The organism is Bacillus aquiflavi (assembly GCF_019915265.1).
GTDB classification, from domain to species: Bacteria; Bacillota; Bacilli; order Bacillales; family Cytobacillaceae; genus Bacillus_BT; species Bacillus_BT aquiflavi.
In genome coordinates this window covers 115343-173013 of sequence record NZ_CP082780.1, presented here as the reverse complement: position 1 = coordinate 173013, position 57671 = coordinate 115343, and the positions used below count along the sequence as shown (strand labels likewise).

Annotated in this window: 55 protein-coding genes and 1 pseudogene (2 of these 56 running past the window's edge); 15 read left to right on the top strand and 41 right to left on the bottom strand. The window is 34.7% G+C overall.

Features of this window, described 5'->3' with window-relative positions; translation table 11 throughout:
- The 11 genes from K6959_RS00915 to K6959_RS00865 all read right to left on the bottom strand — a co-directional run.
- Window positions 1-144, bottom strand: the 5' portion of a protein-coding gene (locus K6959_RS00915) for a DUF58 domain-containing protein (protein ID WP_246234894.1). Its footprint begins 990 nt before the window's first position; 144 of the gene's 1134 nt are visible here — the first part of the coding sequence; its start codon is at window positions 142-144; its stop codon lies off the left edge, out of view.
- A 31-nt stretch (window positions 145-175) separates the two neighbouring features.
- The gene (locus K6959_RS00910; RefSeq protein WP_163243250.1) at window positions 176-1132 is read right to left on the bottom strand and encodes an AAA family ATPase; all 957 of its coding nucleotides are present in this window, start codon (window positions 1130-1132) and stop codon (window positions 176-178) included.
- Window positions 1133-1423: 291 nt separating this feature from the next.
- Complete coding sequence (locus K6959_RS00905) at window positions 1424-1825, bottom strand: hypothetical protein (RefSeq protein ID WP_223087373.1); 402 nt, start codon at window positions 1823-1825, stop codon at window positions 1424-1426.
- A 607-nt stretch (window positions 1826-2432) separates the two neighbouring features.
- Window positions 2433-2837: a hypothetical protein gene (locus tag K6959_RS00900; protein WP_163243252.1), complete on the bottom strand. Its 405-nt coding sequence runs from the start codon at window positions 2835-2837 to the stop codon at window positions 2433-2435.
- A 312-nt stretch (window positions 2838-3149) separates the two neighbouring features.
- On the bottom strand, window positions 3150-3494 hold the full coding sequence (locus K6959_RS00895; protein ID WP_223087371.1) for a hypothetical protein: 345 nt from the start codon (window positions 3492-3494) through the stop codon (window positions 3150-3152).
- Window positions 3488-5116 carry a DUF6792 domain-containing protein gene (locus tag K6959_RS00890; protein ID WP_223087369.1) on the bottom strand — a complete coding sequence of 543 codons (1629 nt, stop codon included), beginning with the start codon at window positions 5114-5116 and terminating at the stop codon, window positions 3488-3490. The genes K6959_RS00895 and K6959_RS00890 overlap by 7 nt, the downstream gene beginning before the upstream one ends.
- 147 nt (window positions 5117-5263) lie before the next feature.
- A complete protein-coding gene (locus tag K6959_RS00885; protein WP_223087368.1) occupies window positions 5264-5824 on the bottom strand; it encodes a hypothetical protein in 561 nt (186 codons plus the stop codon).
- Between the two features lie 190 nt (window positions 5825-6014).
- Window positions 6015-6668, bottom strand: a complete 654-nt coding sequence (locus K6959_RS00880; RefSeq protein WP_223087367.1) for a hypothetical protein — start codon at window positions 6666-6668, stop codon at window positions 6015-6017.
- A 141-nt stretch (window positions 6669-6809) separates the two neighbouring features.
- Window positions 6810-7499: a hypothetical protein gene (locus K6959_RS00875; protein WP_223087365.1), complete on the bottom strand. Its 690-nt coding sequence runs from the start codon at window positions 7497-7499 to the stop codon at window positions 6810-6812.
- A gap of 420 nt (window positions 7500-7919) precedes the next feature.
- Window positions 7920-8342, bottom strand: a complete 423-nt coding sequence (locus K6959_RS00870; protein ID WP_223087363.1) for a hypothetical protein — start codon at window positions 8340-8342, stop codon at window positions 7920-7922.
- A 435-nt stretch (window positions 8343-8777) separates the two neighbouring features.
- Complete coding sequence (locus K6959_RS00865) at window positions 8778-9014, bottom strand: helix-turn-helix transcriptional regulator (RefSeq protein ID WP_223087361.1); 237 nt, start codon at window positions 9012-9014, stop codon at window positions 8778-8780.
- A 206-nt stretch (window positions 9015-9220) separates the two neighbouring features.
- Here K6959_RS00865 and K6959_RS00860 point away from each other — a divergent pair, with 206 nt between their 5' ends.
- On the top strand, window positions 9221-9592 hold the full coding sequence (locus tag K6959_RS00860) for a helix-turn-helix domain-containing protein (RefSeq protein ID WP_223087360.1): 372 nt from the start codon (window positions 9221-9223) through the stop codon (window positions 9590-9592).
- A gap of 623 nt (window positions 9593-10215) precedes the next feature.
- Here the strand turns inward: K6959_RS00860 and K6959_RS00855 are convergent.
- The 5 genes from K6959_RS00855 to K6959_RS00835 all read right to left on the bottom strand — a co-directional run bounded on the left by K6959_RS00855 (window position 10216) and on the right by K6959_RS00835 (window position 15380).
- Entirely contained in the window at window positions 10216-10596 is a 381-nt protein-coding gene (locus K6959_RS00855) for a hypothetical protein (protein ID WP_163242849.1), read from the bottom strand.
- Window positions 10597-11189: 593 nt separating this feature from the next.
- Window positions 11190-11546, bottom strand: a complete 357-nt coding sequence (locus K6959_RS00850; protein WP_223087359.1) for a hypothetical protein — start codon at window positions 11544-11546, stop codon at window positions 11190-11192.
- Window positions 11547-11589: 43 nt separating this feature from the next.
- On the bottom strand, window positions 11590-12675 hold the full coding sequence (locus K6959_RS00845) for an HlyD family secretion protein (protein WP_163242851.1): 1086 nt from the start codon (window positions 12673-12675) through the stop codon (window positions 11590-11592).
- Window positions 12662-13159, bottom strand: a complete 498-nt coding sequence (locus K6959_RS00840; RefSeq protein WP_163242852.1) for a hypothetical protein — start codon at window positions 13157-13159, stop codon at window positions 12662-12664. The genes K6959_RS00845 and K6959_RS00840 overlap by 14 nt, the downstream gene beginning before the upstream one ends.
- Window positions 13146-15380: a peptidase domain-containing ABC transporter gene (locus K6959_RS00835; RefSeq protein WP_223087357.1), complete on the bottom strand. Its 2235-nt coding sequence runs from the start codon at window positions 15378-15380 to the stop codon at window positions 13146-13148. The genes K6959_RS00840 and K6959_RS00835 overlap by 14 nt, the downstream gene beginning before the upstream one ends.
- A gap of 286 nt (window positions 15381-15666) precedes the next feature.
- On the opposite strand from K6959_RS00835, the gene K6959_RS00830 reads away from it, so the two are divergent.
- On the top strand, window positions 15667-16038 hold the full coding sequence (locus tag K6959_RS00830; RefSeq protein WP_163242854.1) for a helix-turn-helix domain-containing protein: 372 nt from the start codon (window positions 15667-15669) through the stop codon (window positions 16036-16038).
- Between the two features lie 274 nt (window positions 16039-16312).
- On the opposite strand, the gene K6959_RS00825 is transcribed toward K6959_RS00830, so the two are convergent.
- The gene (locus K6959_RS00825; protein WP_223087356.1) at window positions 16313-16858 is read right to left on the bottom strand and encodes an STM3941 family protein; all 546 of its coding nucleotides are present in this window, start codon (window positions 16856-16858) and stop codon (window positions 16313-16315) included.
- Between the two features lie 81 nt (window positions 16859-16939).
- Window positions 16940-18352: a MocR-like pyridoxine biosynthesis transcription factor PdxR gene (gene pdxR / locus K6959_RS00820; protein ID WP_163242856.1), complete on the bottom strand. Its 1413-nt coding sequence runs from the start codon at window positions 18350-18352 to the stop codon at window positions 16940-16942.
- A gap of 158 nt (window positions 18353-18510) precedes the next feature.
- On the opposite strand from pdxR (K6959_RS00820), the gene K6959_RS00815 reads away from it, so the two are divergent.
- From K6959_RS00815 to hisC, 6 genes are all read left to right on the top strand, one after another.
- Window positions 18511-19155 (top strand): hypothetical protein, encoded by a 645-nt coding sequence (locus tag K6959_RS00815; protein ID WP_163242857.1) that lies wholly within the window; start codon window positions 18511-18513, stop codon window positions 19153-19155.
- A gap of 18 nt (window positions 19156-19173) precedes the next feature.
- On the top strand, window positions 19174-19587 hold the full coding sequence (locus K6959_RS00810; RefSeq protein WP_163242858.1) for a DUF2000 domain-containing protein: 414 nt from the start codon (window positions 19174-19176) through the stop codon (window positions 19585-19587).
- Between the two features lie 11 nt (window positions 19588-19598).
- Complete coding sequence (locus tag K6959_RS00805) at window positions 19599-20369, top strand: formylglycine-generating enzyme family protein (RefSeq protein ID WP_163242859.1); 771 nt, start codon at window positions 19599-19601, stop codon at window positions 20367-20369.
- A 64-nt stretch (window positions 20370-20433) separates the two neighbouring features.
- The gene (locus tag K6959_RS00800; RefSeq protein WP_163242860.1) at window positions 20434-21069 is read left to right on the top strand and encodes a molybdopterin-dependent oxidoreductase; all 636 of its coding nucleotides are present in this window, start codon (window positions 20434-20436) and stop codon (window positions 21067-21069) included.
- A 21-nt stretch (window positions 21070-21090) separates the two neighbouring features.
- Window positions 21091-22407, top strand: coding sequence for an APC family permease (locus K6959_RS00795; RefSeq protein ID WP_223087355.1), 1317 nt, complete (start codon window positions 21091-21093; stop codon window positions 22405-22407).
- Window positions 22408-22431: 24 nt separating this feature from the next.
- Window positions 22432-23535: a histidinol-phosphate transaminase gene (gene hisC / locus K6959_RS00790; protein WP_223087353.1), complete on the top strand. Its 1104-nt coding sequence runs from the start codon at window positions 22432-22434 to the stop codon at window positions 23533-23535.
- A 628-nt stretch (window positions 23536-24163) separates the two neighbouring features.
- Here the strand turns inward: hisC and K6959_RS00785 are convergent.
- From K6959_RS00785 to K6959_RS00755, 7 genes and pseudogenes are all read right to left on the bottom strand, one after another.
- The gene (locus K6959_RS00785; protein ID WP_163242863.1) at window positions 24164-24346 is read right to left on the bottom strand and encodes a hypothetical protein; all 183 of its coding nucleotides are present in this window, start codon (window positions 24344-24346) and stop codon (window positions 24164-24166) included.
- Window positions 24347-24364: 18 nt separating this feature from the next.
- Window positions 24365-24622, bottom strand: a pseudogene (locus K6959_RS00780) (autorepressor SdpR family transcription factor).
- A gap of 320 nt (window positions 24623-24942) precedes the next feature.
- A complete protein-coding gene (locus K6959_RS00775; protein WP_163242864.1) occupies window positions 24943-25539 on the bottom strand; it encodes a class D sortase in 597 nt (198 codons plus the stop codon).
- Between the two features lie 24 nt (window positions 25540-25563).
- Window positions 25564-28905: an isopeptide-forming domain-containing fimbrial protein gene (locus K6959_RS00770; RefSeq protein ID WP_223087351.1), complete on the bottom strand. Its 3342-nt coding sequence runs from the start codon at window positions 28903-28905 to the stop codon at window positions 25564-25566.
- Window positions 28906-29194: 289 nt separating this feature from the next.
- The gene (locus K6959_RS00765) at window positions 29195-30295 is read right to left on the bottom strand and encodes a response regulator (RefSeq protein WP_163242866.1); all 1101 of its coding nucleotides are present in this window, start codon (window positions 30293-30295) and stop codon (window positions 29195-29197) included.
- On the bottom strand, window positions 30276-33386 hold the full coding sequence (locus K6959_RS00760) for an ATP-binding protein (RefSeq protein ID WP_223087350.1): 3111 nt from the start codon (window positions 33384-33386) through the stop codon (window positions 30276-30278). The genes K6959_RS00765 and K6959_RS00760 overlap by 20 nt, the downstream gene beginning before the upstream one ends.
- Before the next feature lie 652 nt (window positions 33387-34038).
- A complete protein-coding gene (locus K6959_RS00755; protein WP_163242868.1) occupies window positions 34039-34752 on the bottom strand; it encodes an ABC transporter permease in 714 nt (237 codons plus the stop codon).
- Window positions 34753-35351: 599 nt separating this feature from the next.
- Between K6959_RS00755 and K6959_RS00750 the strand changes: the two genes are divergently transcribed.
- Together K6959_RS00750 and K6959_RS00745 are read left to right on the top strand one after the other, a co-directional pair.
- A complete protein-coding gene (locus K6959_RS00750) occupies window positions 35352-35654 on the top strand; it encodes a hypothetical protein (RefSeq protein WP_223087348.1) in 303 nt (100 codons plus the stop codon).
- Window positions 35655-35656: 2 nt separating this feature from the next.
- Window positions 35657-35884, top strand: a complete 228-nt coding sequence (locus K6959_RS00745; RefSeq protein ID WP_163242870.1) for a helix-turn-helix transcriptional regulator — start codon at window positions 35657-35659, stop codon at window positions 35882-35884.
- 483 nt (window positions 35885-36367) lie between these two features.
- On the opposite strand, the gene K6959_RS00740 is transcribed toward K6959_RS00745, so the two are convergent.
- From K6959_RS00740 to K6959_RS00730, 3 genes are all read right to left on the bottom strand, one after another.
- Window positions 36368-37240 (bottom strand): aminoglycoside 6-adenylyltransferase, encoded by an 873-nt coding sequence (locus K6959_RS00740; protein ID WP_163242871.1) that lies wholly within the window; start codon window positions 37238-37240, stop codon window positions 36368-36370.
- 68 nt (window positions 37241-37308) lie between these two features.
- Window positions 37309-37827, bottom strand: a complete 519-nt coding sequence (locus tag K6959_RS00735) for an RDD family protein (protein WP_163242872.1) — start codon at window positions 37825-37827, stop codon at window positions 37309-37311.
- Between the two features lie 641 nt (window positions 37828-38468).
- A complete protein-coding gene (locus tag K6959_RS00730) occupies window positions 38469-39926 on the bottom strand; it encodes an amidase (RefSeq protein ID WP_163242873.1) in 1458 nt (485 codons plus the stop codon).
- Between the two features lie 123 nt (window positions 39927-40049).
- On the opposite strand from K6959_RS00730, the gene K6959_RS00725 reads away from it, so the two are divergent.
- Window positions 40050-40784, top strand: coding sequence for a response regulator transcription factor (locus tag K6959_RS00725; protein WP_163242874.1), 735 nt, complete (start codon window positions 40050-40052; stop codon window positions 40782-40784).
- Between the two features lie 74 nt (window positions 40785-40858).
- Here K6959_RS00725 and K6959_RS00720 read toward each other — a convergent pair whose 3' ends face one another.
- On the bottom strand, window positions 40859-41290 hold the full coding sequence (locus K6959_RS00720) for a GNAT family N-acetyltransferase (RefSeq protein WP_163242875.1): 432 nt from the start codon (window positions 41288-41290) through the stop codon (window positions 40859-40861).
- A 116-nt stretch (window positions 41291-41406) separates the two neighbouring features.
- Here K6959_RS00720 and pdxR (K6959_RS00715) point away from each other — a divergent pair, with 116 nt between their 5' ends.
- Complete coding sequence (pdxR, locus tag K6959_RS00715) at window positions 41407-42855, top strand: MocR-like pyridoxine biosynthesis transcription factor PdxR (RefSeq protein WP_163242876.1); 1449 nt, start codon at window positions 41407-41409, stop codon at window positions 42853-42855.
- 205 nt (window positions 42856-43060) lie between these two features.
- Here pdxR (K6959_RS00715) and K6959_RS00710 read toward each other — a convergent pair whose 3' ends face one another.
- The 3 genes from K6959_RS00710 to K6959_RS00700 all read right to left on the bottom strand — a co-directional run bounded on the left by K6959_RS00710 (window position 43061) and on the right by K6959_RS00700 (window position 45623).
- Window positions 43061-43384: a hypothetical protein gene (locus tag K6959_RS00710; protein ID WP_223087347.1), complete on the bottom strand. Its 324-nt coding sequence runs from the start codon at window positions 43382-43384 to the stop codon at window positions 43061-43063.
- 270 nt (window positions 43385-43654) lie between these two features.
- Entirely contained in the window at window positions 43655-44839 is a 1185-nt protein-coding gene (locus K6959_RS00705; RefSeq protein ID WP_223087345.1) for a spr1629 family repressor/antitoxin, read from the bottom strand.
- A 16-nt stretch (window positions 44840-44855) separates the two neighbouring features.
- Window positions 44856-45623 (bottom strand): spr1630 family ClpXP-sensitive toxin, encoded by a 768-nt coding sequence (locus K6959_RS00700; RefSeq protein WP_163242879.1) that lies wholly within the window; start codon window positions 45621-45623, stop codon window positions 44856-44858.
- A 354-nt stretch (window positions 45624-45977) separates the two neighbouring features.
- On the opposite strand from K6959_RS00700, the gene K6959_RS00695 reads away from it, so the two are divergent.
- The gene (locus K6959_RS00695) at window positions 45978-46382 is read left to right on the top strand and encodes a hypothetical protein (protein WP_374058368.1); all 405 of its coding nucleotides are present in this window, start codon (window positions 45978-45980) and stop codon (window positions 46380-46382) included.
- A 192-nt stretch (window positions 46383-46574) separates the two neighbouring features.
- Here the strand turns inward: K6959_RS00695 and K6959_RS00690 are convergent, their stop codons facing one another.
- Together K6959_RS00690 and K6959_RS00685 are read right to left on the bottom strand one after the other, a co-directional pair.
- Window positions 46575-47237, bottom strand: a complete 663-nt coding sequence (locus K6959_RS00690) for an ABC transporter ATP-binding protein (RefSeq protein WP_163242880.1) — start codon at window positions 47235-47237, stop codon at window positions 46575-46577.
- Window positions 47238-47274: 37 nt separating this feature from the next.
- Window positions 47275-48045 carry a hypothetical protein gene (locus K6959_RS00685; protein ID WP_223087343.1) on the bottom strand — a complete coding sequence of 257 codons (771 nt, stop codon included), beginning with the start codon at window positions 48043-48045 and terminating at the stop codon, window positions 47275-47277.
- A 622-nt stretch (window positions 48046-48667) separates the two neighbouring features.
- Between K6959_RS00685 and K6959_RS00680 the strand changes: the two genes are divergently transcribed.
- Window positions 48668-49903: an IS110 family RNA-guided transposase gene (locus K6959_RS00680; protein WP_262421845.1), complete on the top strand. Its 1236-nt coding sequence runs from the start codon at window positions 48668-48670 to the stop codon at window positions 49901-49903.
- A 163-nt stretch (window positions 49904-50066) separates the two neighbouring features.
- Here the strand turns inward: K6959_RS00680 and K6959_RS00675 are convergent, their stop codons facing one another.
- The 6 genes from K6959_RS00675 to K6959_RS00650 form a co-directional block, all read right to left on the bottom strand.
- A complete protein-coding gene (locus tag K6959_RS00675) occupies window positions 50067-50876 on the bottom strand; it encodes a hypothetical protein (RefSeq protein ID WP_223087342.1) in 810 nt (269 codons plus the stop codon).
- Complete coding sequence (locus K6959_RS00670) at window positions 50864-51646, bottom strand: hypothetical protein (RefSeq protein WP_223087341.1); 783 nt, start codon at window positions 51644-51646, stop codon at window positions 50864-50866. Before K6959_RS00670 ends, K6959_RS00675 begins: the two co-directional genes overlap by 13 nt.
- A gap of 211 nt (window positions 51647-51857) precedes the next feature.
- Entirely contained in the window at window positions 51858-53360 is a 1503-nt protein-coding gene (locus K6959_RS00665; protein WP_163243437.1) for a multicopper oxidase family protein, read from the bottom strand.
- 368 nt (window positions 53361-53728) lie between these two features.
- Entirely contained in the window at window positions 53729-55027 is a 1299-nt protein-coding gene (locus K6959_RS00660) for an MFS transporter (protein ID WP_163243436.1), read from the bottom strand.
- Window positions 55028-55063: 36 nt separating this feature from the next.
- Window positions 55064-55498 carry a DUF6526 family protein gene (locus tag K6959_RS00655; RefSeq protein ID WP_163243435.1) on the bottom strand — a complete coding sequence of 145 codons (435 nt, stop codon included), beginning with the start codon at window positions 55496-55498 and terminating at the stop codon, window positions 55064-55066.
- A gap of 212 nt (window positions 55499-55710) precedes the next feature.
- A complete protein-coding gene (locus tag K6959_RS00650) occupies window positions 55711-56358 on the bottom strand; it encodes a hypothetical protein (protein WP_163243434.1) in 648 nt (215 codons plus the stop codon).
- Between the two features lie 201 nt (window positions 56359-56559).
- On the opposite strand from K6959_RS00650, the gene K6959_RS00645 reads away from it, so the two are divergent.
- A complete protein-coding gene (locus K6959_RS00645; RefSeq protein ID WP_246234942.1) occupies window positions 56560-57315 on the top strand; it encodes a class I SAM-dependent methyltransferase in 756 nt (251 codons plus the stop codon).
- Between the two features lie 241 nt (window positions 57316-57556).
- On the opposite strand, the gene K6959_RS00640 is transcribed toward K6959_RS00645, so the two are convergent.
- Window positions 57557-57671, bottom strand: the 3' end of a protein-coding gene (locus K6959_RS00640) for a hypothetical protein (protein WP_163243432.1). Its footprint extends 227 nt past the window's final position; the window shows 115 of its 342 coding nt (coding positions 228-342); its start codon lies off the right edge, out of view — the gene reads right to left on this strand; its stop codon occupies window positions 57557-57559.

Sequence of the window (57671 nt, the reverse complement as noted above, 5' to 3'; positions counted from 1 at the left end):
GTGAATATGCTTCAAATCATAAAAAAATAAGCTAAGAGCATAGAGACCCATTGGAATTAAGCTATAAAATAAAAACCAGCTGACAAATCCACCTTGAAACATCGCATACGAAAAGACAACACCGACTAAACATAAGAGTGTCATTAGCCTCGAGAAAGCGATCACTCTTTTCATACTATCTCACTAACCTTTGCACTGGAACAGAAGTTTCTTCTAGTATACGGGAAATGATTTCTTCTGAGCGAAAGCCTGCATATTTCGCCTCTGATTTCATCATGAGACGATGAGTGAACACGAAAGGAGTTAAATATTGAATATCATCAGGAATGACATAATCTCTTCCATACATAAACGCATACGCTTGGGCCGCTTTCATTAACGCAATAGATCCGCGGGGACTTACACCTAAGTAAACGCTATTATGATTCCTCGTTCCGTTTGCAAGATCAACAATATAACGCTTGATCGTCTCATCGACGAATACGTTTTTAATTTGCTGCTGCAAAACAATTAAGTCTGCGATATCGATAACCGGTTGCAGTTCTTCAATTGGCGGTACTTTCATTGCCCTACGTAACACTTCCATCTCCTCATCAAAATGAGGGTAGCCCATTTCCATTTTTAATAAAAAGCGATCTAGCTGTGCTTCAGGAAGCGGGTACGTTCCTTCATACTCAATCGGATTTTGCGTTGCCATAACAAAAAAGGGCTTATCAAGCTTATGAGTGACCCCATCTATCGTCACACTGCCCTCCTCTAATCCTTCCAGCAATGCCGATTGTGTTTTAGGTGAAGTACGATTAATTTCATCGGCTAAAATAATGTTCCCCATAATCGGACCAGGTCTAAATTGAAATTCCATTTCCTTTGGGTTATAGATTGAGACCCCTGTCACATCAGACGGCAAAAGGTCAGGTGTAAATTGGATTCGTTTAAATTGAGCATTAACTGATTTCGCCAATGCTTTAACTAACATTGTCTTCCCAACACCAGGCACATCTTCAAGCAACACATGTCCGCCTGATAACAAAGCGACTAAACTTAATTCAGCTACATTCCGCTTACCAATCATTACTTTTTCAATATTGTGCAATATATTTTCAATCATATAATTCATTTTATTTACGATCATTTTTTCCTCCTGCTAGAATACCGCTTACCTTTTTTATATTAAAAATTCTTCTTAGTTTTATTTGAAAATTCTTTCAAATTGATCACTTCTTCTCAAAGTATTATTCGACAAAATTTATTATTTTCCTGTAATAAAAATTGCTCCCATTTATTTAAGTCGTTTATTTAATTGATTTAGTTACATCACTTTGTATTTTATTCGCTCATTTTGTCAGATTACACCTTTTTCGCATATAAACCTCAAAAAAATAAACCTTGTGAAAAAAACATGTTTTTTCGCAAGGTTCATAAATCAGCGCGTCTTTTCTAGTTGAATAATATGTAATACAAGCGCAAACAACGTCAAGGCAACATTCACGCCAAAGAATAAATCCTTCCTTGAGGTACTTAATATTAATGTAAAAAAGAGTAATAAAAAAAGAAGTGCAAGGGAAACTTTTGATCCCTTTTGAGCAATAACCATAACGATCACAGTAATCGCTAATAATATACACACAATGATTAAGAGAGGAGCATCCTTCACAACCAGATTAGCAACCTCTACACTCTCTCCACCTTTATCCTTACCTATATTTACTAAATATTCAAAAAAGGAAGCAATCTCGTTAATCATTTTACCCATATTAAATAATAATAGATTCAAAAGATTAACTAATATCCCAATAAAGAGAAAGAAAATTTCAAAAGTAGCCAAAGTGATTTAAAACCTCCCGATATAAATTAAATAGTTACTCCAAAATTTTTAACAACATTTTAATCTAATATATGATGTTTCAGCTAATATTTCATATTTTACAAGAGGTGAGTCTGTCAACTCCTTAAATTCTCACCTTTAAGTGTTGCGATTTACCGTTGACAGATAGCATAGATCGTTCACTTCCCAAAGTAAGCAGTCATGAAAAAAATGAAGCCAATTCTTTCTATTTCTTCAACTGCTAAAAAAATAACGAAATAACTAAAGGGAGAATAAGACTAAAAATATTAATTTATACCCAAAGATCTCCTTGATTATTTTTTTCTTTTTTTTCAGATAGTGAAACCACCTTAAGTCTAAATTTAAAGACATTCGATATTAAAAATGGCTGCCCAAGTGACACCAATATAAACTGCCTCTTCTTTTATTATGCGCATTTACACGTGCTGAAACTAGGGACTAACAGCCTGTTTGTACATCTGCAATAGCAGTTATCCCAATTTCAGTTATGATATAAGCACCACCTGCAACAGAAACGCAATAAACCGCAAAGTCTTTTGCTTTTAATTTATTTTTTGTTGTTCTAATTAAATGAGCACTGTTTCGGTTATAACGTCTTTTCTAGTCGAACGATATGCAGTGCGAGCGCAAACAATGTAAAGGCAGCATTAAAACCATAGAAAGGGTCGATAGAAATACTTAATATTAATGTAATAAAAAATGAAAAACCAATAAAGACGAGTGAAATTTTTAACCCTTTTCGAGCAATCACCATAATTAAGGCAGTAAGTGCTAATAATATACTCACGACCGTCAAAACAGGAGCATATTGAACGATTAGATCAACATCCTCTAAACTTCCTCCAATTGTCTCTTTACCGTAATTCACCATTTTATTGAAAAATAAAGCAACTTCTGTAATCATTTCATCTAAAGCAAGAAATATCATACATAATGAATTCCCAAGTATTCCAAGAATAAGAAAAACAATTTCGAAAATAAATAAAACCATTCAAACGGCCTCCCGGTATAGATCAAATGAATTGCTCCAATATTTTATCAACAAAAATGAATGAGACGACTACTTATGAAAGAATCATATTGTCAGTTAAGATGTTTCATTTGACATTTCATCTTTTACAAAAAACTGGGGCTTTCATCGTTCTTCTTCAGCTAATTTAGCCAAATAGTTATAGAGCGGATTTTAATAGGACAAAGTATGCGAAGGGATTCTTTTACGAAATGGGGAAATGAAGTGAAAGCAAAGAAACTACCGTCAACAGTTTGAAAGCCACTACGTTTTGTGTGGCTTTATGAACAAATATTATCGTGAAGTTTCTATCGGAACGAGCTCTGTTTCATATTGATATTCTTGATTCACTGTATCTGAAAGCTGTTGTTGAAAATAACGAATTAACTGTGACATTTTCGCTTCATTCGAACTATGCAACGAGAGCATCATTTCTTTTTTGTCGTAAAGACGAGCGGTAAATTCCTGACGAAACTTGCCTTTGAACCCAGATGACTTTGTCGTGTATCCTTTATTAAAAAAATGATCATTTTGATTTTCGATTGCTGACAAATAATTTTTTAATGCTTTTTCAGCATCCATGACAGACTCTTCAACAAAGTGATGTAATTGTAACTGGACAAAACCTCGATTCACCATGACTGTCTTCTTTCTAAATGGGTATCAAATAATAGGGCAATACGCTCATCTGTTTCCGCCAACTTTTTAATTCCGTCTTTATATTTTTCTAAAAACTCTTTTTGGCGATTCGTTTCTAACCGAATCCCTGCAATCACTTCATCAAAAAGCATCGTAATATTTGGTGCAAGCTGTGGTCTTGGACGATCTAAAAAGCGAAAATTCGAATATTTTACATGATATTGCACATCGACCGTATAGCGGTCAGATGATGATAAAAATGCTTCTGGATTCTCTTCAATTTCAGCCATCTGCTGTGTTGTATATGTCACATGTCTTTGATAACTTTCGACAATATACGTTTGAAAGACACGTTCCATTGCTGGAATTGTTTCCTCTTTTCCAAACAAAAGCGAATAACCTTCGCTATAAAAGCGATAGGCAGCATCAAGGTTAATCTCAATTTCTCCGCCATCAATATCCGCCACTTTTATCATTAGCTCGTTGTTCACAATTTTTTGCTGCGATTGTTTCGCGATTTGTGCAATCACGACATCCATTGCATGACCTGTCAAATCGATTCCTTCAAAGTCATCAATTAAATGACCAATCCTTCGCTCAAAATCATTATGGAATAATGATGGAAGAGCTGCCGCAACGAAGCCTGATTTTGCGAAGAATGCTATTTCAGGATAAGATAAACCTTTCACTTGATTCGCCCGATCTAGTATAGACACAATCATTCCCGTTAAATCCGGATACTTGGCGGCTAAGTCTACTGGTCTGCCTACTTTCGAATCAGAATCAAATGTAACGACATTCATCTTATTCGTTAACCGATAAGCATAAGGAAGCGTTAAATTCGTTAACAAATCTTCCTCATTTCGATAGTAAGTGATTTTACTAGCATAGCTGCCTAGCTCTGTGTCGAGAATTGAATATAATTCAGATGGTTTAATTTTGTAAATATCGTGTTCGTCGGCTAAAATACCATATTTATCCTCTACGGTTTTTCTTATTTTATCATGCATTCTAACGATATTGTATACATTCATCGGAGCATCGTTATATACATTTACATCTGTAAACAAATCCCCACTCGTCACCATTAATGTTTGCCCTTGATTTCCACCTAACGAATGAGCATCTAAAAAGAAAACTGGTTTAGTCGATAAATTTTTTTTATTTACTTTTTGAATCACTTCATTTTTAAATTTTTGATTATCTCTAATTTGCGATTGATCGTCACCTAACAGCACTTCATAAGCGTCTGTATATATATCTTCATTTCCGCTAAAAACTATTTCTCTTAAATTTTCAGGATTTTGTTTATATTTCTTTAACGTTTCAAGCCACTTTTCGCCTAATTCTGCAAATTTACTTAAGTCCCCTTCTGTACCGCGGTTAATAACGTATACTTCATTAATCCCTTGGTTCTCATCAAAAAAGTGGACTGCCGTCCCGTTAAAGCCAGACTCTTCACCAATTTGCAATTTATCTGAATGAATAATCTCAAATGGCGGCGGCAATTGTCCGTACTCTTCAATTAAAAACTTTTCCACTGTTTCTTTCGTTAAACCATCATATTCCGCACTCGTTAATCTCGCCCGAACGAGTTCACCTAATACGCCTTTCTGCTTCATTTATTCCACCTCGCAACTTACTTAAATTGAATACTTTCAAGCATTTTTAATGCCATTGCTTTTTCTTTATCAAAGTCAATTTCACATTTTTCACTGCTATCAAAACATTTTTGTCTTAAATTGAAATAGAGCGATTGTTTTGAATGATTATCTGTAATAAATCCATATAAGAAAAAAAATTGTATTTATATTGCCACCCTCAGCTTCATAATTATCAATATTTTCCGCATAGTAAACTGTTTTGTTGTCATCTTTTATCGTTTCAATTTTCGTATCACTTGGTGCATCTATTTGTTCTAACAGGATTTTTAAATCGGCGTCTATTAATACATTTCCGTCCGGTTTTAAAAACAGTTTAATTCCTTTAAGTAATTTATTTTTTTCCAGATGAGTATCACCTAAGCGAAGATATATATTTTCTGTATTGATAACCCCTGAACTCCGCCCTTTTTTACGATAATATGATTCTTTTTCAATCACATAGTTATCTGGAAATATCATCGTATATTTTCCCGTTCCTGATTCAAATAAGTGAAAGCCTTCGGGTGCTTCGCCGTCTTTTAATAAAAACTCACGCGTAAATCCATCTTGAAACGCGGGTGTATCTGGTGTTGTCCATTTGTTCACAGCAAAAATCACTCCTATCATAATGAAGCTAACAATGATTAATGAGAGGATTATTTTTCGTGTTGTCCACGTAAATGCCATCGTGCCACTCCTTGCTTGAAAAAAGTTGATTGATAAACAATATCAAAATAATAATCTTACATAATAGGTTTAATATAACAAATGGATTAATATGTTACAAGATGGTTTATGTATCATTTAATGTCAGATCATCTCATTATTTTACTTAAATTGAACACTTTCAAGCATTTTTAATGCCATCGCTTTTTCTTTATATCAAAGTCAATTTCACATTTTTTTTCTTGTTACTGCTAAAACAAGTATCTTCTAAATTAAAATAAAGCGCTTGTTTTGAGCGATTATCTGTTATAAAAGCATAAAAATAAAAAAAATAAGTATCAATACTGCCGTCTTCGAAAGTATAATCATGAATATTTTCCGCATAGTAAACTGTTTTGTTGTCATCCTTTATCGTTTCAATTTTCGTATCACTTGGAGCATTTATTTTTTTTAACATCACTCTTAAAGCTGCATCGACTAATACATTTCCATCTGGTTTTAAAAAGAGTTTAATTCCTTTAATTTGTTGATTTTTTTTTTTTCGGTGAACACCGTCTTGATGAAGATACACATTCTCTGTATTGATAACCCCTGAACTTCGGCCTTTTTTACGATAATAAGATGATTCTTCAACGACATAATTAGTTGGAAATATCATCGTATATTTTCCCGTTCCTGATTCAAATAAGTGAAAGCCTTCTGGTACTTCGCCGTCTTTTAATAAAAACTCACGCGTAAATCCATCTTGAAACGCGGGTGTATCTGGTGTTGTCCATTTGTTCACAGCAAAAATCACTCCTATCATAATGAAGCTAACAATGATTAATGAGAGGATTATTTTTCGTGTTGTCCACGTAAATGCCATCGTGCCACTCCTTGCTTGAAAAAAGTTGATTGATAAACAATATCAAAATAATAATCTTACATAATAGGTTTAATATAACAAATGGATTAATATGTTACAAGATGGTTTATGTATCATTTAATGTCAGATCATCTCATTATTTTACTTAAATTGAACACTTTCAAGCATTTTTAATGCCATCGCTTTTTCTTTATCAAAGTCAATTTCACATTTTTTCTCGTTACTGTTAAAACAAGTATCTTCTAATTCAAAATAAAGCGCTTGTTTTGAATGATTATCTGTTATAAAAGCATAAAAATAAAAGTAAGTGTCTGTCCCCTCTTCACCTATATAATCATCAATATTTTCTGCATAATATACCGTTTTGTTGTCATCCTTTATCGTTTCAATTTTCGTATCACTTGGAGCATTTATTTGTTCTAACAGGATTTTCAAATCGGCGTCTATTAATACATTTCCATCTGGTTTTAAAAAGAGATTAATTCCTTTAATTTGTTGATTTTTTTTCGGATGAACACCATCCTGATGAAGATATACATTCTCTGTATTGATAACCCCTGAACTTCGGCCTTTTTTACGATAATAAGATGATTCTTCAACGACATAGTTAGCTGGAAATATCATCGTATATTTTCCCGTTCCTGATTCAAATAAATGAAAGCCTTCTGGTGCTTCGCCGTCTTTTAATAAAAACTCACGCGTAAATTGATCTTGAAACGCAGGTGTATCTGGTGTTGTCCATTTGTTCACAGCAAAAATCACTCCTATCATAATGAAGCTAACAATGATTAATGAGAGGATTATTTTTCGTGTTGTCCACGTAAATGCCATCGTGCCACTCCTTGCTTGCTTGAAAAAGTTGATGATTGATAAACAATATCAAAATAATAATCTTACATAATAGGTTTAATATAAACAAATGGATTAATATGTTACAAGATGGTTTATGTATCATTTAATGTCAGATCATCTCATTATTTTACTTAAATTGAACACTTTCAAGCATTTTTAATGCCATCGCTTTTTCTTTATCAAAGTCAATTTCACATTTTTTCTTGTTACTGCTAAAACAAGTATCTTCTAAATTAAAATAAAGCGCTTGTTTTGAGCGATTATCTGTTATAAAAGCATAAAAATATAAATAAGTATCAATACTGCCGTCTTCGAAAGTATAATCATCAATATTTTCCGCATAGTAAACTGTTTTGTTGTCATCCTTTATCGTTTCAATTTTCGTATCACTTGGAGCATTTATTTTTTTTTTAACATCACTCTTAAAGCTGCATCGACTAATACATTTCCATCTGGTTTTAAAAAGAGTTTAATTCCTTTAATTTGTTGATTTTTTTTCGGGTGAACACCGTCCTGATGAAGATATACATTCTCTGTATTGATAACCCCTGAACTTCGGCCTTTTTTACGATAATAAGATGATTCTTCAACGACATAATTAGTTGGAAATATCATCGTATATTTTCCCGTTCCTGATTCAAATAAGTGAAAGCCTTCTGGCGCTTCGCCGTCTTTTAATAAAAACTCACGCGTAAATCCATCTTGAAACGCGGGTGTATCTGGTGTTGTCCATTTGTTCACAGCAAAAATCACTCCTATCATAATGAAGCTAACAATGATTAATGAGAGGATTATTTTTCGTGTTGTCCACGTAAATGCCATCGTGCCACTCCTTGCTTGAAAAAAGTTGATTGATAAACAATATCAAAATAATAATCTTACATAATAGGTTTAATATAACAAATGGATTAATATGTTACAAGATGGTTTATGTGTCATTTAATGTCAGATCATCTCATTATTTTACTTAAATTGAATACTTTCAAGTATTTTTAAGCCCAAAATGGTTCTTTCATCGTTGGTGCTCTCCTATATTCTCGAACCAAAAATAAAAGTGCTGCAATTAATTGCACCTCTCATCGTACCTTTTTTATCTCATGACGTTACCCCCAATGATTAAATTGCTTTTTTCCGTCTTTATTTTACTATTTTGACTTATGTACAAAATATCGATCACCATCGTGCTATTTCTTGTTTAAAAATCATCTTTTTTTGACCCCATATATTCCTTTTCATTTATATTCATCTTTCTTTCTCCTAAACTACCTTTTGCGTATTCTTTTTATTACGATCCTCTAAGGAACGTTCATTTTCAAAAAAAATGGTCCATTCGCAATCAAAAAAGTTAGCCATCCGCTTCGCTACTGGAACCGTCGGCGTTTTTGTTCCATTTTCTATATGTGTGTAGTAGCTTCTTGAAATTTTGCATTGTTCTGCAATATCCTCTTGAGTTAATGACTTGTTCATTCGAATTTTTTTTATCCAAACTCTCAAGATGCCCACCTCCGATTTGTTCTCTAGAGTAACAAGTCTATTTTTATTATAAGTTCCATATAGGGACTCGTCAACATCAAACGATACTTTACGGATCTTTTTTTGAAAGTTTCGCTCAGTAACATTACAATATGTATAAGCGAAATCTTAATGCAGGAGTTCACTGGTTAGTGTAAATCCTCTTGCGTATAGAATGGTGTGATAACATGGATATATTAGCGAAGCGTTTAAAAGCACTTCGAGCGGAAGCAAAGGCAAAAGATAAACGATTCACACAAGAATATGTTGGCAAATTAATTGGTGTTGCACGTACAACATATACCGCCTATGAAAACGGCACAAAAGAACCATCGCTTGAAACAGTGAATAAACTCGCCGATATTTTTAACGTAACAACTGATTATTTACAAGGGCGAACTGATATAAGAAACTTTCAACAAATAAACGAGGAAAAAAAAAGTTTATTTATTATAAACGACCCAGAATTAAGACGCTGGTACAATGAACTTCCCGAAATCGGTGAAGAAGAATTGAAAAAGCTGCATAAGGTTTGGAAAATTTTTAAAAACGAAGAATAAGTTGCGTTCATAAAAAAAAGGACATGATCAAATACTTCTACAAAGTATATAATCATGCCCAAGCATTTTTTGTTTACTAATTACGCTTTTTCCTCGTTCTTAAACATATTTAGAAATAAAAATTGATACATAAGAAAAGTAAATAGTATAAAAAATCCTAAAATAGATAATATCCCCAGGCCACTTGGAAAAATACCTAAATGAAATAGTTCTTTATACAAGTTGATTTCTGTACTAAGAACAGCTAAAAAAGAACAGAATAACTCGAGTTTTCTTTGCGGTGCTTTTAATGAATATTTAACTTTATAAAAATTAAATATATCTCGGAATCTTGAAACCGTTAAGCCTTTATAAGCTCCTGGTAATACCATTGTCATAAAAATGAGAGAAATAGAGTCTCCTTTTTGATATTAGACAATTATATACAATATTAAAAGAATAACAATAATGAGTTTGGACATACATTGCTCCTTAAAGTTATTTAATGGGATATTTACCCAAATTATATCACAATATATAATTTATTAATATTATTTTTGAATATCTTAAAATACTTATAGTTCCATTTTTAAATTATTTACCCTCAAAGTATTTGATCATGTCCAATCATTTTATGTTGACAATCACGCTTTTTCCTCATTCTTAAACATATTTAGAAATAAAAATCGATACATAAGAAAAGTAAACAGTATTGAATATCCTGCCCAAGCTAATGTTTCTAATAAATTAGGAAAAACTCTTAGAGTAAAAAGTTCTTTATATGTACTAACGTCTGTACTAAGGTTAGTTAAAAATGCACAAAATAACTCGAGTTTTCTTTGTGGTGCTTTAAAGGAGTATTTAACTTTATGCAAGTTAAATACTTGATTAAATTGTTGTGCCGTAATCCCTTTGTATATTCCTGGTAGTGCGATTCCAATTAAAAAAGGTAATATAGAATCGTTTTGCTGATATAAAACAACCATATTTAAGATTAAGAGATTGGCGATAATCAGTTTGGACATACATTGCTCCTTAAAGTTACTTAATGGGATATTTACCCAAATAATATCATATCACAATATGTAATTTATTAATATTATTTTTGAATATTTTAAAATACTTGTAGTTCGATTTTTAAATAATTATATTAATAGAAAAAAAGGGGCATGATCAAGTACTCCCTCAAAGTATATGATCATGCCCAATCATTTTACGTTGGTCAATTTACGCTTTTTCTTCGTTCTTAAACATATTTAGAAATAAAAAACGATAAAAAATAAAAGTATATAATATTGAAGATCCTACTAAATAGGCTATTTCTAATATGCTAGGAGAAATACGTAAAATATATAGTTCTTTATACGTGCCAATTTGTATACTGAGATTGACTAAAATGGCACATAATAATTCGAGTTTCTGTTGCGTAGATTTTAATGAATATTTAACCTTATGTAGGTTAAATACCTCGTTGAATTCATGGGCAGATATCCCTTTATAAAATCCTGGTATTCCAATTCCAATATAATAGGGTAATAAAGAGTCTCCATTTTGATATAAAACAAATATATTTAGTATTAGGAGACTAGCAATAATCAGTTTGGACATACATTGCTCCTTAAATTGTTAATGACTTAGACCATGACACGCCTGGAATATTAACACCGATGTTTACACGTCTTAACCCTTTGTTAATCGCCCAGCTCGCCGTGCCTCCTGCTGCGGCAGTAATCGCTGCAGCTGCTCCAGCACCCCATGGTCCCGCTGTTGCTAAATGTCTACAATGCCAACCAACGACACCCGCTACATATGCCCCGCCAACTGCAGCACCCATTTTTCGAGTGCTTGCTTTGAATGTAACACGAAATCCCACGAACCCGCCTCCATCAATATATTGCATTTCTTCTCCTGATACTTCTGCATAGTTGGTTGGGAGTTGTAATACTTGTCTATTTTTTAACGCTATACTGTTCATGTGTATTCCTCCTCTGAATTTCTATCTGTTTTTTTTGATTTTATTAAGCTTTCACGCCTACTAGTTTTAAAAAGTAATTCATGTATGTCGTTTTATTTACTACAAACGTTACTGTTGCGGCCATACCGCTTTTTAATTGGTTCATTCCATGCCGATGAGTTGGTTTAATTTTTACTTTGTAATATCCTCTGCCTTTATCATCGTAGCTGACGTCTTTGTCGATAAAGACTACTCGTCCATTCACTTCACTTTGACCATTGTTCATCCCATCCACCTTGATGACCACATCGGATTGCTGCGAAATATTTACGATCTCGTTACTGCGCACCATCGTTTCAATCATCAGTTGACGATGATCTTCTGTAATGACAGCGATGACCTCGCCAGGAGGAATAACCATTCCTTCATTTAAATCTTTGATGAAATGAATCGTACCTTGTACGGGTGCATATATATTTTGCGAATATTCTTTGTCTTGCAGGGCATTTAGCTGGCTTTCGACTTTCTTCTTTTCCATTTCTAATTCGTTTCTCTCTGCGGCTAAGCTGACGATCGTCTCTTCAATTATTTCTTCGCTTTTTGCCTGATATCTCTCTACGTATTGGGCAATTTCATATTCTGAGTATTTCTGTTTTCGCAATGCTTCCTTATCAACCTCATATTCTTTCATCTTGGCAATATTGGCGGATAGTTTGCTATAAAACTCAGCTTCTCTTTCATTTTTCGGGTCAAATGTATTAATTTTGATCCTTGCCTCTGTTTCAGCCCTTTTCAACAGACCGATTCGGTTCGTCAAAGTTGTGAATTGTTTTTCGAGCACTTCTTTTTCTAATTTAAGATCTTCCGACTTAAACGCTATTAATAAATCACCCCTTTCTACTTCTTGACCTTCGGCTACATGGACATGACTAATTTCATCAGGTTGGTTTGATGATATTTGATAAGTATTTTCGGGAACGATCACCCCTTTTTCTGTATATTTATCTATTTTTTGGGAGTTAACACTCCAAAAAACCACAAATAACATGAGTAGAAATAGGGTAATGATGAATATAAATAAAAACCTTGGCGGCTTTCGATCGTAAAAAATTCTACTATCCGTAAGTTCATTTATTTCATAGATTTTCATGCGACATCGTACTTTCTACTTCCATAAAAATATCTGCCACGACATTTTCATTTCCAATTGGCTCCTTTAAAAACAAAGTGTAACTATCGCCTTTTAGTAATAAATCATGTTCAAATGCGGTTAATTCTAGTTTTGAAAAGGCAAACTTTAAATTTTCTTCTCGTTCACAAAACCGTGCGAATAAACAATTGGGAACTTCTAATGACGCTTTAAATTGATAAATAGGATCTATTTCAGTTATGATTTGATTGAGCTGAACTAATATTTTTTGTTGATGCTCCATCGTTCCATCAGCATTTATGTGCGCATGATTATAAAAAATAATGGGTCCGATCATGTCAGCGCCTTGATTTCTCACGTATTGATCTATCGTTGCTAATACTTTATCTGTCTGATTGAGTTCGTTTTTTTGGCACTCTCTTATTAAAACATTCGTTAATTTTAGTTTCTTATTATGCTTGATGGCAATTTTATCTGTACTCAAGTTTTTCAGCCTCCAGATCGATGTAACTGTCATGCTTCAAATCGCTTCTATCTTTCATTTCATCACTTAAAGATTGATCTTGAAGTAAGCGATAATAGGCTCCTTTCTTCTTGATCAAGCTTGCATGAGAACCGTGCTCACTTACGCTCCCATCCTCTAAAACGCAAATAATATCGCACTCTTTAATCGTCGCTAATCTGTGAGTAATAATGAGCATCGTCGTTTCATTCTTATGTGACAACAGCTTGTTAAAGATGGCTGCCTCATTTTGAAAATCAATGCTGCTTGTTGCTTCATCTAAAATGAATAGCTGACTATTTTTAATGAGCGCTCTTGCAATGCCTATTCTTTGCTTTTCTCCCCCAGAAATCCCTTCGCCCGCTTCTTCAAGAAATGTGTCATACTTGGCAGGCAGCTTTTCGATAAAATTTTTACAAGCCGCAATCTCACACGCTTTCTCAAGTTCCTTTTGGCTCACTTCCTGTGTGCCTAATAATAAATTTTCTCTAATCGTATCGGAAAATAATTGTATTTTTTGCGGAATATAGGCAATTGATTTTCTTAAACTATACGTATCTATGTTTGCTAAACTATTTCCAGCAATTTTAATATCCCCTTTTTCAATCGGAAAATATTTTAGTAGCAATTTCGCTACGGTAGATTTCCCGCTTCCTGACTGACCGACTAGTGCGACTTTTTTTCCAAAAGGAATCGTTAAGGAAAAATCTTTTAAAATTGGAGCTCTGCTTCCGTAACGAAAAGTGACATTTTCTATTTCGATATCCCCGTTAATTTCTTTTATTTCAAGTTTATTTCGCTGTGAAGGCTGCTCTCTTTCAACCTCATAAATCTCAGATAGCCGGTTTAAAGATATATTTGCTTCTTGTATTGTCAGCTGCAATTCAATTAATCTGCCAATCGGATCCATAAAATAGTGTGACAAAGCAATAAAAGCAAGCAGCGTTCCTAACGTTAATTCATTGTTCATAACTGAAGCGGCACCGATGTACATCAGCATCAAATGGCCAACAATTTGAAAACCGCTTGACAATGATTCTTGAAGATTTGAAAAATAGCCTTCTTTAAAGGAAATTTTCAAATTTTTAATATACTCGTGTTCAATTTTTTCAAGTCCTTTTTCTTCTGCTGATAAGGTTTTAATCGTTTCGATTCCCCTTAAAACCTCAATAATATGACTGTTAAGTCTTGCAGAAGATTCCATTTGCGCATAATTTAACTTTTTATAAGGATGTTTAAAAACATAGATCAGGAGACCATTTAGGATGATGAGCACTAAGACAACAAAAAATAACTTGGGATTCATCATGTATAAAACAACACCTGTCGCAAATGCCAACATTAAATCGATCAGCAATGATAATACGAGAGACGTAAATATGTCTTTAATAATAAAAGCATCGTTAAATCTCGTTAAAATATCGCCTGCTTTTCGATTCATAAAAAACTTCATCGGCAGTTTGAAAATGTGCCGAAAGTAACCAATTAATAATGGCATTTCAACTTTTTGCGATAAATAAAGTAAAATATGTTGTCTTACAAACGAAAGAATAACTTGCGTAATCCCAATCGCCAAGAAAAAAATAACAACGATCCGTAATTGATTTTCTAAACCAAAAGGTAATACTTCATCGATGATAACTTTGTTAAATAAGGAAAAAGATATTCCTAACAGTGTTAAAATGATCGATGCAATGATGCTGTATAAAAATAATCTTGATTGCGGAAGTAATATTTTTGTAAATTGTTGAATCATATTGATGTTTTCTTTGCTTTCCTGTGTAAATTCATTATTCGGTATTAACAAAAGAAAAATTCCGCTAAATCGTTGATGAAAGCTTTCGTCACTTTCATTTAGATAACCGCTGGCCGGATCAAAATAGTAGATTTTTTTTTTCGTTATTTTATGTATGACAACAAAATGACTCATCCCTTCATTCGTGATGATGTGGGCAATTGCAGGTAGCGTAAACTTACTTTTCAAACCATCTAACGTCACCTTAATTGCTTTTGCATCAAAGCCTAAAGCCTTAGCGCCCTTTTCCAAGCCATACAAAGTAGTGCCTTTTATATCAGTTCCTAAAATGTCTCTTAATTTCGTAATCGTGATTTCCTTCTTATAGTATTTGCATATCGTTGCTAGACATGCTGCGGCACAATCATTTCTATCAAATTGTCTAACAAAACTACTTTTAAATGACATGTTTTCTTGCCTTCCATATATATTGATCACCGTTTATTTTTTTATAAAGACATTGACCGGAATTGTGATTCACCTCCATTTTGTTCCTAATGGGAGCATTACACATTTATTATATGTTCCTATTTAGGGAGTGTCAATAGTTTTAGATCCTTAAAGGAGCATTATTTGAATGTTTCTTTCAGTAACATTATAATTTGTTTTAGGATCCTTTTTTGAATCAAGGTCGATTAAAATCTAACCTGTTGCAAATGAGGAATCATTTAATAGATGAATGGTGTGATAGATTATGAAGATATTAGCCGAGCGGATAAAAAAACTGCGCGAAAATAAAAAAATAAGTGATAAAAAATTTACACAAGCATACGTTGCCGAGGCAATCGGTGTTGCCCGCCAAACATATACAGCATATGAAAATGGGACAAAAGAACCTTCACTGGAAACAGTAGAAAAGATCGCTGATTTCTTTGATGTCTCTACAGATTATTTATTTGGACGCACAGATATTATGGTATCTCATCGAATTTTCGAAGAGAGAGCTAAATATGATTTACATGACCTAGAATTAACGAATTGGTACTATGAATTAGCAAAAAAGGATAAAAAAACATTAACCAAGCTGCGCAAAATTTCGAAAATGATTGAAAATGAAAAGGATTAAAGATGTTGATTTAACGGTTCATTTTATTTCTGAATAAGATGAATTGCAGAAAAAATGAGCTATCCTTTTTATACTCAATTGCAAATACCAAGACGTTCAATCGTTATTTTAATGTTTCGCAGATTTATATCTTTGTCGCATACTGCATCTCTTATTAAAAAAAGAAGAAAACGTATCGTTTTTTTTTACTTGTAAACGATACGTTTTCACCTCGACAACAAAAACATTGAATTAGGATAGCTTTTTTCCTTCCCTAAGTAGGAGAGACAATCATTCATTTTATATCATACTCGTGCTCATCATCTGCACATGCCTTTTGCCAACAACTATTAATTTCTTCAACTAGTTCATCAATAGAACACGCAAGAGTTTTTACAGGTATATTTACTTGAGCATCAACGAGAGCTCTATTTCCTTTAATAAGAAATCTCTTAAAGCCAGATGTTCGGTTAACAATCAGATCACGATCATAAGTGATGATCCCGAGAAACTTTTCTCCCAAAACTTCGACAGTCATAAAATTCTCAATGTCTTCCCACTTAATCATTCCCCCACTAGCCATATTAGAACAGTCAAAAATACCGGTATCTGATATAATTAACGCGGGTTTGCGTTTGATTAATATACTCATTAAATAAACCATCACTGTCCCAAAAAAGCTAAGCCCCATCAAACCAACAACCATTAACAAAATTCTCTGAATTCCCGAACTATCAAATGAGAAAATAATAAATAAAATACTAAATCCAACAAAAGCAAATGCTCCAAAACAAGTAAGTATATTTTTTTCTAGTTTATGATAAACAACATAATCATTCATATGTTAATAAACCTCCTTCTAAAAAAATTCTTTCTTTACTCACCCTAATATGTACTATAATATCGTGTTTTTTCCATCAAATCATTTTCCTTCTGATGTTAGTGCCTCTTTTAATCTCCGAATCCCCTCTTCTATTTCTTCAATTGTAAGATTGCCATAACCGATAATTACTTTATTTTGATGGGTTCCTTTTTGAATCGTATGTTGCTCTACTGGATAAATCTTCACTTTGTATTTCTTAATTATTTCTTCTACTTTTTGATCTGAAAATGTGATGTTTTGAAATTCAGCAATTAAATGCAAGCCTGTTGAATCACCTAGTATGTTAACGTGATGACCAAACTGCTCTGCTAAACATTTTTTCACATGATCCCGTCGTCCCTGATATATTTTTTTCATCTTTCTTATATGGCGCTCTAAATGTCTATCTTTTATAAAGCGTGCAGCAGTAAGTTGTTGTAGTGAAGGGGTATGAAGATCTGTAAACCATTTTAAATCTTTACAACGTTTCGTTAAGGACGGGGGAAGAATTAAGTACCCTAATCTAAGTGCTGGTGATAATATTTTGCTGAACGTTCCAATATAAATCACTCTATCAGGATCGAGTCCCTGAAGCGAACTTATAGGAGCTCCGTGATAACGAAATTCACTGTCATAATCATCTTCAACAATATAGCAATCAGTTGTTCTAGCAAATTGAATGAGTTGAATCCGGCGTTGTATAGGCAAAACCCCTCCAAGTGGAAATTGATGGGACGGGGTAACAAAAATAAAGCTAGGCCGTTTATTTGCTGGAAGTAAATCTGTTTTCATCCCTTGCTCATCAACAGGTATAGGATGAAGCGTGGAACCTGGAGAAGTGAATATCGTTTGAATTTCATGCGTAATCGGATCTTCAATGATGACTTCATCTCCCGGAGAAAGCAACAAACTGGCAATAAGAGACAATCCTTGTGTTGCTCCAGATGTAATCACTAGCTGATCTGAGTGACAATAAACACCTCTCGTTCTTTTTAAATAGCGAGCCAAAATATGACGAAGTTCGATTCTTCCCTCAGGATAACCGTAACCAAAAATAGAATGTGAAGTATCAATACATACTTGCTTCGCAATTTGCCCCCACATTTTCCTTGGGAACATGTCTAAAGCCGGAAGGCCTGAACGAAAATCAATGACGTCGTTTGTCTCTTCTTTTATTTGCTGTTTATCAAAGAAAGTGAAGCAATTAAGTTTCTCTTGTTTGTCTAAATAGGCTCCTTCAGCAACATATGTCCCAGAACCTTGCTGCGCTTCAATATATCCTTCAGCGATTAGTTGTTCATAAGCTTCCACGACAACATTTCTAGATATGCCTAAACTCGAAGCTAACTCACGGGTCGGCGGCAAACATTCCCCAGCAACAAGTTCTCCATGTAATATGCGCATCCGGATTTGTTCATAAACTTGACGAATTAAAGGCATATCCATTGTACGATCAATTGGTATCCAAAACATATTTTCACTCTCTTTTCAAATTGGTACTAGAAAAATCTATCAGAATTGGTCCTTATATAAATCATTTTATCATGCTAAAGTATAAAAGGTAATACAAATTACACATATTGGAATCCACAATGTAAAACTCAAAAATTGATACAGGGTGGTGTAATAATATGGTTATAGAAACGAAAACAAAAGAAGAAACTCCTTTCCTTTCAAACTGGAATAAAAAGCTAATTTCTTCGCTATCATGTTTGAGACAACTTGAAATTGCTACACTAGGTCCTTCAGGGACTAGCAGTGAAGCCTCGGCAAAATACTTACTTTCATCATTAAAATCAGAACATGGAACGTACTTGCTCTTTCCTTCTTATGAAGAAGCTTACGAAAGCTTAGTCTCTGGGCAAGCAAATATTCTTCTTGTAGCAAATGCTTACAAAGGAATCGATAAGTTTTACATGTCAAAAGACATTCAATTTCTATTTCCCTATGTCTTTGAAACACCTTTATACGGCGTTGCCAAAAGACCATCAGAAGAATTAGCTTCGGGACGGCCTCTCGTCATTGCAACTCATCATGCTCCCTCCAGTCTTCTGCCTTGGTTCTTAGCCGACTTCGACATGCAATATAAGATTCAGTTTGTAGATTCAACTAGTAAAGCAGCGATTAAATTACAAAATCGAGAAGTTGATCTTTGTTTAACGACTGCAAATGCTGCCAAGAAATATCATGCAGAATTCATTTCACCCACTCGAACCATTTTAATGCTATGGTCCGTTTTTGGTATGAACTCAACAAAAGTATCGTTGGAACATTAACAAGATGGAGGAATACTCATGGAAACGAAATGTGTAATGGTTATTGATGCAAATTTGCCAACAGGATTAATCGCTAATACGACTGCCGTGTTAGCCCTTACTTTAGGAAAAGAAATCGATGGAATTATTGGACCTGATGTAAAAGACGGAAGCGGTCATTCTCATATTGGAATTACGACAACCCCGATCCCAATTTTAAAGGGAAATTCCGAAAAAATTAAACAACTAAGAGAAAAAGTATATGATGAAGAATTTTCCGATTTGCTAGTTGTCGACTTTAGCAATGCTGCACAAACAACAAAAAATTATGAAGAATATACTCAAAAGATCGCGGCATTTTCAGCAACCGATCTTAAATATTTAGGTATTGCTTTATACGGAGATAAGAAAAAAGTAAATAAACTAACTGGAAGTATCGCTCTTTTAAGATAGGGGGAATGACAATGAGTAATCAGGTGGAAAATCAGTTACAAAATATGATTGTGATTCCAGGCGGCACTTTCCTTCGCGGCAGTAATGAATCACCGGATGAACAACCGATTAAATCGGTCACTTTAAAAACATTTGCAATTGATCAAACACCTGTAACGAATAAGCAATTTAGCGTATTTGTTGAGGAAAATGGCTACGAAAACCGCGATTATTGGCTCCCGAAAGGATGGGAGTATATTAAAGACAACAACATTCATTACCCGAATTATTGGTTTGATGACCATTTCAATCAAGATGACCACCCTGTTACAGGGGTCAGCTGGTGGGAAGCGAAAGCATTTGCTGCTTTTGTCGGCAAAGATTTACCAACAGAAGCTCAGTGGGAGTACGCATGCAAAGGGACAGATAACCGAAAATACCCGTGGGGAAATGAAGAACCAACTCTTGAATATGCAAATTATGCAATTGATTGCGATCCTGAGGAATTGAATCGCAAATCAACTTCTGTGTTTGCATTTCCTAAAAATAAGTCATATTTCGGGTGTTTAGATATGGCAGGAAATTTAGCTGAATGGTGTTTAGACAATGCTTCTCTAAATTATAAATGGGATAAGGATGGCATAAATCCGTTATTTGTAACATCAGAAGAAGATTATCATATCGTTAAAGGCGGATGCGGGTTACATAATGAAGATTTTATGAGATGTGCAGCAAGGGACAATTATCCTGTTTCCGTAAGAGATAATTTAATCGGTTTCCGTTGTGTCATTAATCATATTTAAGCGTTGTTAAATTGATTGGCTCATTCTTACACGAATGGGCCGAATATTTAAGGGAGAGTGAACGATGAATCCAACATTGAAAACCCCAAATTTGGAACGAAAACCTTCCTCACTGCGATATTATCAAGAAGGACCGCCTAAATCGATTGATCTAGCAACATGGCGTCTCTCTGTTACTGGATTAGTGGAAAAAGAATTGACTTTAACGTATGAAGATATTTTACAAATGCCGCAAGTAGAAGAAAGCAGAAGAATGGTTTGTGTCTGTAATTGGAGTATTCGCCGCACTTGGAAAGGTGTTTTATTATCGGATGTTATCAAATTGGTTCGAGTCACAAATCCAGAAAAATACTATTTGAAACAAACAAGTATCGGGACAAAGGAAAAGGGAGTTTATGAGTCTACCATTCCTTTAGGCGATGCTCTGTCAAGAAGAGCATTACTAGTTCATTCCGTTGATGGGGAACCTTTGCCGATTGAGCAAGGGTATCCGTTAAGATTATTTGATTTCGGGCTTTACGGCTATAAAAACGTAAAAGGTTTGGCGGAATTGAAAGTCACTAAAGAATATCAAATTGGCGAATGGGAACGCAGGGCTGGATACGATATTAACGGTATTGTCCGTCCGAAAAAATATTGGATTGTAGATTTAAAAAAATGGGGCTTTATAGAAGAACCTGGCGAAGTCACTTATTTTTAATTACAGAAAAGGGAGATTTTTATGAGCCTAAAAAGAGATTTAGGATGGAAAGAAGCTACTTCTTTAGGCACCGGTGCTATGGTCGGTGCTGGGATTTTTATTCTTAGTGGTGTAGCAGCCGGAAAAGCAGGTCCGGCTGTTATGCTTGCTTTTGTCATCGCAGCTATTTTAGAAATTTTACTCGGATTATGTTATGCAGAACTAGCATCAAGGTATCCTCGAGCAGGAGGTGCTTATGAATATGTAAGTCGAACGATGGGATCGTTTGTGGGAACTTTAATTGGCTGGTCTTATTGGGGGGCTTGGCTAGCAGCAAGCAGTTTTGTTTCCCAGGGATTTGGGAATTACCTTCACTCGTTAACGGGTACTCCTCCATTGTTAAGCGCGGTCGCCCTTCTTGTTGTTTTAGGATTTTTAAATATATTAGGGATTAAGTTTAGTGGTGTAATTCAAGTAGGAATTGTCATTATTGAAATAATCGTGCTCATTTTATTTTTTTCTTTAGGGTTCGGTCATGTAAATTACTCACTTTACACACCGTTTGCCCCTAACGGTTTTGAAGGAATCCTTGCTGCGGCGTTAGTCGGTTTTCTATCAATGGTCGGCTGGGATGTCATTGTCGATGCTGGAGAAGAAATGAAAAATCCGAGCAAAACAATCCCAAAGGCAATTCTTTCATCCATTATGATCGTGCTTTTTCTATATTCCGGGCTGTTATTCGTTTCAACAGGGATTGTTCCTTGGCAAGAGCTAGGATTATCAAAAGTGCCGGTCGCCTTAGTAAGCGAACAATTTTTAGGAGATTTCGGTCCAACGTTAATTAGTATTGTCATTGTCATTGCATTACCAGCGACAGCAAATGCTTTTATTATTTCAATTTCTAGAACCGCCTTCGCTATGGGCGGCAACGGATTATTGCCGAAAAAGATTGGATTTATTCATCCTCGCTTTCAAACTCCTGTATGGGCCATTTTATTAGGAGTCAGCATCCAAATTATGTTTACCCTAGTAAGTTCAATTAACATTGCTGTTAATGCTACTGGGTTTTTGTATTTGATTACGTTTATTTTTACGATGATTGCCTTTTTTATTTCAAGAAGAAAAGTATCTGCTAAGGAAAGAGCGGAGCAGTTTTCTGTTCCTTTTTATCCTTTTTTGCCAGCCCTTGCGTTAATTATAAGCATTTGTTTGCTCGTTCCAGTTGGAGGATCTGGTTTCTTTTCAGGTCTCATATGGTTATCAGTCGGATTTGTTATTTATTTAATAAGCACGAAGTCAATTAAAGCTACTGACAAGATGAGAGTTAAAGAAAATGAAATAAAATCCCCTACTGGGTAAAACGTAGACGAGGAAGTGGTTAAAATGAAACGTAAAAAACAACTTGAAATCATAACACCGTATCATCCGGGCAAGTCAATTGAAGAAGTCAAACGTGCTTATGGACTTCATCATGTAGTAAAGCTTGCTTCTAATGAAAACCCTTTCGGTTGTTCCCACAATGTTCAGGAAGCAATGATGGCAGAACTGACGAAATTAGCCTCTTATCCAGACAGCCGTGCAAATAAATTAAGAAAGAAACTAGCTGAATCTATTGGAGTAAACCAAGATCAGCTTATTTTCGGAAACGGAACGGATGAATTAATTCGAATGTTAGCTAGAACATATTTAGGTGACAGGACTAACACAGTCATGTCGGAATTAACATTTTCGCAATATAAACGCAATGCAATCATTGAAGGTGCGGAAGTTCGAGAAGTTCCCCATATAAATGGCCGACACGATATAATGGGAATCATTGATGCAGTTGATGAAAACACATCAATAGTTTGGATTTGCAATCCGAACAATCCTACGGGAGAGTATGTTCGAGAACATGAACTTATCAAGCTCTTAAATAAAAATGATCACGATATCCTTGTTGTTTGCGATGAAGCGTACTATGAATACGTAGATGCTCATGATTTCCCAAATACAGTGAATTTAATGAAGGAATATCGTAATTTAGTCATTACGCGAACTTTTTCAAAGGCTTATGGTTTGGCAGGGCTTCGAATTGGCTACGGAATTTGTCATCCTGATGTAGTGAAAGATTTAGAAATAGTGAGAGAAACATTTAATACTTCGCGGTTAGCACAGGCAGCTGCCATAGCTGCTCTTGAAGACCAAGCTTTTATTAAAGTTTGCCGTGAGAAAAACCGAAAGGAACTAGAACAGTATTATTCGTTTTGTTGGCGATTCGGTCTCTCTTACTTCCCTACACAGACTAATTTTATATTTATAGATATGAAAAGAAAAAAAGATGAATTAGCTGATTGTTTATTACGTAAAGGATTTATTATTCGTCCAGGCAGTGAGTTTTGCTGCCCTACAAGTGTTAGAATTACGATGGGCAGTTCAACACAAAATGATGACTTAATAGCCTATTTATCACAGCTTCTTCAAATGCCAGAAACAGAAACTTTATAATGAATTAAAAAAATCGGCTACATCCAAAAAGGGATGAACTGCACCCCAAATGTTAGACAAAAAATTAACAATTGGAGGTGCAGTTTTTATTTATCCAAATTCAATATAAAGGAAAAGCAGGTTTTTATATAATTATAAATAAAGGATGAGCACCTTTTTCCAATTTTACTCATCATTTTAAATAATAGCTGTGTTATCGCTCATTTCGTTGTCTGAAATCGGCGAATATGCAATAGACTTGCTTAAATGTTACTTATTGTATTCTGGTATATTTTATAAAATCGACACGCGGCTGTAAGTAATGTTAAAAAAAGAAGAGCGAAAAAAAACAATCAGCATCATTACTTTAGGGAGAAACACAATAATAACATGAACAAACCGCCGATAAATAAAAGAAAGGAAATTGGCCGGATCATCGGATTACTTTTTAATTCTTCTAAACGAAATCTTGGGAGTGTGTTGGAAGTAGTCATAAATAAAGTTCCGACGTGATTGGAGCTAGCGATAATAAATTGAATTCATTCCCTGATGTAGCAAGAAGTAGGCCAACAATGAAGTAAAAACGAGATGAGGGAAAGTGACAAAAAAATGCTTTCGAACCCTTTTTTATAACGTAAATAAGGTGCTTTCATACGGTTTTGGTAAAATAACGAGATTCCCTATTAACTAAAATCATCGTAAATGGAATACTAAATAAAATTATTTCTCTATTGCCGAAAGTACTTTCATCGATTGGAACTTGTGAAACAGCAGCATATATGCTGAGACCGAAAGCTAAAGCTATTAAACAAATAATGATCGTTTTTTTCATAAAGAATGAAACCCTCCTTTATTTTTGATTAAATTGAATAACCCATTTCAAAATATCTTGTAAAACTGTTGAGTTTAACGAATAATATACGTACTATCCTTTTTTATAGGAATACACTAACTCAGCATTTTTTAAAATAGATAAATGTTATGAGATTCCAGGCTTACTCATCTCAAAGTGCTCAGCGATTTCCCCAGATGATAAGTCTCCATTTCGTAATAAATCTAATATTTTTCTTCTATTTTCGTCGGATAGAGCTTTAAATAACTGATTAATGGACAAATAATCATTCACTCCTTTTAGTATTTAAGTAATTACTTAATTATTTAAATATGATTATACTAAATACATAATAAAGTCAATAACCAACTTGTTAAAATTTAAAAAAATCCGATCCACTATCTGAAGATCGGACGAGATTATAAAAAAACCAATGTTTAAATCGGTTGTCTCAGACTAGTTGAAAACGCTTGTCAGTCGAGGCGCGCAGCACGAGGCGGAAGCGAATAGAACTTATCCGTTCATGAGCTTACAACGAACTGCAAGCAACGACGAATGCGAGCGTTTGCCAACAGTCTGAGATCGGACGACAATCATTATTTTTTAATTATTTCAATTAATTCGCCTTTGACTGCGATTCGATTTTCTCCAGAAACCGTGCAAGTAATCATTGTAATTTCTTTTTTCTCTCTATCATCAACTAAAACTTCTACATTAGTCGGCTTAATGACTTTGGAACTCGTTACTCGGTAAACGTACGTTCCATCCTCTGCATGTAAATACACTTTTTCACCGATAGAGACGTCGGGGAGGTGGCGAAAGTGTCTATCGCCACGGTAACCCCGATGTCCTGCTATCGCAAAATTTCCTTCACCTGGGCTCTGATCTCTTTTTATTTGTGTCAATGCAACATTTAAATTTTTTTCTGTCGTCTCTGCTAAAACTTTTTGCTTTAGGTCAATGGATGGAATCTCTAATTCTAACACCCCGTTTAACTCATTCTCCGTAAAAGTGAGATTGTCTATTTTAGATAGATCTGTCGCTTCGTCATTAGATTCAGAGATAAGTGAGAGAGCTTCTTCCATTGCCTTTAACTCTTTTCCCTGCTGCCATTCGTAATAGAGCGGAATGGAAATGAGAGTAAGTCCAACTAGCAAAAATACAACACCGATCAGCGATTTTATCTTTTTCACCAGACTACTCTCCCTCCATTTTATTTAGATGTTACTTTTTTTACGTAACAATAATAATCCACCTATTGTCAGAAATAAAAATCCGATCATCATCATGTACAACAAAGTTTCTTCGCCCGTTTGCGGGAGTTTGTCTATTAATTGATCTCGTTGACTTGGGTCTTTTGGATCTGTCAGACCTACTGCTGGATTTTTCGAATCTGTTGGCTCCACTTTAATGATCTCTTTTGGATGATCTTGTTTATCTATATTACTGCCTGCGACTACGGCAATGTTTTCTATCGCTTTATCAGATTGATCCGCGCTTATTTTAGCTTGAAATTCAACCGTATGCCACTCAGTATCTGTTAGATCACCAAATTGACCGATAATCGTGCCGTCTGCATAATAACCGTTGTCATTATCTTCGGCGTCAGTTACTGCTTGACCGTCAATTTTTAAGCTGCCTGAAACATACTCGATTCCTGCTGGAAGCTTATCTGTAATAGATAAGTTTTCTACTACGCTGTCTGATACTTTATTGCGCGTTTTAATCGTGTAAACAATCGTGTCTCCTACTTCATACTGATCCTTACCTTCATCTAAGTTCTCCGCGGACTTCTCAGATTCCAAAACTGGATTTCGCGGATACACTTTCACTTCTTCACTTGGTTTATCCGGATCTTCTACGTTACTTGCGCTTACTGTAGCAATATTTTTTATGTCTTGTCCTGCTTGACCTGCTTTTATTGTCGCTTCAAATGTAACCGTATGCCACTCAGTGTCTGTCATATCGCCAAATTGACCAACAACCGTGCCATTTTGATAGTGGCCTTTATCATCACCTTCTGCATCAGTGGCTAATTCCCCGTCTACTTTCAAGCTGCCTGGAACATATTCAAGTCCCTCTGGAAGAGTATCTGAGATGACAAGGTTTTCTATTAAGCTATCAGATACTGTATTTTGAGCTCTAATCGTGTAGACAATTGTATCACCCACCTCAGGGTTATCTGTATCTTTGTTTCCATTGGCTTTTTCTTTAATATTTGCAGATTTCTCGGATTTGAGAAGCGGATCTTTTGGATACACTTTCACATCTTCACTTGGTTTATCCGGATCTTCTACGTTACTGCCGCTTACGGTGGCAATATTTTTAATCGTTTCACCAGACTGACCTGACTTAATCTTTGCTTGGAATGTGACTGTACGCCATGCCGTATCTGTCACGTCGCCGAATTTCGCGGTCACTGAACCGTTACTAAATTCACCCGTACCGTTATGACTTACTTTCAAGCTGTTATCGACATACTCTAATCCAGCTGGAAGTTGATCCGTAATAGATAAGTTTTCTACTAAGCTGTCTGATACTTTGTTCCGTGTTTTGATTGTATAAACAATCGTGTCGCCCACTTCATACTGATCCTTACCTTCATCTAAATTCTTCGAGGACTTCTCAGATTCTAGAACTGGATCTCGTGGATACACTTTCACTACTTCTTCTGGTTTATCTGGATCTTCTACGTTATCGCCGCCCACCGTGGCAATATTTTTAATATCTTGTCCTGCTTGTCCTGCTTTTATTGTTGCTTCAAATGTAACCGTATGCCACTCAGTATCTGTAATTTCACCAAACTGACCAACAACCGTGCCATTTTGATAGTGACCTTTATCATCACCTTCTGCATCAGTGGCGGATTCTCCGTCTACTTTCAAGCTGCCTGAGACATATTCAAGCCCCTCTGGAAGAGTATCTGAAATGACGAGATTTTCTATTAAACTATCTTCGATTGTATTTTGAGTCTTAATCGTATAAAGAATCGTATCCCCTACTTCAGGGTTATCTGCATCTGTGTTTCCGGCAGCTTTTTCTTTCAGGTTCGCCGTTTTCTCTGACTTTAGAACAGGCGGATTTGGATTGAATGATGGTTTAGGTCGTGATGCTAAATCAACAGATAGTTTCACTTCTACAGCGCCGATGTAAGTCGTACTAAGCGTTTCTGGATCAAGTAAAAATAATGTAATATTCGTATTGCCAGACGAAAGTAGCATCTGCCCATTAGGCAAGAAACTGAGTCCTCTCACATATGGCTCTATAGGTTGACCATCTGAATTTGTTATCGTAACAGAACGTATTAATGTAGAAGATTGTGGATCTATTTGAACGATATTTTGTGCCGCGGCATACCAGATGTAACCTTCAGCATCGACAACTATATCTCCTCCGCCTAAATTAACGTTAGAACTGTTAGCAATAACGCTTGTAACGTTTGCTCCTGTAATTAAATCATAAGAGCCTAATTTCCATTCTCCATCCTCTAGAAAAATATAGTAATATTTCGAATGATTAATAACAGCATTACTAATACCATTGCCAGCAGACAATGCTTTTACAAATTTAGCCGTTCCGTCAGCATTAATACTATATAGATTAGACCCATTAGCTGCATAAAAAACATCCTCATTCTCGGATATAGCTAATCCATTTAAACCATTTACAGTAATTCCTGTGATAGAAATACTAGCCTTTGGAGTAGCTGCTCCTGGATTATTTCCATCCAGTTGATAAAGCGTTGTTCCATCACTTGAGACCGCATACGTATCAACATCATTAATCGTAAATGCCGCAGCAGCAACAGCTTGATTTTCTTTTTCCTCCGTCAACGCAGCCATCGTTACCGTCTCTTTTTTAGGTGGTAACGTATGATCTACTTTCGCTTGGGGCGTGCTTTCGTTTGTCTCCTCTTTTACAGATTCATCATTATTCTTATTCTCTTGCGTTGGTTCTTTCTCTTCTACAGTGTCAGTTTTTGCTGCCTCTTCTTTAGGAGTATCATTAACTTTTTCAGTAACGGCTTCCGCTTCTGCTGAAGAATTATTTTGAAGTGGAACGTGGATGATTTTGTTTTCACCATCTACAACAAATGTAAGCGGAATTACTCTATTTTCTTCCATTGCGATATTATTTAATACAGTTTCGATCTCAAAAGATCCTTTTGCTTCCGAAAGTTCATTTAACGTGACAGTGACGGTTCCATCTGTTGAAACTTTGTATGTCCCCGCTGACCAATTTTCAGTATTCAATGTACCTTCTTGTTGTTTGGTTACTTTTAATTCAGCTGGTAATACGACATCCCCTGCTTTAACGTTTTCACCAGCTAATGCCCAGTCAAGCTTAACATTGAGCGGTTGCTCAACATTCACATAATGATTTGGATTTTTGTTTGCATCAATCTCTTTTCCGTCTTCACTTTTAAGAGAGACGTTGGTGAAAATGCTCTGTCCTGAATCAGCTGCCGCCTTTACCTCTTTTTGTATACCTGCACCAGCAAAAATAGTTTTTGAGATTAACATAAAAATAAAAGCAACAATCCCTGCCTTCTTCAACATTTTATAGCACCCTCTCCTTGAATAAAATAGAAAAACAGATAAGCGTGAGAACTGTTTTTTCTACACCTCCATTTAAAAGTTCTGAATAATGATGAAAGATCTCGATGGTTCCTTCCTATTTGCTGAACGACAAAATGTGTAGATTTCCAACATTTCTAGCGTTCATACAATTATTACTGTCTAAATATTACAAAATCATTCTGAACAATTTCTGAACATTCGACTTTTTCTTGCAAATAAAAAAGGAACTGTTGTAAAAAAAGCGTACAAACAGTTCCTTTTCTTGTTTTTATACAATATATTTACGATATACTTTGTTTATTTCTGTCGGGATATCAAGTTCTAAATCCTCGAGCCATTTCTTCTTAAATTGTTGAAAAGACGACATCATTTTCTGAATATTTCTCGTCTGTCCATAGTGATCTAAAATGAAATACATATATTTTTCATTATAAGGCTCTAATTGGATCATTTTTTCCAAACAGCTAATTATTAAATGAGAATGCTTTTGATGATCTATCATTTGAGTCACATAATCTTCTAAGTACGTCAAGAATATCTGTTTTATTCTTTCTTGTTTATCAAACGCCCAGTCATAATGCTCTTCCTCTAAATAGTCTCCGGAATATAAGCTAAGAGCTTTCTCGACAAAGAAAGTTGACTTTTGAGAAAGTTGAACGATATGCTCCAGCTCCAAAATATCACTTTCGAATTCGATTTTCAAAGCATAATGATCATTGATAAATGATACAGCATTGTCTATTCCGATATTTTTCAACGTTTTGCGTACTTGGTAAACGGTTGTGTGTAATAACGTTGACGAGTTCTTTACAGACATATCCGGCCAAAGATCATCAAGAATCTTTAATTTATGGACTGAAATATCCTGATTGTGCCAGAGGTAAAGAAATAATTCCTTTACTTTCTTAGTACGCCACTTTACGATTTTTTTATTTTGATCATATAATTGGAATTTGCCCATCATATGAGCATATATGTCCTCTTGTGGACATTCTTTTTTCACTGTATTTCTTTTATACGCTTGCAGTTTGGCAATTGTCTTCTTTAATCTGTCTAAATTGATCGGTTTTAATAAATAATCTACGGCGTTTACTTCAAACGCTTCTAAAGCAAACTGCGCATATGCTGTAACAAAAACAACTTCCAAGTAGCTGTATGAAGTCTTTAATATTTCTGCGAATTCAAGACCATGAACTTCTCCCATCTCTATATCTAGAAAGACAACGTCGATTTCTAGCGTCTTTAATTCCTGAAACGCTTTTTGAGGGCAAGTATAGGTTTTGACGACTTCAACTTCAGCGATTTTTCTTAGCTTTTGCTCAAGCACATTTAGTGCCCACTTTTCATCATCAATTAAAACCACTCTCATTACTTTTCACCTCTGGCAAGATAATCGTAATCTCAGTTCCTTCTCCCTCACGACTTTCTAAAAATAATTTAGCTTTCTTAATTAACTTTAACTTCTTAAATGTATTCTTAAATCCGATCCCTATCGTATTTTCTTTTAAAAGATTTGCCCGTTTTTCTTCTGTCATCCCAACGCCGTTATCTTTTACAACGATTTTCACGCCATCACAACTTCTTTGAATAGAAAGCCATAGATCCCCCCCAGAAATTTTTTTTGTTATTCCGTGTTGCACAGCGTTTTCTACAAGCGGCTGAATCGTCATAGATGGCAGCATCACTTCGATACTTTCATCGATATGATAATGGACTCTCAGCCTATCCCCATACCTCATCTGTTGGATTGATAAATAAGATTTCACTAACTCGATTTCTTTATTGATTGAAATAAGGGAATCTTGTTTGTAAAAGTCTAGTTTTGCTCGAAAATAGGTGGATAAATGTTCTAGTGCTTCCCGTGTTTTTTCTTCATCTATATAACTTAATCCGATAATTGTATTAAAGGTATTAAATAAGAAGTGCGGGGTTATTTGAGCATAAAAATAGCTTAATTCATTATGAATTGCCTCTTGAGCAGACTTTTTCATCGATAAAAGCGACTCAATTCTTGCTTTTAATTCTTCTTGTTGAACTGGTTTACGCAAAAAATCGTTAGCACCTATATCAAAAGATAAAATCAAATCCGACAATTGTCCGGCCGCAGTTAAAATCAAGATCGGTAATTCTACCATATGGTACTCTTCGCGGACAAACTGACAAACCTCATATCCTGACATTTTTGGCATCATTAAGTCTAATATTAATAAATCAACTTTGATATTTTTTAATAAAGCTAATGCCTTTCTTCCATCATCAACAGCTATAACCGTATAACGTAATCCTCCTATAAGGTTAACAAGGACTTTTAAATTTGCATGTTCATCATCAACAACTAAAATCGTATATCCACGATCCCCTTCCACTGTTAGCGGGAGGTTCAATTTAACATTTAAATCGAGTTGTTTATTCCTCGTAAGACGATCATCTCCATTATTTGTCATCAGCGATTGCCCAGATTCCAGTTCCGATAATTGCTCCTTAGTTGCTAAAGGTAAAGAAAAAGTAAAACAAGAACCCTTCTTAAGCTCGGAAGTAACTGAAATCTCTCCTTCTACTGCTTCCACTAACTGTTTCGTAATCGCAAGACCTAAACCAAGCCCTTCTGCTCCTCTCCGTAAATGATCTTCTGCTTGATAAAAAAATGAAAAAATATGTTGTAAATCATCGGAGCTCATGCCAACCCCTGTATCACAAACAGATATATACATATATTTGTCTTGAACTTCAGCTGAGATCGTAATTTCACCTTGTTCTGTATATTTAATTGCATTAGATAATAAGTTATATAAGATTTGTTTGAATCTCTGTTCATCAACATATATATATGGAAGGTCTGAATTGACTTTATTTATTATTTTTATTTTTTCTGATGGCGGCTTTAACAGTTGCATTTCAGCTAAAACTTCATCAATTACCTTTACATGTACTGCTTTTGCGGAAACATTTATTTCTTCTTTTTTTATTTTTGAGGCATATAATAAATCTTCGACTATCGTTGCTAGTCTTTTCCCTACATTATGAATCAGGGCGACACTTTCTTGCTGTTTTAAGCGTAAAGGACCTTCCTTTCCTTCCATTAACGATTTTGAAAGATTTAAAATCCCATTTAATGGTGTCCTTAATTCGTGTGATGTTTTTGCTAAAAACTCATCTTTAAGATGATCATAAGTACGTAAATCTTTCGAAAGTTGCTCTACTTGGATAAATGTATGATGAAATCGATGCCCCATTAATAACGAAAGACTGACCGTCATAAGTAAAAACAAAAATACAGGAACCCTGCCAATATCAACTTCAAATAATAGATCAATCCCTAATAGGAAACCATAATTAAAAAAGGTTGTCACAATAACTAATATATATTGAGATCCTTCCGTCTCTTTCATAAATGCCTTAATCAAAATAAGAATAGTATAAATACTAGCAAAGCTTAAGACGATCACAATTTGTGCTTGTACTAATGTGAGAGGCAAGTTAGATAGTAACATTTTGCTGACATTCGGAATTCCATATAAAAGCCCATCTATCATAATTAAAAAACTTAAAACATTCGTTACTCTTTTACTTGCATATTCTTTAAAAGATTCATATATAAACGCTAAAAAGAAAAATATTGAGGAATGAATAAGTGCAAATTGTATATTTGTTAAAATGCTTATCTCCATAACTGGAAAAATAAGTTCAATTAATTTTTCATTTAATGTTGCCAAATAAATACCTTGCAATAGACAAAACAAGCTAAAAAACAACTGATATACACTACTAGTGTGAAGAAAAAAAGAAACAAAATAATAAAGTCCTAATAATAAGTAACCGGATACGAGTAAGGCGTCAATAGCCCGTTCTTGATCTTTAGCTAGTTGAATTTGTTCACCAGTACCAAATTCTAGCGGATGGATAATCCCACCGGTCGGATACCGATGATTTGCTACTTGAACAACGATTTCAAGCTGTCCTTCTTTACTTTCACCTAAGCCAATATATTTTCTATTGTATGCCTTAAAATGTTCTCTCTCTTTCGCAGGAACACCACTCGATCCAACTTCTTTGCCATTTATGAATAAGCGACTAGCATACCTAATTGTATTCGTCTTTACTCCATATAATCCATCTTTAGGCACTTGAATGATGAGACGATATGTACCAACAACATATTCTGATTTGTCACGCCAACGATCAACTTCCCATGAGCTGGGAACGAGCATCTTTTTTCCGAGATGACGATATTCAGAAAACATATCTTGATCAGGATGTGGATCAATTAGTTCATCTGGATAAAATGTCCATTCACCATTTAGCTCTACTTTACCTTTCTCTTCAAAGTCCCATAAATGTAAATCTAATTGGCCATCATCTGCTTCAGGTGCTGAAGAACTTTTAGATTCAAAAGGAAATATACTTAAAATTGTAAATAAAAAAATACCGAGCGAGATAATGAGAGCCGTAATTCTATTCATTTGTTCACCTCACAGATGAAAGATTCAACCGCTTTTGGCACATTTCAGAATGAAACGAATGGGAAAGCCAAAATAAAAAATATGAGTAAATTTTATCACACCCCTAAAATCTGCCGTTATTAATTAACAGATGAGGTGGACAGGAATGCGCAATGTCTAAGGTTTATGTTATGAAAACTTAATAAAAAGATAGCATATGGCAGGTGTAGAAAATTGTTGTAATTTAGCCAAAAATTAAAATTGGTTTAAAATGCCTAAGTTTCCCTAATAATTTCTGTCAGAATCTAAGACATTGTATAGAAAAAATAGTTTAAGCACTACTTTTTTAATGTAACACTTCAAACAATTCCAGTATACTCAAATTGATAACTTTCTACTGTTAAGTAACATCTTAAAAGATTTTATAAAAGTTTAACTCTTAAAAATAGCCTTAAAAAATCCGACCTCAATTGTGAGATCGGACAACATAATTCATTTTTAATTTTAAAAAACTGTTTTTTCATTTGTGAAAACAACATACATTTACAAATATTTAATGAGCAAAAAAATCTTTACAAATGAATCCACAGTCATTTCTGTGCAAATCCATTGTAAAGATCTGCTGTCAACATGAATTCATTTGTCATAACAGGACAAATTATGTTTTTGTAATTTAAGCAATGTCGGCTTTTTCTATATTTTTAATCGTACGATAGACGATCATAAACCCAATTACACTAAGAGATAATGGTACATAAACAATAGAAGCGACAGAAAAAGCTGGATTGTGAGAACTTATAAGAGCAACGACGATAATTGAAGACGTAATTGTCGCTGATACCGAATAATTGCGCATCCCAAAATATAAAGTAACTAATGATGTACCTGCACAAGCAAACGCAAATATAATAATGCTTAAAAGCTGTTCAATAAAAGTATTTTCTGAGACTATCTCTGGAATAAACCGGAAGTAAGAATTCAACCAAATAAATGAACCTAAGACAACTAGATGTGAAATAACAATCGTCATAAAAGTAAGCAAACCAACGATTAACATTTTTGTTCCAATTAGCTTCTTTCTACTAATCGGATACGTAAACAGTATGGAAATCGTTTTATTTCGATACTCCTCAATGACTAATTTAGATATAAGCACTGCTGCAAATATAATAAATGTAGCCCTTACTAATGCACCAATAATAATAAAAGCCTCATCATAGTTTAAAATAGTAAAGTTCCCTTCTGGAATAGGGAGATTTCCCTTTAATTCCTCTAAAAAACCGATAGAACAAACTAAAAAGATAATAAATAAGTTTGCGGTAATTGCTCCTTTTACATACCAGCCTAATTTTGCTTTCTTTAATTCTAACTTTATTAACTTTAACATCTGAAAGTCACCCCAAAAATCCGATATTTACATAGTCGTATCCATCTATATATTTTCATCACTTCAATCATTCCTTTTTGTCTTTTTTAAACCGCAAGTGCCCGTACTGTATCAAAATTACGAACTCATCATCCCCCAGATTCTTACACTTATATAGCTAGGGAAAAAAGATGCTGCCAAATTCCTCGAGGTCTATTATTACTTAAGATTATTTAGCTGGATATGTAACTGTTACCTATATTAGCAACAAGCTGTTTCTTTTTTATTTTTTTATCCTTAAAAGTTTCTTAAGTTACTGAACGGTAAGAATAGTACATGAAGGCGTGACCTATGATCACGCACGATTTCACGATGACATAAGCTATAGAATAATGAAGCAATCCAAGCATATAGTAAATTTACCTTTACAAAGATTACATTACCATTCGGATCATCATATAGAAATTATAAAATATATTGGGTACGAAATAAAACAAAAGTTCTAGTATAGTTGCTTTTCAGTAACTAACAAATTTGTAAAAATAATTTGACATTTTTATTTGTTTTACTTATAATGTAAAATGTAAAAAACATTTTTCATTCATGGAGGTGATTTATTTATGGACTGGATATTCATATCATTTACTGGGGTGTTTTTTATAACTATCATCCTCATGATCCTTCTCCTTTACTCATTATCAAAACATGGAGATGAGAGGAAAGAATACATTAAAACAAAAACAATGTCTTACACTTTCACAATAATAATAGGGTTGTTATTAACAAAAAAGGGTGAGGATGTGTATGTCTCGATAACGAATAGTACAAGAACAAATGGATTCAATGCCTATACTTTTCTTGTAACGATAACAACAGTTTACTTTGTGGTTCTTTTAATTAATAAAAAAAGATTTGGCGGTTAACGATGAAAAATAAAATTCAACAATTAAGAAAGGCTAAGAAGCTTTCTCAAGAGGATTTAGCTAATCTATGTCAAGTTACCAGACAGACTATTAACGCAATAGAAAATAACAAATACGATCCTACTTTAAAACTAGCTTTCGATTTGGCTTCGGTTTTAGACACTACAGTTGATCAGTTATTTTTGTATAAAAGTGAAGATCATTGCACCAGGGGGAAAGGAAAAAAATAATCCTAAATAACAAAATGCTTAATTTATCAAATTTAAAAATACTTAATATGACAAAGGGTGGGGATGATGCTCGCTTGTAAGTAGAATCGACCTCTATATCCTCTTCTTCTTGTCCAATATGCGGTACGGTTTAGACATGATATAAGAATTGCCAATGCATTTGGCAAAAACCAGAGATATAAATGTAAGGTATGCCACAAAAACGTGTCAGACTTTCGTTCCTAATCATTCAATAAGTCGATTAGTAACTGACATCCTTATCAGGCTAATTTTAATCCCAACAAATTAAAGAAGTTAAAGGTACTTTTGCAAAGCAGCACGTTCCGCATTCTACCGTGCTGATTTTTCCACACTGACTAAGCTTATGGAAGGGAGTACTATAATGACCCTCTTTCCGTAAAATCCTATTACAGTATCATCGTTTATCAGAAAATTGAAGGTTCCAATTATCCTAATCTAATCGTTTTAATTACTTTTTTTTCATTACTCATACATAGCTGTAACATTTAAAGGGAGGGTTCGTACATGGTGCAAGTATTGTTTTACCTTTCTCCATTCTTCCAAAGGATAGTTAAATTGAAGCTCTTCAGCGACCTCGACCGCCACTTGCTCAAATACTTCCGTCATGAGAAATAAAGCGTTCCAAACATGCGCCTCGTCTCCATTCGGGTAAGTTGATAAGAGACTTTCCCACGTTTCTTTATTTAAATAACGCTTTAAATACTTTCCATTTTTTCCGATACTGAGCGAAAAATTTCTTTCTATTCCGATTCTCCATTCAAGCATCTTGATGAGCATGGACCGTACAATGTTCAAATGATCGTACGCATAAATCATTTCTTGTCTCCATAATCCTTTTGCAACATAAGTCGATACCCACCAAAATTCATTACAACAATCAGAAAAAAGGTGAGCAGACGGCGTTTTTACCCAATAATCCTTATCAGTAGGTGAAGGGATAGAAGGCAAGATATCATCTTTATCTAATATTATGACTGTTAGCTTATCTTCCTGGCAATATTTTTTCCCTTCCTCAAGACAAATTAATGTAAGATCAATACGATTGCCATCTGTAAACAGCATTAAATAAGGAAATCTTCCGTCCAATTCTGGTGGATACAGTACACTGGTTTCAGGTGTTTGCATCATGATTCGCTCCCCAAACACATCAATCCAGTTTGGATCATCGATAAATGATTGCATATCCGTCACAAGATAGACGAGATCATAATCCCTAAATGGATCCTGTGGAACATTCGGGTTCGTTCTTGAGCCGCTCATCCAAACAGCTCTAATTCTCTTATCCTTTTTGGCAACACTTAAAATTAAATCTATTATTTCTTGCTCTGAACGCATTTTTTTATTCCTCCTATAAAAAGAATAAAAGGATAGCAACTCTCTTACACCTTATTGGACAAAAAAAATTAAGAAGAAACTTTGACAACTTGTGCTTTTGTCATGATATCGTAAAGTGATTGTTTCTTTTTTGTGAAAATAGCGGTCAAAATATAAGCAAAAATAAGCAAATAGATGAGTCCACCAATAAAATAGTAGTTAAATGGCATTTTACCGTCAGCGACATAAATAAGTCGGTAAATGAGATCATGCGACAGCTCCCACGGTAAAAACTTCAGGATCGTTCGAAAGGTGATATGTATGACTGAAAGAGCTGCCCCGTTTTCGTCAACTACTCGGATACCCGTCCTCTTTTTTCCAAAAGACTGACCGCCAATCACTGAATCGCTAATGATAAAATAGAGCGATATCGGAAGTGTCACCATTAAAAATCCTGCAAACTGCGCGACAATTAGTGAACCATTAAATAAGTGCTGTATATCAGGAAAGAGAAATACACTTAAGACAAAAAGTGCAGCTAAATAGGCAACAATAAGTATATAATCAATCATAAAAGCTTTAAGTCGCAACAAAAATGGCGCGGTCATTCTCATAACCCCTTAATTCCGTCATGATAAACTTACCGTTTTGATCTAACAAAGTCATATTTCGTGAAAAATTGGTTCATTTCCTTTCAGCATTAAGACGGCAGTCGCACACGAATAAGCATCAAACAAAAGCAAAAAATATACTTATCATTAAGTTTTATTGTATCTGAAGTCATTTGTAAACACTAACAGATTCTCGCCTATATGATGATGAACACTAAAGCGAACTAATATTATTTTAGGACATACAAAACTTCAGCTTTTGTATTTTTTTGAAAACAATCAATGTTTAGCCTTGTTGATCGAAGATTGAGTTAATATCATTATATTTTAATCGATGAATTACTCCATTAGAACAAATACATTAACGTATTTAAACATCTCAGAGGCAAAAAAGCAGTGCAACAGCTGATTGATTATGCCAACGAATTCAATTTAGTTGTTTTAATTAAACATGACCATTCATGTACTCCCTTAGGAAAGAAAAAAGGATGACAAAGTAAAAAAACAGGGAGCAAATATATATTCCTTTATAAGCAAAAAAGAAACGCCTTCTTCTCAATGATCGACGAGAAACGGCGTTCCTGTATTTTACTTTTTTAAATAAAAATCAACCACGTACCTCTTGCAGTGCACATCACTCAAACTGGATTCGCTATATTTGAAGTATGAATCTCTGGCTTTCTCTCTTTCCACGGCAATGCTTCTTCTAGTTGTGTAGCCAACTGTAATAAAGTAGCTTCATCAGCAAATCGTCCAGTAAACTGCATGCCAATCGGCAGTCCATTCTGGCTCGTTTGTAATGGGAGTGAGATTGAAGGCTGACCAGTTGCATTAAATAAGTTTGTAAAAGGAGCATAAGTAAAAATTTGCTCAGTCCATTGTTTTGCATCAATTGATAGATTATTAGCATTTAAAACACCTATTTTAGCAGGTAAAGTGGCGATCGTTGGCGATAAAAGCATATCATAATCTGCGAAAAAATGACCTACCATTCTTGAAATCTTAGCGTTTATATCGATCGCCTCTAACAATTCAGATGCTTTCATTTCTTTTCCATATAAATAACATTCCCATATAGCCGCTTCAATATTTTGATTTGAAGCTGTTTTTCCTGACATTTGGGCTGTACCTTCAATCATGTTATAAATATTTGCTGTCCAAATACGCAGCGTAGCTAAGCTAAGTTGCTCTGGATCATATTTCGGGGCAGCTTCAACTACGATATGACCTAAATCTTCACATAATTGGACTGTTTTATGCAACGCCTTTAAACAATCATCATCAACCGGTGCTCCTGAAACAGGTTCCGCCATCCAAGCAATCTTTAACGGTCTGACAGGCTTTTGAATTAGTTGTTTATATTCTTTAGCAGGTGACTCCGGCCAGCCATAACAGCCAATATCCGGCCCGCTTACTGCATCAAGAAGATGAGCGGTATCTCTTACAGTCTTTGTTACTCCAAATTCTATCGCAATTCCATTTAATAGCTCACTATTGTATGGTCCAGCAGGTATTCTTCCTCTAGTAGGTTTTAATCCAATTAAGCCACTGCATGATGCAGGGATTCTAATAGATCCACCACCATCATTTGCATGCGCCACTGGAACTATTCCGGAAGCAACTGCGGCAGCCGAACCGCCACTTGAACCTCCAGGACTATGATTTAAATTCCATGGATTACGTGTTGGACCATATACAACTGCTTCTGTTGCCGCATTATATCCAAACTCAGGTGTAGTCGTTGTCCCTACCGTCACAAAACCTGCTTTCCTAAACCTCGCCATTAATTCACTATCAACTGGAAAAATAGTCCCTTCTGCCAGTCTGCTTCCCATACTAATAGGCACATTTGCTGCATGAAGCACGAGTTCTTTTATTAAAAATGGTACACCTGTAAAAGGACCGTCACTTAAACCTGCTTTAATTTCGTTCATCGCTTCCTCTTCAAGAATTGAGACAACAGCATTTAAATCTGGATTTAATTGTTTAATCGCATGAATCGAAAGAGTTACAAGCTCTTCAGGTTTCACTTGGTTTCTTTTTACAAGATGAGCAAGACCAAGCCCGTCATATTTTGCAAACTCCGCTATATTCATCGGTATCCCTCCTCCTTTTTTATCAATTATAATGTGGAGGAAAATTTTTTTATATTACTCAAAAGGACTATTATTTGACTATTTAGAATATTTGGTTTAAAAGTAAAACAAGGGGTGGTGAGAATGCTACGATCAAAAAAAGAATATCAACAAGTGTTGTATGCCAGTGAAGAATTGGCAAATATGCAAATGAAGCTAACAACAAATAGTTATCGTATTGAAGTTTTGCAAATTTTATCTCATTTATTAGGTTACAATAAATCGTTATTTTGGTTAGTAGACGACAATCATAATCTAATCGATCCAATTGTACTTAATATCGAAAAACAGACACTAAAAGAATATTTGCATTACTTTTATGAATTGGATTTTCTTCAGCCTTTTAATTTAAAAAAGATCAATAAAATTGTAAAAATAGATGATATCATTTCTTTTTCAAGCTACTTAGAGTCAGAATATTATCATTCTTTTATGAAAGAAAATAGGTTGTTAGACGAAATGGGCATCTACTTACAATATAACAACAAATTAGTTGGTGTCATTGGTCTATTGCGAGCTCGAGATGAAAAACAATTTACGGAAACAGATTCAGTTAAACTTCACTTTCTTATAAAACATATTGAAAACGGTTTCAATATTCAACGTCTCATAAATGGTCGCGAAAATGAGAATAACTTAAATTTAACAGCAAGGGAGCAAGAGTTAGTAACTTACCTTGAGAAAGGGATTAAAAATAAAGAGATTGCCAATATACTATACATTAGTGAACATACGGTAAAAAAACACCTTCAAAACCTATACCGAAAGTTTAATGCAAACAATCGAACAGAATTATTATATAAAATAAGAATAAAATAAGCTGCTTTCTTTCGGAATTTTACTTTGTCTACAAGTTAAAAAACTGGGCAAAAACGCCGCCCAGTTTTATCATGTTAATCATTTATATTCCTTTTAAAAACATAGTTTACTTTATGATAAGCCATTTTATCCTCATAAAAACGGTGAGCATCTACACGTTGCAAACCAGATGATAATGCAACAGTTTCATAGCCATTCTCTTTTGCCCACTCATGGATGTGTGCAAGTAGCTTTTTACCATAGCCTTTAGATCGTTTATTCGAATCTGTTACTAAATCACAAACCCAAATAAATCGCCCATTATTTAATGTAATCATTGGCATAAATCCGATAACCGTAGCCATTTCGCCATGATGGTACAGAGCAAATATTTTATAATTTTCCTTTGCTATTGCTTCACTTATCATTTCAATGTAAGTTTTTTCATTAAGATGCGGCCGTAATTGTTTTATGATCGGAAAAGCATGAATCCATTCCTTTTCACTTGTTAACTCTTTCATCTCCATCGTTCATAACCTCCCTTATCAATTTACTTTTGATTATATTGATCAAGTGGCATTATTAAAAGTATCACATATGATATAATTTATAGGGTCAGTTTTTTGCCGGAAGGATGAATGTCATGATAGAACTTACACCTCATTTAGACAATGAAAAAAAGGAACCTTTATACGTACAGCTTTATCACTATATAAGAGAGGAAATTCAAACTGGCAACATCGCACCGGGGGTAAAGCTTCCGTCAAAACGAAAGCTAGCGGCTCACCTTGGCATTAGTCAAAACACAATTGAAACTGCATACCAACAACTGAATGCAGAAGGATATGTCAAATCTGAACTGCGAAAAGGCGTTTATGTGAAAAAGTTAGCAGGAGATCTTTATCCATATTCAAGCCGGATTTCCTTTCATAACAAAAAAGTAACTAAAAACCATGACGAACAATATAAATTTGACTTCAGCCACGGAAAGGTAGATTTAGAACATTTTCCATATTCAACTTGGAGAAAGTTAACCGTACAATCGTTATACGAAGAAAATAGCGAGATTTTTTTCAATGGTGATCCAAAAGGTGATACTAATCTTCGAGAAGAAATTGCTCAATATGTTTTTCAATCAAGAGGGGTAACATGTTCACCAGAACAAATTATGATCGGTGCTGGTACACAATACTTACTACGATTGCTCACGATGTTAATCGGGAAGGAATCTATATACGCAATGGAAGATCCGGGTTTTCATAGAACTAGGGCTGTGTTTAAACACGAAAATGTTAAAACCATTTCAATTCCTCTTGATGAAGAGGGAATCTCCCTAAAACATTTAGAAGAGAGTCGAGCAAATGCAGTATATATCACACCATCGCACCAGTTCCCGTTTGGAACGATCATGCCAATTAATCGACGCTTAGAATTATTGAAATGGGCTGAAGCAAAAGGCCGCTATATTATCGAGGACGATTATGATGGCGAATTTAGATATATAGGCAAACCGATTCCTTCATTGCAAGGCTTGGACTTTAAAGACAGCGTCATTTACTTAGGTACATTTTCTAAATCGTTAATCCCTTCAATCCGCCTAAGTTATGCCGTGTTGCCCACAGCATTGGTAAATCAATATGATCAACACCTTACTATATATAAACAAACAGTTTCTCGTCTCCATCAACACACCCTTTTTCTATTTATGAAAAACGGTCATTGGAAAAGCCATTTAAATAAAATGAGAAACGTATACCGCAAAAAACAACATATGCTAGTAGCTTCTATTAAAAAGTATATCGGCAATAAAGCTACCATTATTGGTGAGAAATCGGGACTGCATATTCTTTTACAAGTACACAATCAGATGTCTGAATTAGAGCTAATCAAAAACGCTCTGAAAAAGAAGGTGAAAATCTACCCAACTTCAATTTATTATGAACAATACAAGGCAGATAAGCCAATGGTTTTATTAGGCTTTGGCGGGTTAAGCGAAACAGAAATTGACGAGGGGATCAAATTATTAAAGGATGCATGGTTTAATGAAAAAGATGAAAACACCGTTCAGTCAATGAACGATGCTGATCAATAAAATGGTATAACGTATTTCAAACCCTTCTATTAGAGCTCGTTCCTTTCCCGATTGCAGAACTAACCATGCATTAGAGGGAATATCCGGTCTGTTTACGTCACATCATGGCTGATTACATAGCAACGGAGGATAAAATTTTTCGAAAATGAACAGAAAAGCTAAGAAGGGGCAGCCTCAAAATTCGAAAGCCCCTTTCGGTAATGTTTCACTTCTTTTTTTCTTTAATCTGTTCTCGAATACTTTCTAGTTCTTCCAATGACAGCTCGCCTAGCGATTGTTTTATTTCTTCCTCAATTTCTTTTTTGTTGCTTTCGCGATATTTATCCCACCATTCTCGGAGACCTTCCGTATTATTAAGAAGAACTTCAATATCGATCTCCTCTACTTCATCATCTGACAAATAGTTTAACACAGCCGCTAACATGCGAGTGAGCTGATGAATTTCATCTTCATTTTTTTCCTTTTTCATTAGTAAAACATTCGCTTCTTTATCTGTTTCCTTGTTGTGTTGAGAATCCTTTCGTGGCATCATGTCCCTCCTGACAATATAAACAAACGATTGTTTAATATTTATTTTAAAAATATTATTTCCAAAAAGATCATATCAATGAATTTTCATCGGTAAGATTGTCCTTTCCCAAAGAACTTTAAAAATCATAAATTGAAAGCACATTCTTTATCCTTGCCATTAAAATCAGTATTAGAAGTACCACCTTATTCTTGATGAAAAGATTCCCCAAATGAAAAAAGACACCAACAAAAGTCACTTGTAAATGACTCTCACGTTAAGTGCCTTCTTTTAACTTTTAAATGTTAATTCACTCACTGTAAAATTCTTATTTTCTTTTTTGCGATGTTTAGTAAAAAATTCTTCTTCAATTCCTGTAAGTACTGTAAGAAAGCTTTGATCTACTTTTAATTCATCCATTAAATCTGATACTGAATATAAATCATGATCAAAAAGTAACTGTAAAATACTCTTCATTTTCATTGGACGGTTTATTGGTATTTCATAATCTAAAGGTTCAATGAATTTGTAGCCCTTTTTATTAATCGACATGAAAAAATATCGATATTGCTGATAATTAATTATCTTTAACTTAAGCGCCCTCATTGCAATTGCTTGTAAAGAGACATGCCATTTTTGCTTAAGGTCCAGATAGGCATCTGGATTAGAAACTTTAACTATCCCGTTACAATCTTTTCTAAAACTATCTTCTGGCAAAAGAAACATTGAAGCAAATTGATTCGCCTCATCTTCAAGTTGACGATAAGATTTTTTATCTTGCATAGTAAATTCTACTTTATAATGTAATAATAAATGACCCAACTCATGAGCTAAATCGAAATTCCTTCTTACAGCTGATTTTTTTATAGAGCCTAAAATGATGTAAGGTCGATCATCTTTACTCCATAAACTGTACGCATCAATCGTTTCACCAATTTCCTTTTCAAAAATAAAAGCTCCTGCTTTCTCCAATAAAAATAGGAAATTTTTATTAGAATTATTCCTCAAGCCAATTTTGTTCCGAGCTAATTCAGCAATACACTTTATTTGAGTGTCCCTATCCATCTCACAATTTTTTTTAAAAAATAGGATCGTGTCGTTTCTCAATTCCAAAAGGATATTTTTAGGGTAGTTGATCTTCCTTTCAATTTTCTTTAAAAAAACGTCAATAAATCTTATATGCATTGATTCACTTTGAGTTTTATTTAACGAATTTATTGTTTCAGAGCGATATGCTATATTGTGAGTTTGTATATTATTCATATCTGCTTCAGATAACATATCTTCTTTATAAAAATAGGAGGATTTTACTTTAAAAATAGTTTTTAATTTATTTATTACTTCTAGTTTCGGAGAAGTGTACCCATTCTCGTATTGCCAAATAGCCTGTTCAGTTACTCCTACTTTTTCCGCCAACTGATTTCGGCTTAAATCATGCAGGATTCGAATGTTGGTCAGACTTTTACCAATGAACACAGGCTATACCTCCTTATTATTTTATTATTGCTTTTCTTTCAGTATCTAATACAATTCCGAATTTATGTGCATCAAAATGATCTTCAGTATCACTTTTATTTACCAAAATATCTTTCAATTCTTCCTCGATCTCAAAAGCGTGTGACTCATTGATATAAAATGTTAAATTATCAATTAAATAAGCTTGATTATTTACCGGATTTGGCATCCATAATTGAATTTTTGAAATATATTGGTTTTCATCAATCAAATATGTAACGATATAAAAACGATTGTAATTCGATTTTATTTTTGAAATCTCCTTATTGTCAATATCATTTAATTGACAGTCCTCTATTAATTGTAATTCTAGCTGAACAAAGCTCTCTGACACTTGAGGAGAAATATCATTAAAATCAATCTCTTTATTAATTGTCATTAAATTTTCCATATAAGAAATTTTCGTCCTGCGAGCCTTACCCGTAGCATCTTTACCACGATTGACCTGATCTGGATCAAAGTATCTAGCATTTTTAACAATAAATAAAATAGCTTCATTTTGATGTTTAAACTGAAGGTACTGCCAAGTCAAACCAGCCTTTGCTAACTTACTCTTCACTCCAAAAGGTTCACATTCAACCCCTACGTGATGATCAATATGATTTCCTTTAACCCATGCGTAGGCCCCGCTTACTTTTAATGACTTAGCTTTTTCCCTTCTCACATCTAAATATTCACGATACCCTTTAAAGATTCCATCTACTATCTTTTGATTCAACCCTTTCTCCAATCTATAGTCCTTCATTTTGAACATACACCTCCGAATTTTCTTATATAGTCTTTTGTTTATTTTATTAAAGAAAATATGATTTGTATATGTTTTTTCTAAAGTATTTATAATCTTTCATCTCATTTTTTATCAATGTCATATCATTGTTCGATACTCAAATAAAAAAATTGTTTATCAGAATAATTTGCTATTTAGATTTTTAAAAATAAAATATAGGAGAACTTTTGTAAACGTTATTTTAAAAAAGAGGTATTAATATGAGTGGATCGGAATTATATGTTAGTTTAGTAGTGGGTCCAAATTGTGATATGGAATCGTATGCACTGCGCTCAACACTCGAGTATTTCGGGGTAAGGGTTACTGTCCATTATGATAGGAAGGCCAAATGATTTTGTTGATGTGCTCTCTGGTAAAGATCGCGATCATAAGCTTGATTATTTAATTTTTAATTTCCACGGAGATAAAGGAAGATTTTGTATGACTGTCCTTGATCATGATGTATATGAGGATAAGGAGCCGAAAGGAGAATTCTTTGATCATCAAGATGTTGTCCGCTATGCAAATTTTAAAAATGTAAAAGTTATCGCGGCGGGGTGTACTTTGGCGGGGTGTACTTTAGGAACTCAGCAATTAGCAATGGCATTCCTTAAAAGTGGTTGTCATTCTTATATAGGTCCTCATAATTATATAGATGGTAATTCTAATTTAATGTTTCTTATCAAATTTATGTATGAAATCATAGATAACAAAGCGGACCGAACAAAAGGCATTTGAAATTGCAAAGTCTATTGATCAAGAAACGTTGATGTATCAAATTTATTCTTCCATAGAGAAATAACTTTGGGCTGTCTCAAAAGTCATTTTTCAATGACTTTTGAACTGCCCTGCTTTTCACATGAAAATAGATTACTTTGATTAGTAAACATGTTAGTTAAATCTTTCAAACTCTTATAGTTAAAAATTAACCTATACAAATTTAACACTTTCGTTTGTTTTCTGGCTTGAAAGTTTACCGTTATCCATTTCATAAACTTCATCACATAATAAGTTAATATCACTTTCGTTGTGACTAGCTAGAAGGATTGTTACTCCTAGGTTCTTATATTCTAAAATCATCTTTTGAATATCTTTTACTCCTGAAGCATCCAGTCCATTCATCGGTTCATCAAGTATTAAAAGCTTTGGTTTTTCCATAATTGCCTGTGCAATTCCTAGGCGTTGTTTCATTCCGAGAGAATAGGTTTTTACAGGTGAAGTTTTTTTAGAGTCAAGTCCAACAAAATTTAGACACGCTTTTATATCATCATCAGAAATTTGATTTTTGACAGAGGCTAACAATTTTAAATTATCAAAAGCAGAATAATTTGGCAGAAATCCGCCAGAATCTAATAGTGCTCCAAACTGTTGAGGAAATTCTCCTTTACTAACTTGTGTTCCAAGAACACTTATACTCCCTTTCGTTGGTGTGATAAGCCCAGAAATTGTTTTAAATAAAAGACTTTTTCCGGACCCGTTTCTTCCCACGATTCCATATACACCTGGAATATTAATTTTTAAATTAATATGATCTAGTAAAACATTATTTTTTACTACTTTACATAAGTCATTAATCTCGATAATGTTTTCCAATTTGTTCACTCCCCGCTTTTTTGTTATGAAGCTAATCTCACATTATTTTAAGCGCTTTCTCATGTTTAAGCATGAAAACTTTAACTAATACAAAATATAAACATAATACTAATATGCTTGAAATACTTATCCACAAAGGAAATTCGATACTTGTCCGAATAGTTTTAGCATATAAAAATTCAGTTATAAACATTTTATTTTTTTCCTGAATCATTAGTTGATCTAAAGTTAACGCTGAAAGTGAAACAACGATCGTTACTAGTAAAGAAAAAAGCTCATTTCTAGATAGCATAAAGATCATTACTTTGAATAAAAAAAGACATAAAATAGTAAAGAAAAAAACAAGCCATTGTTTTAAAATGATTTTGCCATTCATGATATTCAAACTAGCAAACGCTAAATCAGCATCTAACAAGGCGAGTATAACAAAGGTAAATAAAAATGATAAACCAGTACTAATAAAGATGAAAATACAGCAAGAAAATAATAAGCTATGAAACCAACTAGAAAAGCTCTCCATCCGGACAAATAAATAAACAGGGGGATTTTTGAATTGTTTAAAAAGCAAGTTTCCCGGAATGATTAAAAAAGGCAACAATAAAAGCAACCAACGAAAGATGTCACCGTTTATTTCCAATGGTAAAACAAACATAAATGATACCTTTTCTAATAGATTTACAGGAAAATAAGCTTCAAATAAGCTATACGTAAAGAATATATTTGCACTTAAAAATCCAAAAATAGCAAGTAATGTTAAAGGGGAAAATAGAGTTTTTAAATAGTATGTAGTTAAACGTACAAAAATCATATTTTTTTTTCCCCTCGTATAGTAGTAGTAAGAGCTCTTTCTAGAAGAATTTCCAGTTGATCCGGATCCTCTACAATTCACTCTAGATTCCTATAGGTTTTTTTAAAGGTTAGCCTCTCGGCTTTCCCATCAATAAATGTTTTTGTTTTACCCTTGTTTCACCCCTCTGGTGGGGAAGCCGAGGTAAAGTCAAACTATCAATAATAGATTTACGTATTGTTGTTATTTCGCAGGGGGATAGTTCCCTACTGCTTCTTTGAAATACCTTTTAACTGAATATCGTGAAATGGCGGAGAATGGAGGATGCTCCAGCGTTTTACTCCGTCATTTTTTTTATAGCGTTTTAGACCTGCTCATGGGACAATGGAACCCGACAGGATCGTATCAGGATATTGCTTTTCCCCCTTGCGGACATCTCGCGATGTACTGCTTAATAAGCCTGCTACCCATGGTTCATTATTGAAGGTCTAACCACTGGTTGCGCCGCCGTAAAAGAAGTGAGTGTAGCGCTCATGATGGACTTCTTTTCTTTGAGTGCTGATGACGAGGAAGACATCGATGATTCCCGTGGGCACCCAGGTCTGAACGTTCTTGATTAACTTACCTACTGGAGGTGATTGGTATGTCACAAATGCTTGTTGGTGTAGACGTAAGCTTGAAGTCCCATCATGTCCATTTCATGAAACAGGACGGATCCACACTTGCCGACTTTTCTGTTTCTAATGATCAAAACGGGGGCCGCAACCCTGATCAAACGAATGCTAGAAGCAGCGGAAAAAAGTCAGGCCAACCAATTGAAGATTGGGATGGAAGCCATGATCTTTACAGTTGGCATCTTGCCCATTATCTACAAGACCAAATGAAAGGCTATGAACCTAAGTTCCAAGCCTCTATCTACGTACTAAATGCGAGAAAAGTCGCTCGTTTTAAAAAAGGGTATGACTCCCTTGTGAAAAACGATCGCATAGATGCCTGGGTCATCGCTGACCACTTGCGCTTTGGCCGACTGCCAGCCCAAATGAAAGATGCCATACAATATGAAGCCCTTCAACGATTAACACGGACAAGGTTTCATTTTATGCGGGAAATTACCCGAAATAAAACGTATTTTCTTAACCAGCTCTTTTTAAAGTTCAGTGGACTGAGACAAGATAATCCATTTTCAGATAAATTCGGAGCTACGAGTATGGCTGTCATGGAAGAACTAGAGCCCGAAACCATCGCTGAAATGAGTATCGAAGAACTCGTCGAGTTCCTGCAGGATAAAGGGAAGAACCGATTTGAAAACCCAGAAGAAATCGCAAAATATCTTCATAAGTTGGCTAGATCATCTTATCGGTTAAATAAGGCTATGCAGGATCCCGTAAATATTTCTATGTCAGTTACTCTAAGTACCATTCAACATATCGAGTTACAAGTAAAGCGGCTAGATAAAGAAATTGCCAAGTTAATGAAAGGCATACCGCAAACTCTAACGTCTGTAAAAGGAATTGGAGACGTTTATGCGGCAGGGCTGATAGCCGAAATAGGCGATATAAAGCGATTTAAAGATCATCATGCCTTAGCGAAATATGCTGGTTTGGTATGGAACCAAAACCAATCGGGCGAATTCGAATCCCAAGAAACGGCAAGAATGAGGACAGGCAATAAATATTTGCGATACTACCTTATTCAAGCTGCCGATAAGATCCGAAAGTATGACTCTGAATATAAAGCTTTTTACACAAAAAAGTACGATGAAGTTCCAAAACATAAACACAAACGCGCTCTCGTCTTAACTGCAAGAAAACTGGTACGATTGGTGTTTTCGCTACTACGCACCAATCAGTTGTACACACCACCTGAAAGGAGAGATTAAAACTTCTTATTCAGACCCTTTCAAACACCCAGCTTCACACTAATAGTGATTGGTAAAAAAAAACTGAAAATAGTGTGAGGTTTATTTGTTATACTCTTTTTAAGCACTTTTCAATGAAATCCAATATTAATTTCCAATCCACCGAATTTTAGTGCTTGACATATTACCACTGGGCTTTATATTTTTCGATATCCGACTTTTTAAACAATAAAAGTCCAACGATAAAGAAAAAGATAGATAGTACTAGATAATAGATCAACCCGCCATAAAAAAAGTCTCCAAAGATAGTTTCCCCATGAAATAGAGATATAAAAACATTTACATAATTAAATGGCAAAAAAACGGATAAATTATCCCAATAACTTAATAAAGACACACTATTCAGTTCACTTAAAAGAAAGACAATAAATAGTGCAAAAAAAAGACTTCCTTTGATCAAATATGCTGAATAGAAAATTAATGACTTTAAAAATAGATTAAACCACAATAAAATCAAAGAAAAAATGGCCGCAGTTAAAGGAGATATTTTCTTTAAATCACCAGTTTCCTTTATGTAATTTAATTGAGCAAATTCACTCCATTCATTATGAAAAGAAAGCGATAGAAACGATTGTAAAAACATCACTAAAATAAAAATAACGAGAAAAAGCAATGTAAAGCGACCAAGATAAAAAAATTGCATGTTATACCAATGAGTTTTGTTTTTAAACCTAATCATTAAATAATGATCTATGTTATTTGGCGGTAAAAAAAGTGTTAAAGCAATTAAAAATAAAGGAGTAACGCCATAATGCATCGGGTGTAGTTCTGTAAGTTGCAACAAATAGTCGTATATATTGCCTTCCATTTGTACTATCGTGGCTAGTAAATAAAGTGAGTAAAAAAAGATCAGAAGAAAGATAAAAATGTATCCTTTTTTATAAAAAAAAAATTTTTTAAAGCTCTCATTATGAATAACTTTCAACTCTCCCATAGCGCTTTAATCCTTTCTCCTCCAAAAAACAAAATACCACTAACCCCTAATAAAATACTGAAATAGACTAATTTCTGAATAATAGACATTCCGAAGTGATGAATGTCATATAAGGTTAATGCATTTAAATAAATATTTAACTTGGTTAAAATCGTTCCAGAAATGATCAGAAATATAAATGGTACGAGCATCGCAACGTATCTATTGTTAATCAGCGTACTCACTCCTATTCCTAACGAAGAAAAGACAAAACCACAAATAAATAAATTGAGCAAAATAATCATTATCATTAAAAACGCCGAATCAATACCAATTATATTGAAAAAGGCAGCCGTTTCTGTCTCCTCTTTTATCATCGGCAATTGAAAAATAAGTTTACAGATAAAGAGGAAGATAAAACCGATAAAGGGCCCAATAAATAAAGCAAAGCCGCCAGCAAAGCCATTCACAAACCAGCGAATAATTTTATAATGTTTTTTTTTTAATCTAATAAGAAGATACTGGTCAAACCCCGTTAATTTATCGATCCTATAAGAAGTTGCAAAAGGCATGCATACAATTAAAGGAAATGCTATAATAAGAAAGTTAGCAGTGCCTGAATTATATCCTTGTAAAAAAGCATAGAGCACTGAAGTACTACCACTAAAAATCCAAGACATTGTTTCTAGTATGCCGATAAAAAAAAGCACAATAGATAGCAGAACAGCTAGGATCATTTCTTTAGATAAAAACGCTCTCCTCGTTTCTTCCTTAATATATTGAATGAACATATAGCACCTCGTTTTTACTGTAATATAAAATTAAAAAAACCACTATTATTACATTAAATGATATTAATTGGACTTTCAACCATTTTTTCATAATGCTAGTGGAAAATAGATTTAATTAAATATGAACTTAACAGAAAAATTCAACAAAAAAAGCTTGTAAATCGTCCAAGAGGACTTTATCTACAAGCTTCCATTCGCAATGAATTCCTTCTTATTCTACTTTTATTTGTCCCATCATTCCGTTATCTTCATGTTCTAAAATGTGGCAATGGAACATGTAAACACCTTTATGTTTAAATTGCACCGCTATGTTAACTTTTTCTCCCGGCTTAATCGAAATACTGTCTTTCCAGCCGCGTTCATTTTCTGACGGTGCTTTACCATCTCTTGAAACAATTTTAAATTGTGTACCATGAATATGGAACGGATGAATCATTCCGCCCATCATATCTGGTTTATTATAAATTTCCCAAACTTCTGTCTCTCCTTGTTTTTGTGTAAAATCAATCCGGTTCGGATCGAATTTTTTCCCATTAATCGTCACGTGCTCCATCATGCCGAAAAGCTCGACTTCTTTTGTAACCGGTAAATTTTTCTCTTCTTCTGTCAAAGTAACATCATTGAGTTGAGCAGGGATATTACTTTCCTCCCCCTCGTCTCCAACTACATGAAAAGGTAAAAGAGTAGAGCCATCTTCGTTCACTAAAGCAAGTTGATCACTTGGATCGACATTTGAAAAATCAACAATAATTTCTGCTCGTTCGGACGGTGTTAATGAAATTTCATTTAGAGTAATAGGTTCATTTAACAGTCCGCCATCTGTTGCAATTTGTGTAAAAGTTCCGCCGTTGTTTAACTTAAATGTATAGTTTCTTGCATTCGAACCATTTAATAAACGCAGACGCACCTTTTCTTTTCGAACAGATAGTTTAGGATTTAAAGTTCCATTAATTAAAGACATATCGCCAATTGTTCCATCTTCATTCATTAACATTTCATAGTTTAATTGTTTATTTTCATCAAATAAGCGATCCTGGAAAATTAACGGAATATCATTTTTACCGTAAACATTTGGTAAGCCCAGCTTTTCCGATTGTCCATCTTCGATATAAAGTAACCCCGCTAATCCTTTGTATACTTGTTCTGCTGTTTTTCCTTCAGGATGCGGATGGAACCAAAGCATAGAAGCTTCTTGCGCTACATCTAACTCTATCGTTTTACTTTCACCAGGCTTTAAAGGTGCATGAGGACCTCCATCAGCATGGCCCGCAACTTCTAAACCATGCCAATGAAAGGTCGTTTCTTCGTCCAGTTCATTGACAGTTCGAATTTTTACATGTTCACCTTTATTTAATCGTAAAACCGGTCCTAAAAAATCGCCATTGTATCCATATGTCTCTGTTTTCGCATCTTTAAAAATGGACGTTTCTCCTTTTTGAGCTGTAACTGTGTAAGTTACCTCGCCATTTTCATCACGTTCTAATAATGGAGGGATGAGCAGCTCATTCGTCCCTGTTGAATCTTCTAAACGAGTGACATTATCGTGATCCATATGCCCTTGCATCTGATGATTCATCTGTCCTTTCATCATATTTTGATGCATTCCGCCGTATCGCTCTTCTCTAAATTGTTCACCTTGCAGAGCTTCACTGCTGCATCCACTAATCATAAGCACCCCCATTAATACAGCAAAAATTTGACCTCGTCGTTTCATTTTAAATACTCCCTCTCAATCTGTTATTACTTCATAGGTTACTAAAAAAACTTGCAAAATTAATGCAGATTCTTTTAACAAATTGAGTCAAGTTTTTTCCAAATTAAAACCTCCTCATTACCTTTTTTACACGTACCTGAGGAGGTTAAAAAAAAAAATTTATTTTTATTTCAAATTCCTTTGCCTTTTTCAACTTCATTTTTTAAGTTTGCCAAGCTATTTGATGTAACTTCATTCTCCATCTTTCCAACGATCTATACATTTCACATTTAGAAGAGGTGAGATCACCATTTTTATTTCCGTAAAATTGTTGACTTTACAAATTCCTTCACATGCGGTACAGGCTGAAATAACCTTAAGGCATACACTTAGTATGTTACATCATCAAGCTTCTTTTCGTTTCTCTTTTCTTTTAATCGTGCCCAAATAATAAGTGGAATTAACAACAACGCTAAGTATGTGCCGATAAATCCTAAAACGTTGTAGCTTGAGTTGGCAACAATTACACCAGACAATAAGCTCCCTGCTGTTCCTCCTAATGCAACCCATACATCAACTGAACCTTGCGTTTTTGCACGAGTTTTCATATCGGTCGAATCAACGATAATCGCCGTTCCACTAATTAAGCCAAAATTCCAGCCTAGACCAAGCAACATTAACGCAGCCGTAAGCCAAAACAGCGAGTCACCTGGTGCAAAAGCAGCCATCAATCCCGAAATCGCTAATGTGATACCCGATACAATCACCATAAAAGTACGTCCGACTTTATCGACTAAAATACCTGTTCCAAGCGAAGGCAAATACATCGCTGCAATGTGCAGGCCAATCACAACGCCGACCGCTGTCAATCCAGTTCCATGATTTTGCATATGAATTGGTGTCATTGTCATAATCGCCACCATCACGACATGCGATAAGACGAGTACTAACCCACCGACGAAAACACCAATTTTGTTCACTTTACTTTGCAGTACTTCTTGCACCTGATTTCGTTGTTCTTGTTCAGCCGCAATCGCTCTTGCCACTAAAAAAGGGTCAGGGCGTAAATAGATAAACAACGTCAGACCCGCTAATAAATAAGCTACGGCCGCTAAAATAAATGGACCTGCTAAAACTGGGATTCCGATCGCCGCCGCAACTTTCCCCATCGGCGTCACTAAATTGGGTCCTGCCACCGCACCAAAAGTCGTCGATACCATGGCAATACTTACCGCTGTCCCACGTTGCTTTTCGTTAGCCAAATCAGTTCCAGCATAACGTGCTTGTAAATTCGTCGAAGTCCCGGCACCATAAACAAATAAAGCAAGAAATAGTAGAAATACATGATCCATTACAGCGGCAACAATAACACCGATGGCACCGATTCCCCCAGTAATGAAGCCAATTGACAACCCATAACGACGGCCAAACCGCTGTGACAGTCTGCCAACGATAAAAGCAGCAAGCGCAGATCCGAGCGTAAATAATGCAGCGGGCAAACCAGCAAAGCTTTCTGTTTCCAACATATCTCGAGCGATAAGTGCACCGACTGTAATCCCTGCCGCCAGTCCCGCTCCGCCAAAAATTTGCGACATGACAACGACGAATAAAGACCGCTTATATAACTTTTGTTTCGCCTCTATTGAATGACCATACTGTGACATTTCCATCGAATGATTCTTTTTCATAACAAGTCCTTTCTAATTCCAATTGCATTAAACTATTCATACTCGATGATCATCTCTTCTCCAAACATGAATTTCTCGCTTTATTTCACGAGGGGAAAGGTTTTCGGCAACAGCTCGGTCGACTAATCTCACATATTCCTCATCAGAAGCAAATAGAAGGGCAATCATTTGTTTTATCGTAATCCGAGGATCGATCCGTTTCTTTGTCAGCATATAGTATCGCAACTGTTCTTCTGTACGAATAAGACGATCTTGCAATGTAATGGCATAAATGCGTGCAAGCATTCCCGGAATAATGGCCAGTACGACTAATCCTAATAAAAACAATAATTGCAGTGAAAATGCATCATTCATGATTTGATAGATAACGTATCCGATCGTACAAACTAACATGCTGAGACTTAAAGGCAGCCAAATAAAATGCTGTAGCGGCTGATACCGTGTATGATTATGAAATGATTGTTCTTTCATCTTATCACCTCCATATACCTTTATGAGTATTATACATACTGCTTAAAGCTTATTGCGACAATAAAGCATTGAAAACTATAAAATTTAAAAATCCCCTTTAAACCATTAAATATATCGTTTAAATAGGGATATATGACTGTATTAACGAATAAATATTTTCAAAATATCGATGAATATATCGCATTACTTTTCTAAGTATAAAAGGAGCTTATTCATAAATTTTTAATTGTTCCTCGATTTGTTTTTATGATAACAGGTGTATCCATACCCGTTTTGTGCGAAAATAACCATCTTCTCCCGATCGGACCTAAAATAATGAATACCCCATCTTCATATTCACCCATAAAATTCAAATTTTTATTCGATAAAGGTCTATTATCTCTTTGCGGAATACCCATCTCGATCAATTGATCAGCATAATGCTTGATCTCGTTTGCAGAAATGCCTATCTCACTTACTCCTAAAATGTGTTTAGATGAAAATATGGAATCTGTGGCAGGTGGTGAGGTTTCACGCCTTGCAATAAATTCCACAATATTACCTGCTGGGTCTTCAAAGTAAAGCGCGTTTGCTTTTACATATTTAAAATCCACTTCATCAACACCATCTTCTGTTAGCAAAGGCACACGCTCCTTTATCCATGCTTTCGCTTGTTTGAAAAAATTTGCGGGAATATTAAAAGCGAAGTGATAGTAATAACGATCCTCCTCATTTTGATGGATTGTAAAAATACTCTCACCTGCTTGGAACGAAGCAGTCTTACTTGTCATTGATAGACTTTCAAATTGCATCATATCTTTATAGAAAGAAACTGTTTCCTTAAAATTTGAAATAAAAATTTCTAGCTGTTCAATCTTCATGACTCATCCCTCCAACATCATTATATATAATAAGTCGAAAGTGATCTCTCATCCATTTGGCTGATTTTTAGAAAAGGACTAATAGCTACGATGTGGTATTATGTGCATACTAGATCATCTTCACCCTTGACATTTATTTAATGACGCTTTTATTTTTGTTTCGACTTAGCTTGTTTTAAAATAGGACAAAGAGGGATGAAAATGAATAACAAATGGAATGCTCAGTTGTATGATGATAAACACGAATTTGTCACAAAATACGGTGAAAGACTCATTCATTTATTAAATGCCCAAGCTGGAGAGACGATTTTAGATATTGGTTGCGGGACGGGTGATTTAGCAAATCAGATTGCGGCATCAGGAGCTCATATCATAGGGATAGATACTTCCGAAGAAATGATTCAGCAAGCAAAAGCAAAATATCCAAATCTCCTATTTCATGGAAAAAATGTAACAAAGCTTGAAGAAGTCGCAAAATATGATGCTATCTTTTCAAATGCCGCATTACATTGGGTTAAAGAAGCAAAAACTGCCGTTGGAAAAATGTTTCAAGTATTAAAGCCCGGGGGACGCTTAATCGTTGAATTAGGCGGTGCTGGTAACATTGCTTCAATTGTCCAAGCAATTAAAGCAACAATAGAAGAAATGCAATTAGAGTATCGAGAAGATCAGTTTCCATGGTATTTTCCTACTCCCTTAGCATATCATGCCTTATTAGAGCAAGCTGGATTTACCGTCGATACAATTGAATTGTATGATCGTCCTACAGAATTAGACGGAAAAGAGGGGCTTCGGAATTGGCTAGATATGTTTAGTCAAAGCTTACTTGCTCATCTGACAGAAAAGGAAAACCAAACCGTGTATGATACAACCGAGAAAAAATTAGCAGAGAAATTGTATCATAAAGGCAAATGGATAGCCGATTACCGAAGGCTGCGAGTCACTGCTCGTAAGTAAACTAATAGCTTCTCCTTCTTTATTAAGGGGGAAGCTATTGGGTAATGACTTATTATATAAATATGGATTAAGCTGAAACTTTCGGCTTCTAAAAAGATAGGGATTCAAAAGAAAATATGATTGTCGAGGAAATTCTGAAGATGTCAAACTGAAAATTCTGCCTATACTTTTGATTCAAAAAGGATTCAAATGATGAATCCATATGGGCTTTTAACTTATCAAACTAGCATGATCTCGATCTCTATGAATCTTTCACATGCTCCTTATATGTAATCGTCATATCTTGTAAGTTCATTTCATTAATTTGGGATTCTAATTCACGTACAAGCTCATCTACCCGGCTTTCCAAATGATTT

Bases quoted from the DNA above. Each gene is read 5' to 3' on its own strand.
- K6959_RS00910 (WP_163243250.1), bottom strand. From the start codon at position 1,132: ATGATCGTAAATAAAATGAATTATATGATTGAAAATATATTGCACAAT.
- K6959_RS00900 (WP_163243252.1), bottom strand. From the start codon at position 2,837: ATGGTTTTATTTATTTTCGAAATTGTTTTTCTTATTCTTGGAATACTT.
- K6959_RS00895 (WP_223087371.1), bottom strand. From the start codon at position 3,494: ATGGTGAATCGAGGTTTTGTCCAGTTACAATTACATCACTTTGTTGAA.
- K6959_RS00890 (WP_223087369.1), bottom strand. From the start codon at position 5,116: ATGAAGCAGAAAGGCGTATTAGGTGAACTCGTTCGGGCGAGATTAACG.
- K6959_RS00885 (WP_223087368.1), bottom strand. From the start codon at position 5,824: ATGGCATTTACGTGGACAACACGAAAAATAATCCTCTCATTAATCATT.
- K6959_RS00880 (WP_223087367.1), bottom strand. From the start codon at position 6,668: ATGGCATTTACGTGGACAACACGAAAAATAATCCTCTCATTAATCATT.
- K6959_RS00875 (WP_223087365.1), bottom strand. From the start codon at position 7,499: ATGGCATTTACGTGGACAACACGAAAAATAATCCTCTCATTAATCATT.
- K6959_RS00870 (WP_223087363.1), bottom strand. From the start codon at position 8,342: ATGGCATTTACGTGGACAACACGAAAAATAATCCTCTCATTAATCATT.
- K6959_RS00860 (WP_223087360.1), top strand. From the start codon at position 9,221: ATGGATATATTAGCGAAGCGTTTAAAAGCACTTCGAGCGGAAGCAAAG.
- K6959_RS00855 (WP_163242849.1), bottom strand. From the start codon at position 10,596: ATGTCCAAACTGATTATCGCCAATCTCTTAATCTTAAATATGGTTGTT.
- K6959_RS00850 (WP_223087359.1), bottom strand. From the start codon at position 11,546: ATGAACAGTATAGCGTTAAAAAATAGACAAGTATTACAACTCCCAACC.
- K6959_RS00845 (WP_163242851.1), bottom strand. From the start codon at position 12,675: ATGAAAATCTATGAAATAAATGAACTTACGGATAGTAGAATTTTTTAC.
- K6959_RS00835 (WP_223087357.1), bottom strand. From the start codon at position 15,380: ATGTCATTTAAAAGTAGTTTTGTTAGACAATTTGATAGAAATGATTGT.
- K6959_RS00830 (WP_163242854.1), top strand. From the start codon at position 15,667: ATGAAGATATTAGCCGAGCGGATAAAAAAACTGCGCGAAAATAAAAAA.
- K6959_RS00825 (WP_223087356.1), bottom strand. From the start codon at position 16,858: ATGAATGATTATGTTGTTTATCATAAACTAGAAAAAAATATACTTACT.
- pdxR (WP_163242856.1), bottom strand. From the start codon at position 18,352: ATGTTTTGGATACCAATTGATCGTACAATGGATATGCCTTTAATTCGT.
- K6959_RS00815 (WP_163242857.1), top strand. From the start codon at position 18,511: ATGGTTATAGAAACGAAAACAAAAGAAGAAACTCCTTTCCTTTCAAAC.
- K6959_RS00810 (WP_163242858.1), top strand. From the start codon at position 19,174: ATGGAAACGAAATGTGTAATGGTTATTGATGCAAATTTGCCAACAGGA.
- K6959_RS00805 (WP_163242859.1), top strand. From the start codon at position 19,599: ATGAGTAATCAGGTGGAAAATCAGTTACAAAATATGATTGTGATTCCA.
- K6959_RS00800 (WP_163242860.1), top strand. From the start codon at position 20,434: ATGAATCCAACATTGAAAACCCCAAATTTGGAACGAAAACCTTCCTCA.
- K6959_RS00795 (WP_223087355.1), top strand. From the start codon at position 21,091: ATGAGCCTAAAAAGAGATTTAGGATGGAAAGAAGCTACTTCTTTAGGC.
- hisC (WP_223087353.1), top strand. From the start codon at position 22,432: ATGAAACGTAAAAAACAACTTGAAATCATAACACCGTATCATCCGGGC.
- K6959_RS00785 (WP_163242863.1), bottom strand. From the start codon at position 24,346: ATGAAAAAAACGATCATTATTTGTTTAATAGCTTTAGCTTTCGGTCTC.
- K6959_RS00770 (WP_223087351.1), bottom strand. From the start codon at position 28,905: ATGTTGAAGAAGGCAGGGATTGTTGCTTTTATTTTTATGTTAATCTCA.
- K6959_RS00765 (WP_163242866.1), bottom strand. From the start codon at position 30,295: ATGAGAGTGGTTTTAATTGATGATGAAAAGTGGGCACTAAATGTGCTT.
- K6959_RS00760 (WP_223087350.1), bottom strand. From the start codon at position 33,386: ATGAATAGAATTACGGCTCTCATTATCTCGCTCGGTATTTTTTTATTT.
- K6959_RS00755 (WP_163242868.1), bottom strand. From the start codon at position 34,752: ATGTTAAAGTTAATAAAGTTAGAATTAAAGAAAGCAAAATTAGGCTGG.
- K6959_RS00750 (WP_223087348.1), top strand. From the start codon at position 35,352: ATGGACTGGATATTCATATCATTTACTGGGGTGTTTTTTATAACTATC.
- K6959_RS00745 (WP_163242870.1), top strand. From the start codon at position 35,657: ATGAAAAATAAAATTCAACAATTAAGAAAGGCTAAGAAGCTTTCTCAA.
- K6959_RS00740 (WP_163242871.1), bottom strand. From the start codon at position 37,240: ATGCGTTCAGAGCAAGAAATAATAGATTTAATTTTAAGTGTTGCCAAA.
- K6959_RS00735 (WP_163242872.1), bottom strand. From the start codon at position 37,827: ATGACCGCGCCATTTTTGTTGCGACTTAAAGCTTTTATGATTGATTAT.
- K6959_RS00730 (WP_163242873.1), bottom strand. From the start codon at position 39,926: ATGAATATAGCGGAGTTTGCAAAATATGACGGGCTTGGTCTTGCTCAT.
- K6959_RS00725 (WP_163242874.1), top strand. From the start codon at position 40,050: ATGCTACGATCAAAAAAAGAATATCAACAAGTGTTGTATGCCAGTGAA.
- K6959_RS00720 (WP_163242875.1), bottom strand. From the start codon at position 41,290: ATGGAGATGAAAGAGTTAACAAGTGAAAAGGAATGGATTCATGCTTTT.
- pdxR (WP_163242876.1), top strand. From the start codon at position 41,407: ATGATAGAACTTACACCTCATTTAGACAATGAAAAAAAGGAACCTTTA.
- K6959_RS00710 (WP_223087347.1), bottom strand. From the start codon at position 43,384: ATGCCACGAAAGGATTCTCAACACAACAAGGAAACAGATAAAGAAGCG.
- K6959_RS00700 (WP_163242879.1), bottom strand. From the start codon at position 45,623: ATGAAGGACTATAGATTGGAGAAAGGGTTGAATCAAAAGATAGTAGAT.
- K6959_RS00695 (WP_374058368.1), top strand. From the start codon at position 45,978: ATGATAGGAAGGCCAAATGATTTTGTTGATGTGCTCTCTGGTAAAGAT.
- K6959_RS00685 (WP_223087343.1), bottom strand. From the start codon at position 48,045: ATGATTTTTGTACGTTTAACTACATACTATTTAAAAACTCTATTTTCC.
- K6959_RS00680 (WP_262421845.1), top strand. From the start codon at position 48,668: ATGTCACAAATGCTTGTTGGTGTAGACGTAAGCTTGAAGTCCCATCAT.
- K6959_RS00675 (WP_223087342.1), bottom strand. From the start codon at position 50,876: ATGGGAGAGTTGAAAGTTATTCATAATGAGAGCTTTAAAAAATTTTTT.
- K6959_RS00670 (WP_223087341.1), bottom strand. From the start codon at position 51,646: ATGTTCATTCAATATATTAAGGAAGAAACGAGGAGAGCGTTTTTATCT.
- K6959_RS00665 (WP_163243437.1), bottom strand. From the start codon at position 53,360: ATGAAACGACGAGGTCAAATTTTTGCTGTATTAATGGGGGTGCTTATG.
- K6959_RS00660 (WP_163243436.1), bottom strand. From the start codon at position 55,027: ATGAAAAAGAATCATTCGATGGAAATGTCACAGTATGGTCATTCAATA.
- K6959_RS00655 (WP_163243435.1), bottom strand. From the start codon at position 55,498: ATGAAAGAACAATCATTTCATAATCATACACGGTATCAGCCGCTACAG.
- K6959_RS00650 (WP_163243434.1), bottom strand. From the start codon at position 56,358: ATGAAGATTGAACAGCTAGAAATTTTTATTTCAAATTTTAAGGAAACA.
- K6959_RS00645 (WP_246234942.1), top strand. From the start codon at position 56,560: ATGAATAACAAATGGAATGCTCAGTTGTATGATGATAAACACGAATTT.